The 57671-nt window shown below is 34.8% G+C and carries 56 protein-coding genes and 2 pseudogenes (1 of these 58 running past the window's edge); 14 read left to right on the plus strand and 44 right to left on the minus strand.

Features of this window, described 5'->3' with window-relative positions; genetic code table 11:
• The first annotated feature begins 25 nt into the window (after positions 1 to 25).
• Positions 26 to 310: a peptidase G2 autoproteolytic cleavage domain-containing protein gene (locus BANA01_RS30680; protein ID WP_063254829.1), complete on the plus strand. Its 285-nt coding sequence runs from the start codon at positions 26 to 28 to the stop codon at positions 308 to 310.
• Between the two features lie 235 nt (positions 311 to 545).
• Here the strand turns inward: BANA01_RS30680 and BANA01_RS22245 are convergent, their stop codons facing one another.
• Positions 546 to 3863, minus strand: coding sequence for a trifunctional glycoside hydrolase family 18/polysaccharide deacetylase/glycosyltransferase family 2 protein (locus BANA01_RS22245; RefSeq protein WP_063254830.1), 3318 nt, complete (start codon positions 3861 to 3863; stop codon positions 546 to 548).
• A gap of 579 nt (positions 3864 to 4442) precedes the next feature.
• Here BANA01_RS22245 and BANA01_RS22250 point away from each other — a divergent pair.
• From BANA01_RS22250 to BANA01_RS22270, 5 genes are all read left to right on the plus strand, one after another.
• Positions 4443 to 5378 (plus strand): LCP family glycopolymer transferase, encoded by a 936-nt coding sequence (locus tag BANA01_RS22250; protein WP_063254831.1) that lies wholly within the window; start codon positions 4443 to 4445, stop codon positions 5376 to 5378.
• Between the two features lie 461 nt (positions 5379 to 5839).
• Positions 5840 to 6682 carry a hypothetical protein gene (locus BANA01_RS22255; protein ID WP_235847206.1) on the plus strand — a complete coding sequence of 281 codons (843 nt, stop codon included), beginning with the start codon at positions 5840 to 5842 and terminating at the stop codon, positions 6680 to 6682.
• A gap of 235 nt (positions 6683 to 6917) precedes the next feature.
• A complete protein-coding gene (locus BANA01_RS22260; protein ID WP_063254832.1) occupies positions 6918 to 7466 on the plus strand; it encodes a competence protein ComK in 549 nt (182 codons plus the stop codon).
• 44 nt (positions 7467 to 7510) lie between these two features.
• Positions 7511 to 7741 (plus strand): helix-turn-helix domain-containing protein, encoded by a 231-nt coding sequence (locus BANA01_RS22265; RefSeq protein WP_235847207.1) that lies wholly within the window; start codon positions 7511 to 7513, stop codon positions 7739 to 7741.
• A gap of 305 nt (positions 7742 to 8046) precedes the next feature.
• The gene (locus BANA01_RS22270) at positions 8047 to 8283 is read left to right on the plus strand and encodes a helix-turn-helix domain-containing protein (protein WP_063254833.1); all 237 of its coding nucleotides are present in this window, start codon (positions 8047 to 8049) and stop codon (positions 8281 to 8283) included.
• Positions 8284 to 8384: 101 nt separating this feature from the next.
• Here BANA01_RS22270 and BANA01_RS30840 read toward each other — a convergent pair whose 3' ends face one another.
• The 5 genes from BANA01_RS30840 to BANA01_RS30445 all read right to left on the minus strand — a co-directional run bounded on the left by BANA01_RS30840 (position 8385) and on the right by BANA01_RS30445 (position 10240).
• Positions 8385 to 8549, minus strand: coding sequence for a magnesium chelatase subunit ChlI family protein (locus BANA01_RS30840; RefSeq protein WP_459213760.1), 165 nt, complete (start codon positions 8547 to 8549; stop codon positions 8385 to 8387).
• Positions 8540 to 8788, minus strand: a complete 249-nt coding sequence (locus BANA01_RS30845) for a hypothetical protein (RefSeq protein ID WP_477497685.1) — start codon at positions 8786 to 8788, stop codon at positions 8540 to 8542. The genes BANA01_RS30840 and BANA01_RS30845 overlap by 10 nt, the downstream gene beginning before the upstream one ends.
• On the minus strand, positions 8767 to 9591 hold the full coding sequence (locus tag BANA01_RS30850) for an ATP-binding protein (RefSeq protein ID WP_459213762.1): 825 nt from the start codon (positions 9589 to 9591) through the stop codon (positions 8767 to 8769). Before BANA01_RS30850 ends, BANA01_RS30845 begins: the two co-directional genes overlap by 22 nt.
• A gap of 3 nt (positions 9592 to 9594) precedes the next feature.
• Positions 9595 to 9792 carry a magnesium chelatase domain-containing protein gene (locus tag BANA01_RS30855; RefSeq protein WP_459213763.1) on the minus strand — a complete coding sequence of 66 codons (198 nt, stop codon included), beginning with the start codon at positions 9790 to 9792 and terminating at the stop codon, positions 9595 to 9597.
• A 253-nt stretch (positions 9793 to 10045) separates the two neighbouring features.
• On the minus strand, positions 10046 to 10240 hold the full coding sequence (locus BANA01_RS30445; RefSeq protein WP_235847208.1) for a hypothetical protein: 195 nt from the start codon (positions 10238 to 10240) through the stop codon (positions 10046 to 10048).
• A 632-nt stretch (positions 10241 to 10872) separates the two neighbouring features.
• Here BANA01_RS30445 and BANA01_RS22280 point away from each other — a divergent pair.
• Positions 10873 to 11934: an acyltransferase family protein gene (locus BANA01_RS22280; RefSeq protein ID WP_063254834.1), complete on the plus strand. Its 1062-nt coding sequence runs from the start codon at positions 10873 to 10875 to the stop codon at positions 11932 to 11934.
• Positions 11935 to 13401: 1467 nt separating this feature from the next.
• Here BANA01_RS22280 and BANA01_RS22285 read toward each other — a convergent pair.
• The 15 genes from BANA01_RS22285 to BANA01_RS22355 all read right to left on the minus strand — a co-directional run bounded on the left by BANA01_RS22285 (position 13402) and on the right by BANA01_RS22355 (position 28602).
• A complete protein-coding gene (locus BANA01_RS22285; RefSeq protein WP_063254835.1) occupies positions 13402 to 14721 on the minus strand; it encodes a UDP-glucose dehydrogenase family protein in 1320 nt (439 codons plus the stop codon).
• Positions 14722 to 14770: 49 nt separating this feature from the next.
• A complete protein-coding gene (locus tag BANA01_RS22290; RefSeq protein ID WP_063254836.1) occupies positions 14771 to 16144 on the minus strand; it encodes a sugar phosphate nucleotidyltransferase in 1374 nt (457 codons plus the stop codon).
• A gap of 252 nt (positions 16145 to 16396) precedes the next feature.
• Entirely contained in the window at positions 16397 to 16909 is a 513-nt protein-coding gene (locus tag BANA01_RS22295) for an acyltransferase (protein ID WP_063254837.1), read from the minus strand.
• Positions 16910 to 17063: 154 nt separating this feature from the next.
• Positions 17064 to 18407 carry an O-antigen ligase family protein gene (locus tag BANA01_RS22300; protein ID WP_063254838.1) on the minus strand — a complete coding sequence of 448 codons (1344 nt, stop codon included), beginning with the start codon at positions 18405 to 18407 and terminating at the stop codon, positions 17064 to 17066.
• 78 nt (positions 18408 to 18485) lie between these two features.
• The gene (locus tag BANA01_RS22305) at positions 18486 to 19712 is read right to left on the minus strand and encodes a polysaccharide pyruvyl transferase family protein (RefSeq protein WP_063254839.1); all 1227 of its coding nucleotides are present in this window, start codon (positions 19710 to 19712) and stop codon (positions 18486 to 18488) included.
• The gene (locus tag BANA01_RS22310; RefSeq protein WP_063254840.1) at positions 19705 to 21096 is read right to left on the minus strand and encodes an oligosaccharide flippase family protein; all 1392 of its coding nucleotides are present in this window, start codon (positions 21094 to 21096) and stop codon (positions 19705 to 19707) included. Before BANA01_RS22310 ends, BANA01_RS22305 begins: the two co-directional genes overlap by 8 nt.
• Positions 21097 to 21305: 209 nt before the next feature.
• Positions 21306 to 22289, minus strand: coding sequence for a glycosyltransferase (locus BANA01_RS22315; protein WP_063254841.1), 984 nt, complete (start codon positions 22287 to 22289; stop codon positions 21306 to 21308).
• 9 nt (positions 22290 to 22298) lie between these two features.
• Entirely contained in the window at positions 22299 to 22784 is a 486-nt protein-coding gene (gene pssE, locus BANA01_RS22320; RefSeq protein WP_063254842.1) for a PssE/Cps14G family polysaccharide biosynthesis glycosyltransferase, read from the minus strand.
• Positions 22781 to 23257, minus strand: coding sequence for a PssD/Cps14F family polysaccharide biosynthesis glycosyltransferase (gene pssD, locus BANA01_RS22325; protein ID WP_063254843.1), 477 nt, complete (start codon positions 23255 to 23257; stop codon positions 22781 to 22783). The genes pssE and pssD overlap by 4 nt, the downstream gene beginning before the upstream one ends.
• A gap of 60 nt (positions 23258 to 23317) precedes the next feature.
• Positions 23318 to 24277 carry a glycosyltransferase family 2 protein gene (locus tag BANA01_RS22330; RefSeq protein ID WP_063254844.1) on the minus strand — a complete coding sequence of 320 codons (960 nt, stop codon included), beginning with the start codon at positions 24275 to 24277 and terminating at the stop codon, positions 23318 to 23320.
• A gap of 99 nt (positions 24278 to 24376) precedes the next feature.
• The gene (locus BANA01_RS22335; RefSeq protein WP_034673598.1) at positions 24377 to 25054 is read right to left on the minus strand and encodes a sugar transferase; all 678 of its coding nucleotides are present in this window, start codon (positions 25052 to 25054) and stop codon (positions 24377 to 24379) included.
• A 19-nt stretch (positions 25055 to 25073) separates the two neighbouring features.
• On the minus strand, positions 25074 to 25967 hold the full coding sequence (galU, locus tag BANA01_RS22340) for a UTP--glucose-1-phosphate uridylyltransferase GalU (protein WP_063254845.1): 894 nt from the start codon (positions 25965 to 25967) through the stop codon (positions 25074 to 25076).
• Positions 25968 to 26288: 321 nt separating this feature from the next.
• A complete protein-coding gene (locus BANA01_RS22345; RefSeq protein ID WP_034673586.1) occupies positions 26289 to 27053 on the minus strand; it encodes a tyrosine-protein phosphatase in 765 nt (254 codons plus the stop codon).
• Positions 27054 to 27155: 102 nt separating this feature from the next.
• Complete coding sequence (locus BANA01_RS22350; RefSeq protein WP_063254846.1) at positions 27156 to 27857, minus strand: CpsD/CapB family tyrosine-protein kinase; 702 nt, start codon at positions 27855 to 27857, stop codon at positions 27156 to 27158.
• Positions 27850 to 28602 carry a YveK family protein gene (locus BANA01_RS22355; RefSeq protein ID WP_034673589.1) on the minus strand — a complete coding sequence of 251 codons (753 nt, stop codon included), beginning with the start codon at positions 28600 to 28602 and terminating at the stop codon, positions 27850 to 27852. Before BANA01_RS22355 ends, BANA01_RS22350 begins: the two co-directional genes overlap by 8 nt.
• A 319-nt stretch (positions 28603 to 28921) precedes the next feature.
• On the opposite strand from BANA01_RS22355, the gene BANA01_RS22360 reads away from it, so the two are divergent.
• Positions 28922 to 29680, plus strand: coding sequence for an SGNH/GDSL hydrolase family protein (locus tag BANA01_RS22360; RefSeq protein ID WP_052106299.1), 759 nt, complete (start codon positions 28922 to 28924; stop codon positions 29678 to 29680).
• Between the two features lie 33 nt (positions 29681 to 29713).
• Here BANA01_RS22360 and BANA01_RS29660 read toward each other — a convergent pair whose 3' ends face one another.
• Positions 29714 to 29866: a YwzD family small protein gene (locus tag BANA01_RS29660; RefSeq protein WP_157411864.1), complete on the minus strand. Its 153-nt coding sequence runs from the start codon at positions 29864 to 29866 to the stop codon at positions 29714 to 29716.
• A 213-nt stretch (positions 29867 to 30079) separates the two neighbouring features.
• On the opposite strand from BANA01_RS29660, the gene BANA01_RS22365 reads away from it, so the two are divergent.
• Positions 30080 to 31306 carry a C40 family peptidase gene (locus BANA01_RS22365; RefSeq protein WP_034673591.1) on the plus strand — a complete coding sequence of 409 codons (1227 nt, stop codon included), beginning with the start codon at positions 30080 to 30082 and terminating at the stop codon, positions 31304 to 31306.
• A gap of 184 nt (positions 31307 to 31490) precedes the next feature.
• Here the strand turns inward: BANA01_RS22365 and BANA01_RS22370 are convergent, their stop codons facing one another.
• The 6 genes from BANA01_RS22370 to BANA01_RS22390 form a co-directional block, all read right to left on the minus strand.
• Positions 31491 to 31643, minus strand: a complete 153-nt coding sequence (locus BANA01_RS22370; RefSeq protein ID WP_034673593.1) for a hypothetical protein — start codon at positions 31641 to 31643, stop codon at positions 31491 to 31493.
• Positions 31644 to 31696: 53 nt separating this feature from the next.
• Positions 31697 to 31852 (minus strand): YwzD family small protein, encoded by a 156-nt coding sequence (locus BANA01_RS29665; protein WP_157411865.1) that lies wholly within the window; start codon positions 31850 to 31852, stop codon positions 31697 to 31699.
• A gap of 289 nt (positions 31853 to 32141) precedes the next feature.
• Positions 32142 to 32417 carry a hypothetical protein gene (locus BANA01_RS22375; RefSeq protein ID WP_034673595.1) on the minus strand — a complete coding sequence of 92 codons (276 nt, stop codon included), beginning with the start codon at positions 32415 to 32417 and terminating at the stop codon, positions 32142 to 32144.
• Positions 32418 to 32644: 227 nt separating this feature from the next.
• A complete protein-coding gene (locus tag BANA01_RS22380) occupies positions 32645 to 33823 on the minus strand; it encodes a hypothetical protein (protein WP_063254847.1) in 1179 nt (392 codons plus the stop codon).
• A 123-nt stretch (positions 33824 to 33946) separates the two neighbouring features.
• Positions 33947 to 35095, minus strand: coding sequence for a non-hydrolyzing UDP-N-acetylglucosamine 2-epimerase (wecB, locus tag BANA01_RS22385; RefSeq protein ID WP_063254848.1), 1149 nt, complete (start codon positions 35093 to 35095; stop codon positions 33947 to 33949).
• 70 nt (positions 35096 to 35165) lie between these two features.
• Positions 35166 to 36398, minus strand: a complete 1233-nt coding sequence (locus BANA01_RS22390; RefSeq protein ID WP_063254849.1) for an accessory Sec system protein Asp2 — start codon at positions 36396 to 36398, stop codon at positions 35166 to 35168.
• Positions 36399 to 36582: 184 nt separating this feature from the next.
• Between BANA01_RS22390 and BANA01_RS22395 the strand changes: the two genes are divergently transcribed.
• Positions 36583 to 37878 carry a right-handed parallel beta-helix repeat-containing protein gene (locus tag BANA01_RS22395; RefSeq protein WP_034673581.1) on the plus strand — a complete coding sequence of 432 codons (1296 nt, stop codon included), beginning with the start codon at positions 36583 to 36585 and terminating at the stop codon, positions 37876 to 37878.
• A gap of 55 nt (positions 37879 to 37933) precedes the next feature.
• Here BANA01_RS22395 and BANA01_RS22400 read toward each other — a convergent pair whose 3' ends face one another.
• From BANA01_RS22400 to BANA01_RS22435, 9 genes and pseudogenes are all read right to left on the minus strand, one after another.
• Positions 37934 to 38899, minus strand: coding sequence for an ABC transporter ATP-binding protein (locus BANA01_RS22400; RefSeq protein WP_052106297.1), 966 nt, complete (start codon positions 38897 to 38899; stop codon positions 37934 to 37936).
• 16 nt (positions 38900 to 38915) lie between these two features.
• The gene (locus BANA01_RS22405; RefSeq protein WP_063254850.1) at positions 38916 to 39719 is read right to left on the minus strand and encodes an ABC transporter permease; all 804 of its coding nucleotides are present in this window, start codon (positions 39717 to 39719) and stop codon (positions 38916 to 38918) included.
• Positions 39716 to 40993, minus strand: a complete 1278-nt coding sequence (locus tag BANA01_RS22410) for a nucleotide sugar dehydrogenase (protein ID WP_034673569.1) — start codon at positions 40991 to 40993, stop codon at positions 39716 to 39718. The genes BANA01_RS22405 and BANA01_RS22410 overlap by 4 nt, the downstream gene beginning before the upstream one ends.
• A gap of 53 nt (positions 40994 to 41046) precedes the next feature.
• Positions 41047 to 43320, minus strand: a complete 2274-nt coding sequence (locus tag BANA01_RS22415) for a glycosyltransferase (protein ID WP_034673573.1) — start codon at positions 43318 to 43320, stop codon at positions 41047 to 41049.
• Positions 43321 to 43324: 4 nt separating this feature from the next.
• On the minus strand, positions 43325 to 45325 hold the full coding sequence (locus tag BANA01_RS22420; RefSeq protein WP_052106295.1) for a methyltransferase domain-containing protein: 2001 nt from the start codon (positions 45323 to 45325) through the stop codon (positions 43325 to 43327).
• Between the two features lie 148 nt (positions 45326 to 45473).
• Positions 45474 to 46763: a glycosyltransferase gene (locus BANA01_RS22425; RefSeq protein ID WP_034673578.1), complete on the minus strand. Its 1290-nt coding sequence runs from the start codon at positions 46761 to 46763 to the stop codon at positions 45474 to 45476.
• Positions 46764 to 46788: 25 nt separating this feature from the next.
• On the minus strand, positions 46789 to 47976 hold the full coding sequence (locus tag BANA01_RS22430) for a glycosyltransferase family 4 protein (protein WP_157411867.1): 1188 nt from the start codon (positions 47974 to 47976) through the stop codon (positions 46789 to 46791).
• Between the two features lie 459 nt (positions 47977 to 48435).
• Positions 48436 to 48579, minus strand: a pseudogene (locus tag BANA01_RS30215) (DDE-type integrase/transposase/recombinase); the annotation flags it as partial.
• Positions 48580 to 48875: 296 nt separating this feature from the next.
• On the minus strand, positions 48876 to 49493 hold the full coding sequence (locus BANA01_RS22435) for a CBO0543 family protein (RefSeq protein ID WP_052106288.1): 618 nt from the start codon (positions 49491 to 49493) through the stop codon (positions 48876 to 48878).
• Positions 49494 to 49644: 151 nt separating this feature from the next.
• Here BANA01_RS22435 and BANA01_RS22440 point away from each other — a divergent pair, with 151 nt between their 5' ends.
• The gene (locus tag BANA01_RS22440) at positions 49645 to 49950 is read left to right on the plus strand and encodes a putative quinol monooxygenase (protein ID WP_034673375.1); all 306 of its coding nucleotides are present in this window, start codon (positions 49645 to 49647) and stop codon (positions 49948 to 49950) included.
• A gap of 1 nt (position 49951) precedes the next feature.
• Here the strand turns inward: BANA01_RS22440 and BANA01_RS22445 are convergent, their stop codons facing one another.
• Complete coding sequence (locus BANA01_RS22445) at positions 49952 to 50608, minus strand: hypothetical protein (protein WP_034673378.1); 657 nt, start codon at positions 50606 to 50608, stop codon at positions 49952 to 49954.
• 108 nt (positions 50609 to 50716) lie between these two features.
• Here BANA01_RS22445 and BANA01_RS22450 point away from each other — a divergent pair, with 108 nt between their 5' ends.
• Complete coding sequence (locus tag BANA01_RS22450) at positions 50717 to 51052, plus strand: DUF3889 domain-containing protein (protein ID WP_034673381.1); 336 nt, start codon at positions 50717 to 50719, stop codon at positions 51050 to 51052.
• A gap of 27 nt (positions 51053 to 51079) precedes the next feature.
• Here the strand turns inward: BANA01_RS22450 and BANA01_RS22455 are convergent, their stop codons facing one another.
• The 3 genes from BANA01_RS22455 to BANA01_RS22465 are packed head-to-tail and all read right to left on the minus strand — an operon-like array spanning position 51080 to position 54212.
• Complete coding sequence (locus BANA01_RS22455; RefSeq protein WP_034673383.1) at positions 51080 to 51607, minus strand: dihydrofolate reductase family protein; 528 nt, start codon at positions 51605 to 51607, stop codon at positions 51080 to 51082.
• 12 nt (positions 51608 to 51619) lie between these two features.
• A complete protein-coding gene (locus BANA01_RS22460) occupies positions 51620 to 53218 on the minus strand; it encodes an ABC1 kinase family protein (RefSeq protein WP_034673385.1) in 1599 nt (532 codons plus the stop codon).
• 13 nt (positions 53219 to 53231) lie between these two features.
• Positions 53232 to 54212 (minus strand): serine hydrolase domain-containing protein, encoded by a 981-nt coding sequence (locus tag BANA01_RS22465; RefSeq protein WP_034673387.1) that lies wholly within the window; start codon positions 54210 to 54212, stop codon positions 53232 to 53234.
• A 258-nt stretch (positions 54213 to 54470) separates the two neighbouring features.
• Between BANA01_RS22465 and BANA01_RS22470 the strand changes: the two genes are divergently transcribed.
• Complete coding sequence (locus BANA01_RS22470) at positions 54471 to 54932, plus strand: DinB family protein (RefSeq protein WP_034673389.1); 462 nt, start codon at positions 54471 to 54473, stop codon at positions 54930 to 54932.
• A 239-nt stretch (positions 54933 to 55171) separates the two neighbouring features.
• Here BANA01_RS22470 and BANA01_RS22475 read toward each other — a convergent pair whose 3' ends face one another.
• Positions 55172 to 55837, minus strand: coding sequence for a hypothetical protein (locus tag BANA01_RS22475; protein ID WP_034673392.1), 666 nt, complete (start codon positions 55835 to 55837; stop codon positions 55172 to 55174).
• A 108-nt stretch (positions 55838 to 55945) separates the two neighbouring features.
• Here BANA01_RS22475 and BANA01_RS30450 point away from each other — a divergent pair.
• A pseudogene (locus BANA01_RS30450) lies at positions 55946 to 56041 on the plus strand (integrase); the annotation flags it as partial.
• 198 nt (positions 56042 to 56239) lie between these two features.
• On the opposite strand, the gene BANA01_RS22480 reads toward BANA01_RS30450, so the two are convergent.
• Positions 56240 to 57163, minus strand: a complete 924-nt coding sequence (locus BANA01_RS22480) for a DNA/RNA non-specific endonuclease (RefSeq protein WP_034673395.1) — start codon at positions 57161 to 57163, stop codon at positions 56240 to 56242.
• 332 nt (positions 57164 to 57495) lie between these two features.
• Positions 57496 to 57671, minus strand: partial view of an ArsI/CadI family heavy metal resistance metalloenzyme gene (locus BANA01_RS22485; RefSeq protein WP_034673397.1) — the 3' portion only. It continues 238 nt past the right edge of the window; the window shows 176 of its 414 coding nt (coding positions 239-414); its start codon lies off the right edge, out of view — the gene reads right to left on this strand; the stop codon is at positions 57496 to 57498.

Below are 57671 nucleotides of genomic sequence, written 5' to 3' on the forward strand. Positions count from 1 at the left end.
CCACATGGGTTTTCTTAAATAGTAAGTGCAAAAGTTGTCATTAAAAAGCCATCAGAACCGTCCCTCTGGCCTTCTTAATCCCCATTGGAATCCTGACTTAGAGTATTTTCCGCGTCTGAAAAGAACAGAGTGGATGGCCGTTGGACTGGTTGGAAAGCTCCTAGTCCGGGATGATGGAAATTGCCAAGTAAATGGTTTCTGTAAACCAAATGATGATGGAATAGCCACTCCAGCACAAAATGGGTACCGAGTAATGAAAAGGACAGGTCCAAACCAAATCCAAATTTTCGTATTCCCATATTCGGGTTAACATAAATGAATAGATTTAAACGTGGTTATTTTAAAACATTAAACACTCACAAATGTTGTCATGTCAATGTTTGCAAACCTAATTTATAAAAAAAAGGAAGGTATGGATCTTCGAAATAGATCACACCTGTCCTCCTTTATTACAAAAAGGTATATCACCCTGGATCATTTGATTTACCCTATTAACTTTAGAAGAGTGGGGTCTCGCTCCAAAAATCCCCAAAAATCTTGAAAATTCAGATGGTGCGTTTCACCTTTAATCCTTGCTCTACCGTCAGATTTCCTGCCCGCTTTAATTTTCCCCAGCCAACCCGGGTTCCTTTGAATGCAGTAAAAATAGATTTCCACGTTACCCATAGTAATAAGTAGCGGTAGACAATCCTTTGCAGGATCAAGGAAATGAGAGGTTTAAAGCTTAACTTCTCCATCCTAAAAGCAACTAAGCAAATAAGGAAATCGACCAAAAAGTAACTGGTAAAAATCAATAATGTTTTTTGGACATCCCCTGCGAGAATGCCTAAAATAAACAATAAATCTAAAAGCGGAGCAAAGAAAGGAACAATAAATTGAAATAGAATCATATTTGGGAGGGCAATAAACCCAAGTGATTTATGCTTTATTCCCCCAAACACTTTCTTATGCTTCCAAAAACATTGTAAAGTTCCAAAAGTCCATCTGAACCGCTGTTTTAGGAAATCTTTAATCGTTTCCGGAGCCTCCGTATAGGCATAGGCCTGTTCATCAATCACAACTTTATAGCCTTGGCGGAGGATTTTTAATGTCATGTCAGTATCTTCTGCAAGAGTATCATCGGTAAAATAGCCTAGCTCTTCAACCACCTGTTTGCGCCACGCCCCCAAAGCTCCCGGGACGACTGGGACACAATTAAGCGAGGCAAAGGCACGCTTCTCCAAGTTAAATCCAGTTACATACTCAATATGCTGCCAGGCAGTTAACAGGTTTTTCCTGTTCCCTACCCTCACATTTCCAGATACCGCTGCAATATTTTCATCAGCAAAGTGCCGAATGAGCATCGAAATCGAATCAGGAGGAACAATGGTGTCCGCATCAATCGCAACAAGAATGTCCCCCTTTGCCTTCCTGACTCCCAGATTGATGGCTGAAGCTTTTCCCCCGTTCTTCTTGTGGAAAAGAAGGACCTTTTTATTAGCTTCGTAATCTCGAGATACTACCAAGGAAGTTTGGTCTTTGGAACCATCATCGACAACAATGACTTCTAAGTTTGGATAATCGCTTTTCAGAATTGACTCAATGGTCCTACTTATAACCTTCTCTTCATTGTAGGCCGCGATAATGACACTTACAAACGGTGTAGACTTCCTCAACGGATGACTGGCATGTTTTTTATGTTTAAAAGCTAAACTGCCCAGAATCAAAATGCGTAGAGCCAAAATGAACATCACACTGTAAAGCAAAATAGAAATACCCTCTTTAAAGTTTGCTATATTGAACAGCATCACCTTAAAGCTTTGTATTATCGGATTTTCTACCTCTTTGACAGAGGGCATGATAGTACTTTTTCCTTTATCCATTAGATCGCTGACCGTAACAAATTTATATCCTTTATTCTGTAACTGTTCGATGATTTCAGGCAGTGCTTCAACGGTTGCCTGCCTATCTCCGCCGCCGTCGTGAAGTAAAATAATATCGCCGCTTGATGCCTGATTCAATACATTCTTGACAATGGCCTGGCTATCCCGCAGCTTCCAATCCTTTGAATCAATATCATAATTGACGGTGACGTACCCCATTCGGGTCACATCCAGTAATTTTTGAAAATGTGATGGCATATACTTTGCCTCTTCATCCCCATATGGGGACCGATACAACGAGGTGGTACGTCCAGTAATTCCTTGAATGATGCGTTGAGTACTATTTAGCTCAAGCTTTAACTGTTTATCAGACATATCAATTGTTTTTGGGTGGGAAAACGTATGGTTGCCAATCTCATGGCCATCCCGATAAATTCGTTCAACAATATCTTGATTGTGGATTGCTTTATTACCAATGACAAAGAACGAAGCCTTAACTTGGTATTGTTTCAGGATCTCTAATATACTTTCCGTATATTTAGGATCGGGCCCATCATCAAAAGTTAAGACAATTTCTTTATCCTCGGGTTGGCTTAAACGCTCAAACTCGGATGATACTGGGTTGGCAATATAGGTTTCACTCGTAATAAATCCAGCGTCATCAAACCGAAGGCTGCGTTCTCCTTCTTTCCAACTCTCTTTCGCGCGATAAATATTCCCTTTACCTGTACTGTAAATATTTCCTCCATTCTTGACAGTAAGCAATTCTTCCATTTTATTCCCTTTAAGAATATCCCAAACAGATGGATCCTCCGCTCCCAGCCTCCATAGTGCAATCCCCTTTGCACCAGCCTCGGCAGACATTTTTAATTGGTTGTAGAAGGTTGCACTGTCCAGGAACCATACTTCATGCACTTTATTGTTCTCCATATATTTAAGATAAGGAGTATGACTCATATCATCCCATTGGATGTTCAAGTTGGCTTTTTCGGCAAGTCTTGTGACGTCATCAAAGGAAACAACTTCTCCCGGCTGCTGGCTTTCCCATTCCCAATCATATCCATAATTTCCAAGCGCAACTATCAGCTTTTCCTTTGGTAATTTTGAGAGAATCTCTTTAAACCAGGATGAAGAAGCAATGGTGCCTGGATTGTCCACATTCTCATCGTAAGCCATGACAATCATCTGATCCACGTGCTTTTCCAGCTCTTTGTAATCAAACGCCTCATTAGCAGCCGGTACATCGATGGAAACAGAGAGACCGTCAGCATGAAAAACCGTGTACAGCTCCTTTATAAACTGGGTCAATAAATCCCGATCATTCTTGTTTAGATTCTCAAAGTCAATATTGATCCCATCAAAGCCCTGCTTTTTTATTAGTTCATGCAGTTTTTTAATTAATTTCGCTTGTTCTTCTGGAGAATTTAAAAGTTGATGAACTGTCTCTTGATTCCACTTGCCATTCTGTATGTTGTGAATTAACGGAACGATTTTAACATCATTCTTTTTCGCAAGCTCTACTATTTCCGGCTGAATATTGCTTTCAAGTTCCAGATCTGCATTTAAACTCAGCCATTGCGGGATTAGGACATCGATTGTATCAATATTTTTCGTTAACGATTGTTTACTGTTGCTATCCCAATTTACATAGAATGCGAAAACATCATCCTTATAGGCAACTTCCTGCTGGAGATACTTTTCATTCGTTTTATTATTTGCAGATGCAACCTGAGGGGAAGTCATGGTTTCAGATGGACTGATGTGTGAGAATTCATCCGTTTCTTTTGTCTCCAATTTAGGAAGCTGGGGATTAGCATAAAGACCTAAACCAGAAAAAAAGATCACCAGACAGAATAGAATAGCGAACAGTGCCATGAGAATAATCAGCAGATTCCACCGTTTACTCGATTCACTTTCAAAAATAAAATCTTTTTGGCCGGGTTCAAAGTGCAATTGTGTTTTATTATTTTTACTGCGGCTTCGGAAGGTCCTTATTTTCATTTTGTTAAATCCCTCATATCATTTTTTATCTTGTATAAGAACGACCTACTAGGATCCTCCTATTCGCTATTTAAGCAAACTACTTTGTTCACACTTTCACATTAATAACATAGTTTTCAAGTTTGAAAGGAAACCGCTGATAACAGAAATCCATAACTTCTACCAGTATTCCAATCAATTATAAGAGTAACAAGAGGATTTACCAGAAGAAATAAGCTAATCTATCTAATTTTCGCCGACATCACCACTTCAAAGTAATCTCCCCTGCATAATTACCTAAAAACGAATTATTTCTTTACCCATTTACCTAGTTCTTTCCCTTTTCATTTCCTAACTATGAAAATTCAAGTGGGATACAGCCATTATTTCAGTAAAATAACGATTCTTAATGTTTTTGTAATACACCTTTAATATGACAGAAATGTTTTGATAATAAAAAAGGTTCCTACTAACTAGGTATATTCTACTGATTAAGGGGGTTTTTTGTCATTTTGTCGCTTCTCTAGTTATTTTGTCGAATACAAGTATTTTTTTTTAGATGCTAAACTAAAACGAGATTACTGCAAAGGAAGTGTTTGAATGGAACAGGAACGCATATCCCCGCTCCCTAAAAAAAGGAAGTTGGGTTTAAAAATAACAATTGGAATCATTTTCCTGCTTATTATTGGTGCAGGCGCATACGGATTTTCCGTTTATAACTCTGTTGCCGGCACGCTCAAAAAAACACATGAACCACTGAAACGTTCAGAATCAGAGCAGCGTGTTATTAATTTAGCAAATGGAGATCCCATTTCCATCTTATTATTTGGGGTGGACGAGCGCGAGGGAGACCGTGGGCGTCCAGACTCATTAATTCTATTGACGGCAAACCCAGGAGATAAATCAATTCAAATGGTAAGTATTCCTCGTGATACATACACCGAAATTATCGGCAAGGGAATAAAGGATAAAATCAATCATTCGTATACATATGGTGGAGTTGATATGTCCATTAAAACTGTAGAAAGCTTTCTAGATGTCCCGATTGACTACTACGTGCAAGTAAATATGAATGGCTTTAAGGATCTTGTAGATGCTGTTGGCGGTGTGACCGTGGATAACACATTGGACTTTTCCTATGAAAAGACAGATTTCCCTATCGGTCAACTAAAATTGAACGGTCAAGAAGCGTTGAAGTATTCTCGTATGCGTGCTTTTGACCCACAGGGTGATATAGGCCGACAAGAACGCCAGCGTAAAATCATTCAAGCTTTCATCAAAGAAGCGGTAAAAATCGAAACTCTCACAAACTACGGAAGCATATTAGAGGTAATTGGCGATAATGTAAAAACAAATTTAACGTTTGAGCAAATGAAAGAAATTCAGGCAAACTATGCTGAAACACGTCACAACCTTGAACAAATCCAAATAAACGGAAGCGGTAAGGAAGAAAATGGTGTCTACTACTACATTGTCCCTGAGGCAGAACGAACAAAGCTGTCTGAGACGATTAAAAAGCACTTGGACATTCAGTAGTTTACGCTTTACTGGAGAGAAAAGTTTAGGATAAAAAATTTAATCAGTCACTGTTAACACTCCTTATACCTCCCTGTAATTGTTAGCCCAATAACAGAGAGTTTAATTGTATGAGAGATTGTTGACAAGTGACTTTTTTTATTTGTCCCCCAAATTAGTACTACATAAATTAACCGCCAAACCTTACATTTTTATACTGCCATAAACAACTTTTTAACTATCTAACGATCTCCAAAAAAAATTCGGGCAGTTACAGGCACCAAAATACAAAAATCGCCTTCAAAAATCTCTTTTGAAGGCATTTTTTGACGTTTCGTTCTAAAAATGCCCTCAAAAACAGAAATAAGCAGTTCGATTTATTCACCCAATCTCGTTATTGTTGAAGTGCCGCTCGTGAGCCTTCACAAAACAGAAAGCCCTCACGAAGGACAACTTAAACAAATGAAAGGATGTTATTCATCGTGAGTTTAAAATCTGGCAACACTAAGGAATTTGAGCAGTTTTCCCAATTCCATTCTCTTCTAGAATTTAATCATCATATGGAGATGTGGTTAGTAGAACACAAGCATGATTTTACAAAAGGGGAACTGGTCGGATTAAAAAGGCTCGTGCGGTTTGCAGCCAAAATCCCCGGCGTTTGCAATGCTAAAATTGGGACTCTCTTAAAATCAATTCACGACCAATACCATGATAACGGAATATCAAGATCTACCTTTAAACGAATGATTTTAAAAGCAAAAGAATTTGGGATCATCACCGTCTTTGAAACAGAAAGGAAAAACGGCTCGCAGTCTAGCAATTTATATCAGTTTAATCGTTTTCCATTAAATGAACTACCCAAAGAGGAAAAAATGAACCACCAATATGAAACTAGTAATCTTTTAAAAACTAATAATCAAAAGATAAATAAACGTTACGAAGAACCGTCTCTTTTAGATCACACCTATGTAAGCAATAGGGTTCCACAACCCTTTATCGAGCTGGTTAAGTGCTTTTTCTCCAAGGCAAAAACCATTGAGGAATTTTGGCAGATGGTACAAATTGCTGCTTTTCGTTTTGAGTGTACAAATGACACAGAGGGTATACTAGACATCTCGATCCAAGCCTTTCGACAACTGATAGGCAAAATAAAAAAGACCCATCTTGTAAAAAATCCTATTGCTTACTTTTATGGAATCTTAAACAACAAATTCATGAAAATCTATCTAGAAAAAATATCTGCAGCGGGAATTAAAACGCCTATATCCTATGCTTTTATCGACGGCATAGACCCCGACTGGGATTGGCTGCAGCCAAATGAATAAAGGATTTCCCATTTTAAAACATGAAAGGAACCATTCCGCAAAAACTGTCGTATTTTTGTCAAAATTCACTCGAATTATAGCGATTCCTGTACACTATAGTCCGCGGTAAAAAATTCCTATTTACCGTATAATAGATATATATGGAAAATGCATACATTGCCTCTCAAACTAGCAGGAAGGAAACCTTTTTCAACCTATTATCTAAAAGGAGTGGAGAACCATTAATAATTTCTATATGAATAAAAAAGTAATACTTATGATGGGTGAATATGATCAAAATGGAAAACTATGTTCGAGGATTTTGGTAGAAAAAACAACTTTACTGGTGGACAGAGCGCCGCTACATTTATTAGACGATACATTAACATACTTAGGCTATGATTTACGGGGAGCCATGGCAGGAGCAAAATTCATTCTTAATAAGAAAATGAAATGTCCAATCATTGTGAATCCGTATCAAAACGTTTGTCTTTTCCCAAGCAAATCCCCCCAAAAACACGACTGCATCTGGTTTAATCCTGAACATATTATCAACACCAAAGCAATTGGCAACAAGACTGCTGTAGCATTAAGCAACGGCCATTTCATGATTGTCGATACAAAATTAACGACCTTTAACCATAAACTTCAGACAGCCAATCAATTAAAACGCCTTACAACAGAAAGAGGAAACCAAGCTAACCCCATCCTTTTTTATTTGGAACCGCCCAAAAAACAGCAGCTTCTTAAGGAAAAATCAGGTAAGTATAATTTTGATAGTTTAAAAGAGGAAAACAAAAAATAAAAACCATATATGGAATATCTACTATTCAAAGGAGGAGTCCCTTGGTGGATGGTCATTTACACCTGAATTTTGGAAAGACAGTAAAAAGACTGCGAAAGGAACGCAAATTATCCCAAGAAAAACTAGCGGACCTAAGCGGGTTAGATCGTTCCTATATTAGTATTCTTGAAAGAAATCTTAAACTGCCTAGTCTATATACCATATTAGCCCTTGCTGCCGGGCTGGGTATAAAAGCTTCAGAATTTATTATGGAAATGGAAAAAATCCAGTATTAGATAAAGTGAATTCAACTTTTTGACATCCATCCAAAGGAAAATTACACTCTACTAATAGATGGCAACGAAATGAAATAAACATGATCTTTCAGCGATTAGGCTGGTCAAGATTACAAAATAGACAAATGAAATTTCCATTATCATTCCAACTCGTTGAGGAGAGTAACGGAAGGCGTTATTCTCCTTCTGAGTGGGGGTCTGACCCTAAATCCAAATATTTCTTTTCAAATTAGCAAAATGCGTATTGTAGTACGTGTTGTAAACTCGCTATGCATTATGTAATGGTCTTAAAAAGGAGAATTCCTTTGAGTGAGGCTAAAGAGGAGAAGTATATAGGAATAGGTTTAAGAAGATTAAGGAAAACAGAGAGAGGTTGGACACAGGAGAAGCTTGCAGAAGAGAGCGGACTAGATCGTCGAACGATCCAAAAGCTTGAAAACAATAAGAGTACCCCCACTTTAACAACCATTTGTGCTCTCGCAGCTGCATTTGAAATGGAGCATTGGGAATTTCTTAAAACTATTAAGGATGAGATAACCTGAAATAACCAACAAAGAAATATGCTATCGAAGCGAAACAAATACATATTCACTTGGAGAATAATCTACATATTCAAATATGTTGTTATACCAACTAATCGTTTCTATCTCAATGGGGGTCCCAATTTTAATTCTCTTGCTACCGATTTTTGCTTATGGATACCCCATCTTCTTAATGTCATCGCTTCCCAAATGGCTGCATCAGATATTTTATCTTCCTCAGCCAAGTCTGAAATGGTCCTAGCTAGTCGGATGATTTTTATTTGCACTCGGTTACCCCGCTTTGCTTTGTAGCAACAATCATAAGCATTTTTTGTTGTTCACTCGTAAGTAGACTTGTTTCTGTTATGACTTCAAATGGAACCTTAGCGTTGGTTATTTCCTTTTGATAGCGTTGATATTGAGGCTTCTGTGTCTTATAAACTCTTTGACGAATAGTACTTGAGGTATAATGATCTTTTGAAGATTGATCTAGATTAACTGACTTTAGCGATAGTAAGATATCCATTCGATCTTGGACTGGACCTGATAACCAAGATAGCCACACGGACATGGATTCATCGCACCAATAAGAATAAAAGACGATGGATAGGTCACAGTAGAGTGGGCTCTGCTAATTGTAACTTGCCCAGTTTCAAGCGGCTGCCTTAACATATCGAGTGTCTTCTTTGTGAACTCAGCAATTTCGTCAAGGAACAATACACCCTGATGTGCTAAAGAAATTTCCCACGGCCTTGGTGAAGAGCCTCCGACAATAATTGCAACTGATGAGGCAGAATGATGAGGATGTCTAAAAGGGACATTTTGTTGTATGCCTTTCCTCTCCCCAGCCAACTGATATAGGCTCATTACTTCTAGTTGTGCTTGATTTGTTAGTGGAGGTAGGATGGAAGGAAGGGTTTCCGCGAGAAGGCTTTTCTCGCAACCTAGTGGTCCGCTCATTAGTACATTATGAGAACCAGCTGCAGCAATTTCAAGCGCTCGTTTTGCGTGTCCATGGCCAATGATATGTAGGAAATCCTTTTGCAGCGTGGTAGTAAATTGGGGTCTTTGATCATGAAAAATTTGCACGGTAATAATTGGAAGTGTTTCTTGCCCTTCTATGTGCTGAAATACTTCTTCAATATGCTGGACAACAATACAATCCAAATCTTTAAATATCTGTATTGGTACGACAGGATCATACGGTAAGTAAACTCTCTGTAGTCCAATACCTTTAGCAGAAATCAATGCTGGCAGCATTCCTTTAGCTGTTATAAGCATTCCATCAAGAGATAAGGCACCAATAAACCCTGTATCCGTAGAAATCATACCCTAAATGATATTTAGTTCCTTTAAAGCAGCAATGGCAATCGCTAAATCAAAAAGCGGACCATTTTTCTTTTGCTCCGATAGCGAAAGATTGATGACAATTTTCTGGTCCGTCAAATCCACAGCAAAATGTCCAAGTGCTGCCACCACTGGTTCTCTTGACTCCTTTACAGATGTATCGGGCAAACCAACAATAATCATGGATTCCGTATCAGGTTTAATTCTTACCTACTTGCACACGATAACCCTCAAGACCTTTCAAGCCAATACTTGAAACCTTTTCTGTCATATAAAAAACCTCCCGATGTTTATTATTCTATTATTAATCGTTCTGGTGGACAGAGTTTTATGGTGTAGATATATATACAAAATGGACCTTCAAAAAATTTGCGGTAGTTTTACTTCTGAGGATCAGGAAAATGGGATAATATTTTTGTCGTTAATAGGAGGAGATTCAACGATTCCAATATGTAGGCAGTATAGTACTCCATCGATAGCCCTCAGGAGACTTCACCATTTTTGCTTCAACAAGGTTCAAATGAATGTATCTACTAACTTCTAGAAGATAATCTGAGGAGTCAATAAGTTCTAATCCATACCTGCCTTGAAAAACGTGTCCTACAAGGCGATGTCGTTTATTAAAATACATTGCATACCTAGAATTAAGCATTTCATCATATCTTTTGGGTGATGTTGGATGGTTTCAATTTGAAGATGAATGTGATTGGTCATAAGACAGTAAGCGTGGAGGTGAAAAGGGAAAACAATGACTGGCTTCTTCTAGAAATTGCAAATAAACTTCACGATCAAAATCATCATAAATAATAGATAGCCTCCGATTTCCACAGCTCGTAATATGATACTTAGTACCTGGAAACCAAACACGATGTTTTCTAGACCATAACATCTCTCTTTCTATCGTTAATTCATATATTTATATATTCTACACTTTTCACTAACATCCTCCTCATTCTGCTACAAACTTACAGTAATAATAAAACTTTAACTTAGCAGGGGTTCGACCTCAGATTTATTGACATATACAAATATTCAAATTAAGCAAAATATGGAATAACACATAAATTAGCATATATTAAGCTTTTTAAATAAAGAAAGAAAGTTAATGAGATTGAAGGTTTATTTTTACACCTTTTTATAAGATTCAATCATCGCCGAAATTTCTCCAACTGCGACTGTTTAGGCAAACATTATTAAAAAACTAATGTCGAAAATTTACATATAGTGTAAAATGAACTAGAAATAAATTAAGGAGGATTTTCTTTGAATCAAACTAACACTATAGCCAATTATTCGAACGGTAAGAATAATAATTTCGACATCATTAGATTTATTGCAGCTTCTTTAGTAGTCTTTTCACACTCTTTTCCTTTATCCCTGGCTAGTGGTAACAAATTCGAACCACTTTATTTTTTATCAGATGGTCAATCTGCACTAGGTAGAGTAGCTGTGTTTGTATTCTTTGTAACTAGTGGATTTTTGATTACGCAAAGCTATGATAGATCAAAAAATCTCGCTAAATTCTTAAGAGCGCGCATTCTTAGAATTTTTCCAGCTTTAATTGTGGTTGTAATATTAACAACTTTTGTACTTGGACCATTATTAACCACATTAACGATAAGAGAATACTTTACTAATCAACAAACATACAGCTATCTTCCAACCATGTTTTTATTGATAAAGTACCATCTTCCAGGTGTGTTTGAAGATAATATCTATGGCGGAGCTATCAATGGATCTCTATGGACTCTAAAATTTGAATTTTTCTTTTATTTGGTCGTGGCTACTTTAGGATATTTCAAGTTATTAAAGAAAGAAATTATATTTTTAATTTTCTTATCTACTCTCATCCTCTCGTTTACAAATATAACTCTTGGCGAAAAATATATAGAAATGTTTTTATATTTCTCAGCCGGCATGGTGCTATATTTATATAGGGATTTTGTAAAACTTGACATGAGAATTGTTAATATTTTCTTATTTATCCTTTTTATTTCCATTTTTCTCGGTGGATTCGAGAAAGCTTTCGGCATTTTCGGTAGTTACCTAATCATGATTTTAGCTTTCTCTCAAAAATTCAAATTCCCTAACTTTAGTAAACATGGTGATTTCTCATATGGAATATATATTTATGCATTCCCGATCCAACAATTAATCACCTACAGTTTCGGTCATACAATGAACCCGATTTTGAATTTCTTAATTGCATTTCCTATAACTTTGGTTTTCGCAGTTCTGTCTTGGCGATTAATTGAAAAACGTGCTTTAAATTTTAAAAATTATTCTTTCATAAAGTATAAATCGAATAACAAGCACGCTGCATAAAGACGGGAAACCGTCTTTTTTTCACTTTAAAAAACTTCATACCCTAAGAATAATTTTGAATAGTTCTGCAGATTTCTAATTAGCTTAACTGTTAAATTTTCACATCCCTATCAGCAATCATACCTTTGATTTTTAAACTATTCCCTGCTGTTCCGTCAGTGTTGTACGAAAACTAAACCTTTTTATTTGAATTCATAATCGTATCCTTTATGGATTTGACTTTGAGTTAGTTTCAATTCTAGAAATCATATATTCAGAATAAGTTAGTAAGTCTTCTACACAAACAAACCCAAAAGTAGAAAATTAAAGAAATTAAAAAAAACTATATAAAATGAAAGACATAATGTTTCATGATGATACACGGGTACAAGTAGTGAAACCATGATTGAGGTAACAGATTTTTATAAACCAAGATTAGAAAATCTATATAGTGAATATCACGTTCATTAATGGTTATGGTTAAGAAGCAATCAACCCGAAGTGTGAGCATTTAAGTGATGATAGCGGATTGCTGGATTATGGAATAAATGGCCTGGGGTGTCGTTTTGGGGGTAATAGTGGCGGAGATTTCAAGTTTGTGCGCCATGCTATTACAATAACGCTAATACTACCGGAAAAGGAGAAACTCACCATACAATTATACGTAATTGTAAAGCTATAGGAACTAACTCACAGTCTTTTGTTACACATGAAAACCACTAAAAATTCACCTTAATAAGCCATGCTTCTACTGTGGGAAATGATATCGTCGGAATATATTTGAGCTATTTCAGGACGAGTAATTCATGCACCACTTGTGACCTTTACTGTTTTTCTATATGAATCTATAGAGGCAACACTCGTTTCAACTTCGAAACTCTTAAACTTAACTACAATTACTCCTGCTTTTTTAACAATGATAGTATTTATAGAACCAACAATTTTCACATTCTTATCCCTTATACTGAAAGAAGTTAAGAAATTGTACTCTCACCATGGGGAAAAATTATGTTATATCCTTTGCTGCTAATCAAGGATAATATTTGTTAATTTAGGTGTAACTTCTGTATCAGTTCCAACTAATCCAACTAATAGTGCAGGAGGATATTTTACATTTATAAAAAACTATCCTGTTTCGTCATACTTTGTTCAAAAGTCACCGATAATACTATTATGTTTAGCTTCTCAATTTATAATAATTATCCTCAAACTAAAATAGAAACTAGTAAATTACGTATCCTGACAATCTAATAAAATTTGTATAACCAATCTAAACAATTGATTAAACTGTCGTGAACCCTTATGAAATATGAATATTGAACTGATATTTAGTAATTTTTTGTCGAGGAGCCACATCAATCCTCTCAACTATTTAGTATAAGTTTAAACATCATAAAAATATAATCGGGATAGAACATTATCCTATCCCTTCTTACATTAAACAAAAGCTACGCCTAGACACACTTTAACTTTAGTTAAAAAAGTTATCTATACTAATGATCCCTCCAAACTATTAATAGCTGCCCTTCCAATTGAATCATAAATAATATTCGCTTTCTTAGCACTTGCAAGATCGTAGCAGTTTCTTCCATCCAAGACAATAGCATTTTTCATTAGTTTGCTATACTTAGTTAGATCAAAACTTTTGACTTCATCCCATTCAGTAAAGATGAAACAAACATCTGCATCTTTAATTGTTTCGTCAATGGTTGAGCAATACATAATTTTATTTGGATAACTTTTCTCAAAGTTCTCCACACCAACAGGATCCCAAGCCCTCACATTCGCTCCATCCTCAAGCATGATTGGAATATTTACTAGTGACGGTGCTTCACGTAAATCGTCTGTACCTGGTTTAAAGGTTAATCCAAGGACAGCAATATTTAAGCCTTTTAAACTATCAAAATATTTACGAGACTTCTTTATCAATTTTAGCTTTTGATTTTCATTTACATCAATGGCTGCCTTAATTGTCTTTAATTCATAATCATGGAAGTTGGCAAGCCAGTGTAGTGCTTTTGTATCTTTTGGGAAACAAGAGCCACCGTACCCAATTCCTGAATTTAAGAAGCGATTCCCAATACGACTGTCATAGCCCATTCCATGGGCAACATCATCAATATCCGCCCCAATAATTTCGCAAAGGTTAGCAATTTCATTGATAAAAGAAATCTTAAGAGCTAAGAAGTCGTTTGAAGCATACTTTATCATTTCAGCACTCTTTCGATTAGTTACAATAATAGGAGCACCAAAATCCTTATATACTTCTTTCAAAACTTCACCAGCAGCGGTTTCTTCCACACCAATCACAATTCTTGAGGCATGTAAAGTATCCCGAACCGCTGTCCCTTGTGATAAAAACTCAGGATTGGAAGCAACCGAAACTTTTACATTATGAAGAAGATTTGTTTTTATCAAATCTTCAATTTTATCATTTGTTCCAATGGGTACAGTTGATTTCACCACTATGACACAATCTTTTTCAATACTTTGTGCAATTTGTTCAGCAGCCGAATACACATGGGTCAAATTGGCTGAACCATCTTGCTTTTCAGGAGTCCCAACACCTATAAATATTACATCTGCATTTCTATAAGCTTCTTTGTAGTCAATTGTAAAGTTCAGTTTATCTAAATTCCTCACCATTAGTTCTTCAAGACCTGGCTCGTAAATTGGTGAAATTCCTGCCTTCATTAAGGAGATTTTTCTCTCATCAATATCTACACACGAAACCAAATGCCCTTTTTCCGCAAGACAAACACCAGTTACCAAGCCAACATATCCAGTTCCTGCTACAGCAATTTTCACATTTAATTCCACCTTTAAATATTTTATAGTCACAATACTATAACAACGGCTAGTTCAAGGTATATATACTTTCTTCAATTTCATCCCAGTTTAAAATGAGACGGTGATTATCCTCTTCCACTAATTGATTTCCGGTCTGCACTTCTATAAACTCTAAATCAGTGACCGCCTTTACAGCATGTTTCATCCTCACCGGTATTTCAACTACGTCTCCTGTCTTAATTACTTTGAACTCATTATTTAAAAGCAGAACACCTTCACCTTTTACTATTGTCCAAACCTCTTGGCGGTGGTTATGGTACTGATAGCTTAAATTTTTCCCCGCTGTTATACTAATCCGTTTTGTTAATACTTCGGTTTGATTCACATATTTGGTGTGCTCAAGAACTCGATACCAACCCCAGCGACGTTCTTCATACATAGGTCTTTGTTTTAAACCCTCAACCAATTCTTTCACACGAGGGCTTGCATCTTTATCAGTTACTAAGATTCCATCAGGACTTGCTGCAACAATAATATTTGATAATCCAAGTATTGAAACAGGAATATCTAATTCATTAATGATATGGGAATTTTTTGAATCATTACTAATATTAGCCTTTCCTAGGATGTTAGTCCCCATTTCTTCTGTTAGGGTATTCCATGTCCCCAAATCTTTCCAATTACCATCATATTGGATAGCCACAATTTCTTGTTTTTTCTCGACAACTTCATAATCAAAACTAATTTTAGGTAAAAGAGAATAATTGACAGACAGTTCCTCGTAGTCGGTAGGTAATCCTTTTTCCTCTAATAATGAAATTATCTTATCTAGTCTGAATGCAAAAACACCACAATTCCATAAAGCTTCCTGCTCAAATAGTATTTTTGCTTCTTCTATATTTGGTTTCTCTTTAAAGTCATTAACTGTCACTATACCATTATTGGATTTTTTATCATTAGGAATAATATAACCGTATTTTTCTGAAGGGAAAGTTGGTTTTACTCCTATTAGTGCCAATTCAGCATTAGTAGATTTTAATACATCTTCTAAATCTAGTAATCTAGCAAAAAATTCATCTTCTACAAACGGATCTACTGGTAATACTCCTACTATTTCATCACGAGATGAATTCATAAGAGAATATAAATAAGCTGATGCTAAAGCAATTGCAGGAAAAGTATCTCTTCTTTCAGGTTCTACAATTAGAGAGACATCTTTACCTATTTGACTTTGAATCATCTCAACTTGAGTTTTACTTGTTGCAATTACAGCGTTTTGTGTTAAACCCAATTTATCTAATTGTCCCCAGACTCTTTGTACCATCGACTGCAATTCATTTTGTTCATCCCTAAGTACTTTTAAAAATTGTTTTGATCGCGCATCATTAGACAATGGCCACAACCGTTTACCTGAACCGCCGGAGAGTAATACTAATTTCATCATAATCCCTCTCAATGCAGGAAAAATTTACTGTTAAAAACACTAAAATGAACAGGTACTTTTCCCCAATTTTTTTATACAAAAACCACAACTATGCCAAAAAACATACCTTTTTAGAAATATATTAAACCTATTACATTAGGCTTATTTGAATATGAAAACCCGTATTAATTAAAAAAATACGGGTATATTAAAAATTTTATATGTCCTTATGGTAACCATATACCAGGAATAACAGAATGTTATCCGTTATTACTTTAAATCTTCAGTGATAGGTAAATCTTTTACCCTTTTGGCGGGATTACCCGCATATAATCCATTTGGAGTTGTACTTTTAATAACTACTGCTCCCGAAGCTATTATACACCCTTCCTCAATTATTACACCTGGCATAATTATTGATCCTAAACCAATCCAACTTCCTTTTTTTATTACTACCCCTTTTGAAACAGTACCATCTTCTTTTCTTCTCCTAATTACTGAAAACCTATATTTATGTGTCCCTGTCAGAACTTTAACATGTGGACCCACTCTTACATAATCTTCTATTACAATTGGGGCATTACCATCGAGAAAACTACCAACATTAACTGCTGTATCTTTCCCCATAGTAATTTTATTTGAGCCGATGTAAACATTTTCTGCAATTCCTGCACTTGAATCTATTGTAGCTCCACAAAAATTCAAAAGAATAATTCTTATTTTTTTATGCAAAAAAGCGGATTGTTGAATAGAGTTAAAAACTTTCCAAAAATAATTGCCCATAATTCACCTCACGGATAAGTCAAAATGGTATATTAAAATGAATTTAATCGTCCTTATTAATTTTATAAGTAAATTTTCCGTAGAATTTTCCATTTTCTTATTTAATGATTAATTTAATAACAGAAAGAGTATTGATAAGTGTACAAGGGTTAATTTATTCGAACTCTTCAACTATTTCCTTTTCATTCTTACCATTTTCTATATTACTTGGAACAGAAGCAGCCATCCCACATAGAACCCAAAAAGAAATATTCCAAAGTCCACTTGATGTTGTAATTGAATGAACCATAACTCCAATAAACGCAGCAAAAATAATAGAATTTTTACGCGAGTTTTTTATAGCAATAATTGTTAAATAGGTCAATAATAAAAGACCGCCTATTCCTTGTTCTGCAGCTATTTGGACTGGAAAACTACTAGCTCCAGTCCTCTGTTCAATATTAGATGGAATCTGGGAAGAAATAGCCTCAGCGACTCCTGCGCCAGTTCCCCAACCAAATAAAGGATTATCTAAAAAAGCATGAACACCCGCAACAATACTAGCAAATCTAGACAATGTAGAATAGTCATATCCGTACCCACGTACGGTTGATAACGTACTAAGTGCAACAATTTGATCTGGTATAGCTAAGAATCTAGAAACTACAGAAAAAATTATATCTGCAACAGATGGAATCGAGATTAATAAAATCATTAAAAAGAAGACTGTAAAAAACAATAATATTATTAGTTTAGAAAATCTTCTAAACATACTAGGATGAAGAATCAAAATCATCACTGTCATTAATAAAACTGCGTATCCAGACATTGATCCACTAAAAACCAAAGCAATTAGGAATAAAATAAGCCTTCCTATAGACTTACGGGAAGTTTTATTTATAACAATAACTATTTGTATCATTAGGGCAGGAAGTAACAAACTTATTAATACAGATGGTTCAGGTGTAAATGCAAAGCTCCTTGCATCGAAATTACCATTACCATAATACATAGCTTTTAATGGTTGGGATACGTTATTTTGTAATAGTGTTGAAAATGGCAAACTATAAGCGAAAGCAAAATATTGATATATGGCATACAAACTAGATATTACTGCACCAAAGATATAACCCTTAATAAACAACTTTCTATCATTTTCTCCCATAACAATATATGATCCACAGATTAGGACAATAAATTGCATCAGGTACCTCAAAAAACCTAAAAATGAATCCTGAGGATATTTTGAAGAAAAAACACTTAATAATAAAATGAAAATCCAAAAAAATACAACGAAAAATATTTTTTTATTTATTTTAGAACTAGAATAAACCATTAAAAAACAATAAAACATAGCTAAAGGTAAAACTAACTGTAATCCTACACGATTCCCAATATTCAAAATAGCAAAACTCGGAAACCAAAGAGTTAGTCCTATTAAATAAGCAAGTCTATTTAATATATTTAATTCAACATTATGATATGAAGAAGAAACCTGTCTAAAATAGTAGTTTTCCAAAATATCCTCCTTTTTAATATTTATAAAATAATATAAAGGAATTAAAGGTTCCAAAATATCTTCAATTGATAAATAATTTTATTTAGTATCCTGTTCAATTACTTTCTTTATTTGTTCCAAATTCATATAAACTTTATTTTTTAGTTCTTTTAATAATGTATTGGATTTTTCATAATTAAAACAATCTATTTTTCTTTTAATATTAATCTCCATATTTTGTGTATCTGTATAGATTAACTCCTCACCTTGTTCCCAAGTTTTAATAAACTCTATTAATTTAGTTATTTTGTCAGTAAAAGCTAGATGAGGAATATTATAAGACAACGAAGTTATTGCACCATGTAAACTAGTACCAACATAAATTTTTGCGTGTGCAATTAAGCACATAATCTCATAAATATTTTCTTCTGAAGGTAAATAAATAAATTTAGCATTATTTGCTTTAGTCTTTATACTCATTAAAGGAATATGGTCTTCATGATTAGCAGCAGTCCCAATAGGTAGTAAAACAATATCTAAATTGGTATACTCATGTATCTTATGAAGTTTTTCTGCTAATATATCAATTTTATCTTTTCCAATGTGTTTATTCACTTGAAAAACTAAATAGGGTTTTTCTCTTTTTATCCAGGTAGAAGTAGCTTTAGTACTCTTTTCTAATAAGAGTTCTTTAGAAAAAATATCAGACATGATTAATGCAGAATCAGGATAAACATTAACATCGTCAATTTTACTATCGATAATATTTCCAAGATTCCCCTTTGTGGTATTATCCCTTACTGAGATAAAACTTGCATTTGCTAGAGCTCTAGATAGATATTGCCTATTTGTTTGTTTAATTTTTGAACCACCAACAGTATTATAGATAACTTTTACGGATGGAGTAAATGAGTTCGGATCTATAACCCAAGGCATATCATTTTTAACTTTCATACGTTTTCTAATATATTTACTTACTCTTGGTTCACCAATTAATTTACTTGCTATCTTATAAGTATAATTAATTACATTATTGGCTTGTAAACTTAGTTTCATTCTATACCATGTTGCACCCAACATTTCGCCGCCAACCATAATAATTGTATCACCATTTTTTAACTCGTTTTCTCTAAACAAACTTGATAATTTTTTTGTTGGTTTTCCTCCTTTTAAAGATAAATCACTTTCAATTAAACCATAATATTCCACTGTATATTTTTTACCATTTATTAACATGTCATGAAGGTAATTTTCTAATATAAGTGGAAACAATAAATCACCATAATTAAATCTATCAAATGCACCCAGTAGGACGATTTTATTCATTTTTATCTAGCACTCCTCTTACTTTATCTTTACCTAACACAAATATTACGACTGACAAATATATAATCACAATTGAAACTTTAAGATAGAAATTTAAATTAGTAAAATACGGTAGAATACAACATATACCAACCAAAACAATAATTATATTTCCACCATTTGAAAATAAATGATCGCCAAAAGCTTTATTAACTAAAATTATATAAAAACAAAGAATTAGTAATGTTGTAAGAATCAAACTAAGTACTGCCCCATAAATTCCTATCATAGAAATAAAAATAAGATTAAATAAAACACTTAATATTAAAGCTATTGCAGCTATTAAAGCTCGCATAGTTTGTTTATTTATAACCGTTATGACCACCCCATATATAGTCGTAAAATAACGTAAAAAAACTACTATTGATAGCATACCGAAAATGGTAGCCGATGTAGCATATGAATAGCCATAAAAGAAATTAATAACTTCTTCACTAAAAAGGGAAAAAACAATTGTTATTAACCCACCTAGTCCTAAAGCTTTTTCATTTACAGATTTTGAAAACTCAATAAGCTTATTATTATCTTCGCTTAGTTTACTTATTAATGGTAGACTTGAGTTACTAATCGCTTGCATAAGTATTAAAGAACCCATAATAAGTCTCATTGGGGCTTGATAATATGCAACTTGTTCATTTCCTAGTAACTTTTGAATTAACATAGTATCAATTTGAAAATATAAAGAACCTAAGATTAAATGAATAGCGAAGGTACTATTTGAAATAATATACTTTAAAGAACCTTTGATTTTTCTTAACAAGTTGAACTTCAATTTCAGGTGTTTTTTTACAGTAATAATAGAATTTATTAGATTGGTTAACCTAATAAATAAATAGGCAAAAGCTACTTCCAGTATAGATGGCGTAAAAAATAACAATACTGAAAATACAATAAAAAACATGCACGAATTCGAAAAGCTTAATTTTGTCTCAACTTCGAATTTATTTAAAGCTCTATGAGGAAGTGTAAAATGAATTGTAAATGAATTTAAAATTGCTGAGAAAACCAAAATTAAAGCCACATAAAATGTATAATCATCATCAAATAAATACCTAGAGCCAAATAGAAATAATAATAATGCAACAATCGTTAGCCACAATTTAGACCATATACTAGTTATAAAAATGTGATTAATGTTTTTGATATTTATACTAATATCTTTAACTAGTTTTAAAGGAAATCCATAATCAATTAACAAAATCAATAAATTTGAGATTGTAAAACAGTACATAAATTTCCCAAAATCCTCAACAGACCAAACTCTTGCTAGAAGTATAAATAAGAGCATATTTGTAAATAACCTTAAAAATAAAGTAAAACACATAAAAATAAAATTTCTTTTCATTTTAATATCCTTCAGTTAAAGTTTTCTAATGATTATTAATAGCAAGCAAGTTATTCCTAAATGAATCTATCCTTTTCGTGAAGATTATAAATGTTTTTTGGCTTATAAATTTGTATTACAAATATTTAAAACCTTCATTCCATTTAACATCAAATGATAAATTAATTTTAAAAGTAAAAAATTCCAAAAAAAAAAGAAAGAATTCTTAACTAAATGAATTCTTTAACAACCTTTGCTTGTTCAAGCCATTTTTGCTTTCTCTCAATTTTAAGTTCTTTAGTTTCTTTTTCTAATTGATTTTTACAATTTATAGCTTCAGTAATCCCCGAAATTAAAGAATCTTCTTCATTTTGAACATAAATTGCACCTTTATAAAATAATTCCTTTAATATTTTAGTGTCTGAAAGCACCATTGCTTTTTCATAACCAACAGCTTCATTTGCAACACTTAACTGAATCCCTTCAAATTTAGTAAGCCCTAAAACGATATCTGAATTTTTCAGAAGTCTATTATATTCTTCTTTACTTATCCATCCTGTAAATATTACATTAGAGCTTGCATTTGAAATATCATGAAATATATTTGCCCTTTTTAAATTACCAGTAATAACAAAATTAATATCTGGCAAAGACCGCGCAGCCTTTAAAATTTGATCTATCGGTTCATCTTCATTAAATGAAGCTGGAAATAGCACAGTAGGTTTTCCTTCATTCTTTTTATTTTCTATAGTTGCTGACATTTCAATTGAATTATCCTCTAATACATAACACTTTTCACTAGATATCTTAAAATTTTTAATAACTTCATTATATATTTCGGAATTATGAACAAGTATTACATTAGACAATTTATTAATTAATGTTATTGCAAAAGGGGTGCTTACCCAAGGTTTCCTAAACATGCCATTATGACAATCTGAAATTATTACACTATTTTTAAAAAATAACTTGTAAAAGTATAAGACATACATTACTGGTGTTGGGGGAAGTTGCACCCAAATAACAGTGGGTCTTTTAATAATTAATTTCATTAAGGTTATTAACCCCTTAAAAAGATATTCAAAGGGTTTTAATTTCTTAGACTTAAAACTCTTATCAATATAAAATACTTCATAATTAAAATGCTCTTGCATTGAATCTACTCTAGCTTGATAATTTCTCCAAACAATAAATATGCTATTTTTTTTTTTCAAAAGATCACCTCAATCTAAACTTTCTATATATTCTAAGATAGATTTTGCTAACAAGTTATTTTCATTATCCGTATATTTCATATAATTAAATTTTTTTACATTATAGATTGCTTCTTGAAGTTTATTAATATCGTATACAGGCTCAATATATTTTTTTTCAGCAAAAACTCTAGTGATTTCCAACTGGTGATCATCAACATGCTCAGCATATTTTGCCATTCTTGGTACTACAATGGCTTTTCTATTTTTTTTCAAAATACTTATAATCGAGCCTGTTCCTGCATGCGTAATTACAAAGCTACTTTTTTCTATTAATTTATTTACTTTTTCATTTTCTATAAAATCATATGTCTCCAAATATTTAGATTCAAAATTAGATTTACCAACTTGCATTATCACTTCTTCTTTTATAATTTTTTTTTCTATAAGTTTTTCTATTTCGTTAAATAATCTTACAAAGGGAAAATTTTGTGTACCAACAGTAACAAAAATCAATAAATAGACCCCCTAAATTTTGCTTCAGGATAATAATGTAGTAACTCTTCCCACTGTACATAAAATTCATCAGCAATTTTATATATAAATCTCCCTGTTAAAGTTGGAGAATTTATCTTAGCATAACTCTCAATAAATACTATTTTAGAACCAAGTAGTTTTGCCATATAACAAATGGGGATAACTGCCCCTGCCCCTGTAGTAATAACTATATCAGGGCGTACTTTAATTAAAATCATCAGTGACTTTAATATGTTATAAATAAAAACGAATAAAAAGCCTTTCATTCTCCTGTCTTGGTGTTTTAAGAAAAATACACGCTCCTCGTTTTCTAAATCCTGGGTAGATAGATTTTTTTCAATAACCCAGCTTATAGTATACTTATTCATAATAAATTTGCTTAAATGTTTTAATTGGGCTAAGTGGCCTCCCGATGAACTTACAAAAAACACTTTTTTAGCCTTATTAGTCATTCTCCCCACCCTAGTCTATTTTATTATTTCTATTTATAAAAGGTTTGTTAGTAGATAGGTTTACAAATTTTGTGATTTAAAATAGTCTGGATGCTTGCCCATTTTACACCTTAAAGCATCAAAAAAACCCTTGTGTAAATACCAAATACGTTCCATTTGTTTATTTTTATTCATTAAAAATATTTTCATCGACATTTTAATTAGATTTATTATCAAAAATAATAGATTAGTTAAATATAAATACCTATTTAACCTATTCATCATAATAAACCTATTTCTCAATTTATAATATTGGACAAAAGGGGATGTCCCTTGTCCTCCAGAAGAAGATGATACTTTGTGATAAACAATAGATTCTGGACAATAAAGTATTTTCCAACCATTTTTACTAGCTTTCAAGTTCCAATCGGTTTCTTCATAATATAAAAAATAGTCCTCTTTTAAATATCCAATAGTATCAATAAGTTCTTTTCTAAACGCTAAGCTACACCCTGTTACATAATCTATTTCTTTATTTACATTGAATTGTCCTTTGTCTTGTTCCCCAATTCCAATATGATGGGTTTTTCCTGTAAATTTATTTATTAAGCCGCCAGCAAACCATATTATATTAGTTTCAAAATAATAAATCTTAGATCCTACAATTCCAATCTTTTTATTGGAATTTAGTAAATTGACTAAATTTAATAGAGCATCCTTATCTACTACCGTGTCATTATTTAATAACCAAAAATATTCAATGCCATTGTTATATGCTTCTTTGATCCCTAGATTATTTGCTCCAGCAAATCCTAAATTACTTCCAGCTTGAATAAAAGTAATTTCTAACTTAAAATGATTATCTTGTGAATCCTTTTTAAGTTTTTCATAGGAACCGTCTGTCGAATCATTGTCTATTAAGTAGACATGAAAGTTTGCATAACTTTGTTTTTCTAATGATTTTAAACATTCAAAGGTATCAATATATGAATTCCAATTTATAATAATTACTGCAACTGGTATTTCCTTTTTACAAGTCATCTTGTCCTCCAACTATTAATGCAATTGATTAATTTTGTGCAAGGCAATCCAGAATCAAATGTAGTTAATGGATTTTCTAATAAGCTTGCATTACTTTACTTAAAATGCATCTTTTGAACCAAATAGTACTAACACCGTTTTTAAGATTATTTTTATGTCATAAAAGAATGATCTTTTATGTATATATTGAAGGTCTAATTCCACCATTTCATTAAAACCAACGCTATTTCTAGCACTTACCTGCCAAAGTCCTGTACAGCCTGGAGTAACCAATAGGCGCTGCTTGTCATAGGCGGTATATTCTGCTACTTCTCTTGGAAGTGGCGGACGTGGACCTACTAAACTCATTTCTCCTTTTAAAACATTAAACAGCTGGGGCAATTCATCAATACTTGTCCTACGGATGAATTTTCCTACCTTTGTGATCCGAGGATCGTTCTTCATTTTAAACATTGCACCGCTCACTTCATTAAACTTTAATAATTCAGCAAGCCTCTCTTCTGCATTCCACACCATCGAACGGAACTTATACATTTTAAATTCTTTACCATTCAAACCAACACGTTTTTGGGAAAAGAAAATTGTTCCTTTAGGGTCTTCAATCTTAATTAAAATGCCGATAACTATAAATAGTATACTTAATAAGAGAATCCCGAATAACGCACCAATAATATCAATGAATCTTTTTGTTAAAAGATAAACCTTTCCATCATTTACATTAACTGTTGCTTTTTGATTATCTAAAAAGGCAACATCTTGATTTGCTAGATTGGACAACTTTGACCCCTTCCTTCTCCTACAATATTACTTTTTCTTTATCTAATGAAGAAACTAGATTCTTCAAATATTCAATCATGTCATCATGGAGGTCTTCATGCTGCAAGGCAAATTCAATTGTTGTTTTTACAAAACCAAATTTTTCACCAACATCATAACGTGTTCCTTCGAAATCGTAGGCAAATACTCGTTGAATTTCATTTAACTTTTGAATCGCGTCTGTTAATTGAACTTCTCCACCTGCTCCTTTTTCCTGACGATCAAGGAACATGAAGATCTCTGGAGTTAGGACATATCGTCCCATAATTGCCAAATTAGAGGGGGCAGTTCCCTGCTTTGGCTTTTCTACAAAGTTATTAACCTGGTAGCGACGACAATCTTGACTCAATGGATCAATAATTCCATAACGATGTGTTTCATTATCTGGTACTGTTTGAACACCAATGACAGAGGAAAAGGTTTCTTCATATTGATGAATTAATTGTTGTAAGCAAGGTGTTTCGCTTTGAACAATATCATCCCCAAGTAAAACCGCAAACGGCTCATTACCAATGAAGTTTCTCGCACACCAAACGGCATGTCCTAGTCCTTTTGGCTCCTTTTGACGAATATAATGGATGTCAGCTAAATTGGTAGGGTACTGAACCCGCTCTAATAAATCGAACTTTTCTTTTTCTATTAGATTTTGTTCAAGCTCGACTGCATTATCGAAATGGTCCTCAATCGCTCTTTTTCCTTTACCTGTAACAATAATAATATCTTCAATTCCCGAAGCAACCGCTTCTTCCACTATGTATTGAATTGTAGGCTTATCAACGATTGGTAGCATTTCTTTTGGCATTGCCTTAGTTACTGGTAAGAATCTTGTCCCTAAACCTGCAGCCGGGATAATTGCCTTTCTAACCCTTTTCATTCTTCTTTCCCCCTCTTTCTTTTTCTTTCGTCTATCTAAAGAACTTTGTCCAAAAAAATAAATACCTAATGGAAATGCAAGCGTTTAACCGGCTTATCCTTTCATTAAGTATCTATAGGTTTATTTAATAAATCAGGCATCTAACCCGTCCTCACATTATGCTTTTGACGACATGCGTCTAAGGCTTGTGGAGACTTCTCTGCATTCCCACAGCATAATCGAGTGCTCCCATGGATAACGGACAGGGAAGCCTCGCCGATCAGTGGTTTTAGCCTGAAAGATGTATGGTCTAGTTGAATAATCTTATCGGCTAAATTGGTTTTAAAATAAATAGAATAGCTTCTTCCTTTTGATTTGTTCAGGATCTTCCTTGTAAACTGCTCTTCCTTCTACTACGAGGTGTGCATTTTCCTCAAAGTAATAGACCAATTCGTTCCCGTACTTTTGTTGTAGTACGCCAAACGCTTCTCTCATTTTAAACGTTCGATTTGTGAGATTATGAGCATCTGAAGCAATGAAATGCGTGAGGTTTGCTTCAATTAGTTGCAGAGTAAAGTTCTTAATCTTTTTTCCGAAGTCACCGCAGACACTTGAAGCGGTGATTTGCGTTAACGCACCCTTTTTCACTAACTGATAGAGCAGCTCTGATCGTTCGATGATTTCCCGGTTTCGTTCTGGGTGGACAATCACAGGGATCAGACCATTCATTTGCAAATCATAGAACAACTTTTCTGTATATCTAGGGACATGGTTGGATGGAAATTCTACTAACACATATGGGGTATGATTGACGGTGAGAATTTCTCCAATTGTATATCCCTCTATCATTTCTCCATGGACGCGTATTTCCTGTCCAGGCAGGATCATCACATCTATGTTTTCCTTTTGAAGGAGTTGGTTTAATTCTTCTACTCTATCAAGTATTTGTCGTTTTGGATTTTCATAGGAGTTATTCAAATGATGCGGCGTTGCCACAATGGTATGTATCCCCTGCTCAACAGCTTTCCTCGCCATGTTGAGAGAGTCTGAAAGAGATTGTGCCCCATCATCGACACCCGGCAAAATATGACAATGTAAATCAATCATGACAGCACAATCCTTTCCAGTTAAATGTTATTTTTACATGACATATTTCATGGTAACACTGTCGAACACCTTGGTAAAGGGGGTGTTTTTGTCGAATTTTAGTTATTTTGCACCATAATAATAGTAATAGTCATTGTCCTTCATTTCTTTATGGTTTAACACAACACCCACCAATTTACTTTGGGCATTCACTAATAATTCCTTTGCTTTTTTCACTTGGTCAATTTCTGTTTTGCCACTAAAAACAACCAAAATGGAACCATCGACCTTGTTAGCGATAATTTGTGGATCCGCTACCGCTAATAACGGCGGCGTATCAAATACGACATAATCAAATTGCTCTTTCGCTTCTTCCATAAACTGTTCCATTGATTTTGAGCTAAGGAGCTCTGCTGGATTCGGGGGAATCGGTCCGCTTGTTAAGATAAATAGATCCTTTTCCTCTGTTTCAACGACTGTGTTCGCAAGTGTTGCTTGCTTCGTTAACACCGTGGTGAAACCAAATAGATTATTGACAGCAAAACTGCGATGAACCGTTGGCTTACGAAGGTCCGCATCTACTAGTAATACTTTTTTGCCTAGTTGAGAAAAAACGACAGCTAGGTTTGCTGCTGTAGTCGATTTCCCTTCTCCTGGACCTGAGGAGGAAACCATAATCGTTTTTAACTCTTCATCCACAGATGAATATTGAATATTTGTCCGAATGGTTCGGTATTGTTCAGAGATGGGCGATTTCGGATCCAATGATGCAATCAATTTACGGCTTGGGTCTGTTGTTTTCACTTTCTTATTTCGTTTAAACACCGTACGTTTCACCTCTTCCTGCCGCTCTCTTGCCTGCAGCTTTGCGGAGTTTCAATTCTTCCATTTTTTGATCATCAATTTGAGCGATGACGCCGAGGATTGGAAGCTCTAATATTTTTTCAATATCCTGTTCATTTTTAATCGTGCTATCAAAGTACTCAAGCAAGAAGGCAAGTCCCACTGCCGCCATTAATCCGACAACAATCGCAATCGCTACATTCATAACAGGCTGTGGTTTAATTGGCGCTTGATTATCTGCTACCGTTGCTTGTGCAAGAATACTTACGTTATCCACACTCATGATTTTTACAATTTCATTTTGGAATACGGAAGCCGTTACGTTCGCTATTTTCGCAGCCAAATTCGCATCTGGGTCTTGTACAGATATATTGACAACCTGGGAATCCTTTTCACTGCCAACTGTAATTTTTTGATTTAATTGGCTTGCTGTCATTTCTAATCCTAATTGAACGATTACCTTATCAAGAATCGCTGGGCTTTTGATAATAACATTGTATGTGTTGATTAATTGCAGGTTGGTTTGAACTTCACTTGGACTATATAAAGTTTGTTCACTTTTTGCTTGGTTGACGAGTATTTGTGTCGAAGCCTGATAGATTGGGGTTAGAAAAAAGTAACTAATGACGCCGCTGACTAATCCAGCTGTCATCGTAATGACTATTATCATAATGATTCGTTTTTTTAACGTCTCTAGTAACTCTTTAAGACTAATCGTTTCTTCCATAATGTCCTCCTGTAAATGCTAATTCAAAATAAGAGTATTATAACATGAATGAATGTCGTAATTTGTTGAATTTTGACGAATGGTGGATATTTATTTTTACTATTTTAAATTTGTTACGAATTTTGTTAATAAGATTGAAACCAAAGACGCATATAGGTCTATTTAACTAATAAAAGTAAAGAAAATTGTAGGAATTTGTAAATTACATAAACAATCATACCATGTTTTTTGTAAGATGATGTAGGATATTTATAATTGGTATAAATTTCATGGTAAATTTTTGCTATAATAATAGAAGAATATATTTGGAGGTAGCAGAATGAAGTATTTTCTCACAGTGACTTGGGGAATCATCTGTGTAATTGTCTTAGCATTTGGGCATTTTCACTGGAATCAGAAAATAGCTGTAAAAGCAGTTGAACCCGTATATAGTCAGGATACGAGTGAAATAAATCTTGATGATTATTTAGAGCTTGCTGCAAATTGGCCGGAAACAGCTAAAGAGCAACTAAAGTTAGCACTGGAGCACAATCAGCCTTTTAAGATCGCTTTTGTCGGTTCTACTGCAATGGATTGGTCGAAGAACGTTTCGCAAAGTCTTTCAGACAGCTTCGGCAGTGACCAAATACATACCGCACAGTTTACATACGATCAAACGACAAAAGATTTGATTGCTGAAAATAAGCAGCTTGAGATTGCTGACGAAAAAGCACAACTTGTTGTCATCGAACCGTTCCTATTCAATGACAATGGCAAGCTGAAGATTAATGCCACTTTGGCAAATGTAACGAAACTGATGGAAGATATTAAGACAGCTAATCCGGATACAACATTCATTCTTCAACCTTCGTATCCCATTTATCAGCCTCAATACTATTCTGTTCAGGTCGAAGGCTTAAAGCAATTTGCAGCAGAAAACAATATCACGTATCTTGACCACTGGACAGCTTGGCCAGCCACTGACAATCTTGAATTAAAGGAATATTTAACAGAGGGTGAAAATGGGCCGAACGATAACGGTAACCAGGTTTGGGCACAGTTCCTTATTGATTATTTTGTAAATAAAAAGGCAGACTAGATTCAACCTAGTTTGCCTTTTTTCTATATATAATTAAACTTTTATCTTTAAAAGGTCGACTTTCAAATCTGCAAGTAACTGTTGGACGGTTATACCATGATCGCTCACGCCTCGATCATAGGCTTTTTTAACAATGGCAGAGAAATCGTTTGGTGACAACTCAACCTTGTGTTTCTTTTCATCCATTAGACAAAAATCTCCTTTCTTCGTATCTTTTCGCTTATTCTACTAAACTTCTTTCTATTTGTAAATAAATTGTCAGTTTTTAAATTTAGTATATTCTGTGTATATCGAGAAATCTTGGATTATACACCTAAATTGCAAATATATCTAAAATAATATGGTGATATGTGGTAGAATATGTTTAAAATACCAGAATAATAGAGGTGAGACTTGAGGATGAAGAAGACGATTGTTCGCAGTGTTTCGACTGCGGCACTCCTTTCGACTGTATTTGCAGGTTCCGCATATGCGAGTACCTACACCGTTCAAAAGGGAGATACACTATCAAAAATTGCCTCAAAATATCAAACAACCGTCCCGCAAATTAAGGGCTTAAACGGCTTAACGTCGGATATGATTTATGTGAATCAAACGCTTAAGGTTACTGCTGAAACTGCTGTGCAACCTGCAGCACCAGCACCTGCACCCGTTTCTACTAGTGATTATGTAGTCAAAAGCGGTGACTATCTTGGCAAAATCGCCAAGCAGTTTAGCACAACCGTTGCAGAGTTGAAATCACTCAATGGGTTAAACTCCGACTTAATCTTTGTTGGACAAACCCTAAAGGTTTCAGCAGCCGTCACAACACCAGCCACACCACCACCAACAGTGACTCCACCTACACCACCTGTTGAACCTTCAGCCACTTCTGTTTATACAGTCGTAAATGGTGATACGCTAAGCAAAATTGGTTTACAGGTTGGTATGAGTGTTCAGGAGTTAAAGACGCTCAACGGGTTGAATTCCGACCGAATTTATATCGGGCAGCAATTAAGTGTGAAGGCACAGGCACCAGTTGTAACGACTCCTGCACCGGTGGCACCCGTTGCTCCTGTAGCACCTCCTAGCGATGTAAAGCAGACGACTGACTATACTGTAAAGAGTGGAGATACATTAGGCAGTATATCCTTGCAGTATAAAATGAGCCTTCAGGATTTAATGACGCTGAATGGTTTGAATTCTCATATGATTTATGTTGGTCAAGTACTGAAGGTTGTTGGGCAGGCTCCTGCTGTCGTAACACCACCAGCAACTGGGGATTTTGCCTCTGCATTCGTTAATGCAGGATATAGCGTTATGGGCATTCCCTATGCGTGGGGCGGGTCTTCCTTAAAGGGCTTTGATTGCAGCGGCTTTATCTACTATGCAGCAAATCTAGCTGGCAAGAAAATTGGCCGCTATTCCGCAGAAGGCTACTATAGCCGTACGTTCTACGTCGACCAGCCGCAGCCGGGCGATCTAGTGTTTTTTGAAAATACGTATAAAAAGGGAATCTCTCACGTGGGAATCTATATTGGTAACAATCAGTTCCTTCATGCTGATGAGAAAAAGGGTGTTACCATTTCGAGCCTAACTAGCCCTTATTACACGGAGCATTTTGATGGGTTTAAGCGATTTTATTAATTTTTAGCCAGGCATTCAGCCTGGCTTTTTCAGTGGTGAGGTTTGGGGCACTGAATTTGTTAGGCAGGTAAACTCACTTTTTGCTTGCAAAAAACATACACCACTGCTAAAGTCATTTACTCGAATATCTTGTAATAAATAAGGAAGACTAGCAGATATCTGCTAGTCTTCCTTATTTATGTAATCAGTTCTCTTTTTTCAACTGAAGCTTACGTTTCTTGATATATAGCACCAATGTTTTCTCTAGCTGCTCTAACTTCTCAATTGACTTCACATCTTGATTGATATAGCGCAGTGATTTCTTTATCGATTTTGGTAATTGTTCAAAAGCGATCATTACGTCACCGTCCTTAATGAAATTATTCTCTATGATAATAAATGAAGCAATGTTTAATTGATCATCATATTCTTCAAATCAGTTTTTAAATCCTCAATAATCTTATCAAGTGTTAATTCACTTTCATTCACGCCCTTTTCATAAGCCTTCTTCAATAGCTTTGAAAAATCAGCCTGTTTCGAGCTATTACTCTGTGCTTTAGCGTTCACCTTCTGCTTGCCTCCCTTACCTTCTCTTTAATTAAGTATTTTAGTAGTCTATTATGTAGAAAAATAGTGTAATTTAAGAAATAACGCAGGTAATAAACAGAAATTTCTACAAATTATTCACTATTCATTATTCCATATTAAATCCATAAGTTCTATCAATCTATGTTCCCGTTTTTTTGGTATCTGCTCAAGATGAAAAGCTAGGAGTTAAGACAGAGTTGAAGGCGCAATAAGAACTAGATACAAAAAAACTGATTGGGGACTTTAATCCGACCCAATCAGTTTTTTGTTATGAAACCTTCTTATTCAGTTGAATTTCAATGTCATACAGAGCATTTTTTAAATCTTCTCTCAGCCAATGATAGGTTTTTGTTTCTTTGAATTTAACCAAACAAAACTTTAAGCTTTCTTCTACTTCCGATGTGGTCTCCAAGCTTACCCTGTCGACGCTGCTGGGAATAGAATCAACAAACTCCTTTAACAAACCATCAGCAAACTCAGAGAGAACTTCTAAAGAAATATCAATAGATGCTTTAAAACTTAAAGGATCTTTTATGTATAGCATAGTCAACTACCCCATTTTCGTTTTATACTTTATATTATTTCATAAGTTTCGTAAATATTATGTTGAATTCTGGAATGCCTGTCAATATTATTGTCGAATACTTATAAAACTTCTATGACTTAAATTACATAATTAAAAAGAAGAATGAACCCTGAAAGTCAGGATTCATTCTTCTCATCTAGGTCTTATTTTAGTGATTTTGCTAAATTCACTTCTTTTAATTAATTCTACTTAAATTCATGATATTTTGACATTAATTCTCTAACCTGATAATACTCTTTCCAGTCGTCAGGAGTAAATGGAATAACCCCAGCATTTCCTAAATTAAAAAGTAATCCCCCTACAAGTTCCTTTGGAAAATTTTCTATAAAATTTGTGTTTAATCTTTCATAAAACATTAACGATAAATTATCAGCTGCTTTTACTACTTCATCCGGAATATCCATAATGGTATGTGAAGCTATATCCAAACCCGCATGTTTGATAATGTATAAAGATAGAAAGTCAGCAGATAGATTTTGGCCAAATTTAAAGTGCGGCCTTGGAGGTGTATCAATAATAGTTAGATTATAATCCCTTTTTGCTTTTTCAGATGCAATTAGAGATAATACTTGTTTTCTATATCTTTTTTCCTCAACAGGATCTGCTAAGGAATCTAAAGAAGGCGCAATTAAGTCAGGCTCATAATGTCCAATTACCTTTAGCGTACCTACCTCTGTCAAACCCAAAACATAAGGAGCATTCTCCATTCCTGCTGCTAAAAAAGGCGGGAAACTATTATTTCGTGCAGCTACAGGGTAATCAGTAAAATTATTTGGGCTTACTTCAAAGATACTTCCAAAAGTATGAAAGTCAGTTGCTAAATAGTCACTATATAAAATAGAAGCAATTCCCATCATTGACCAAGAATTTGATTTTAAAGGCGTTTCTAACAAATTTGTACTTACGATACAAGTATCAAAGTTCTCAAAAAACCTACGTTCTCTAGAAAACCTGCCGCCAAAGTCCATTGAAACTAAATTTGTATTTTCAGGCATTAAACACTTAGCAGCAAGACTGTCAAATCCACCGCTAAAATTTAATGTAACGTTGTTTCTTTTCTTTCTTTGATATGAATTATCAAAACTGAAACTTGCTGTAACAACAGCAGAAGTAAATTTTGAAATCGCATCTATAATTGACTCGCTTACATTCGTATCAAAATGGATACTAGAGTATGTTTTTGCGCATAACGTTGATATCGCTAGTGCAATTAGATCTGGTCTTGGTTTAATAGCTGGGAATAGATTAAAGTAAATCCTATTAGATGACAGGTTTTCACCTTCACTATTAGTCTCAGTATATGTAAAACTCACTTCTCCATCTATCGTAATAAAATCTGAAAATAAAATTTTATTTTTGGACATCATGCACACCTCGTCTTTAAATATTACAACACTTTAATACTAGGTACTATGTAAAATCAAACAATCCTTTGAACTGTTTTAAAACAAAAAAGGTCTGTCAGGAATACCCAACTGACCTTTTTCTTAAACCTCACCTAAATCACGAGGTCTTGTTTCTATTTTATTTTTATAGTATAAGATAGCTTCTACAATCCTTTTTGAAGCATTACCATCACCATAAGGATTTGATGCTTTGGCCATTCGATCATGTGCCTCTTTGTCACTTAAAAGTTCATCAGCCAGGCTAAAAATAATGTCTTCATCTGTTCCTGCCAGCTTTAATGTTCCTGCCTTTACACCTTCAGGGCGTTCTGTTGTATCTCTAAGAACTAAAACCGGTACACCCAAAGAGGGTGCTTCTTCCTGGACACCACCAGAATCGGTAAGTATCAAATATGCCTTAGAAGCGAAATTATGGAAATCAATTACATCTAATGGTTCGATTAACTGGATACGATTATTATCACCTAGAATTTTGTCTGCAATCTGTCTTACCACTGGATTCATATGTACTGGATAAACCACCTGAATATCATCATGTTTTTCGACAAGTCTTCTTATAGCTCGAAACATATTTTCCATAGGTTTACCAAGATTTTCTCTTCTATGTGCGGTCATCAATACTAACCGATCGTTCCCCAATTTATCTAATACAGGGTGTGAGTAATTTGGTTTTACAGTCGTTTTTAAAGCGTCTATTGCCGTATTACCTGTAACAAAGATGAAGTTATCTTTTTTATTTTCCTGTACTAAATTCTGTTTTGAATCACTAGTTGGTGCAAAATGTAAATCAGCCATAACACCTGTTAACTGTCGGTTCATTTCTTCAGGATATGGAGAGAATTTATTCCATGTCCGCAAGCCTGCCTCTACATGTCCTATTGGAAGACTATTGTAGAAAGCTGCCAAACTTGCTACGAACGTGGTTGTAGTATCACCATGCACCAAAACGATATCTGGCTTTGCTTCTTGCAACACTTGATTTAAACCCTCTAGAGCGCGAATGGTAACGTCTGTTAAAGTTTGGCGATCCTTCATAATATTTAAATCATAATCTGGGGTTATATCAAAAATAGATAACACCTGGTCTAACATTTGTCGGTGCTGAGCCGTTACTGTCACAATTGATTCGATTGTTTCACTGTTTTTTTCTAGTTCTTTTACAAGAGGAGCCATTTTAATGGCTTCAGGTCTTGTTCCGAAGACAGTCATTACTTTTATTTTTTGATCCATTGCTTGCTCCCTTCATTTTGCATATCTTTTTAGAAAATATCATACCGACAGCCCTTTATAACTTATAAAGCTAAAATTTATGTAATAATTTTGTTTTATTAACAGATACCTTGCCTTTTTGATCTTTAATATAATACTGAACTTGATAGTTACCTGTTCCATTTAGCGGATACTTCAAAATGGAATTGGTTTGATACATGATTTTATCAATGATTAAACCATTTTTATAAATGTAAAATGCATATTTTAATTCACTGGAATTGGTTTTAATTTCTAGTTCAAGATCGTTTTCATTCAATTGAAAGATTACATCTTGTAACTCATAATCTCCCGTACTGATAAATTCCTGTAATAAGTCTGTTTCATAGATAGGATCATCATCTTTCGTAACCAGCATGGATAGTGTATAAAAACCAGAATCAATTGGTTTATATTCAATTTCATTCATATTGGTGTGAATAATTTGACTGTTTTCCTTTATAACTAAGTAAAAATTTAAATTATGAAATTTATCGGATGCATGAACTCTTCCAATAAATGTATTCTTTTTTAAAGAATAAGAGATTTCTTTTAAATCAACAAAATAAAGGATAAGAAACAACTTTTCAAATAGAAATTTAGGAAAATGATTGCCTACATCAGAATGATCCCGCATTTCTTCACATTCATAGTATGTATAAGGGATATTTTTTTCTTTTAACGTATCTAAAAAGAGTTGAATGTGATCAGGGTATTGCCAATCATTTTTACTAGACATAAAAAATAATTTGGTGTATATCTCCTTATCAAGTTGTTTATAAATAATACCGTTTAAATAATCGTGCCCTGCTTGATTACTAGAACTTCCAAGCATATAGTCATACGCTTCCGGTCGAATGGTAATGTAGTCTGCTATTTTTGTTTGAAATGCGCCTGCAATTACATAACCAAAATTATATTTTAAGCCGAAATACAATGCAGCACTTCCACCCTTTGAAGAACCCGCAACAATTACATTTTCATAATTAATTTTGTACTTTCTAATTATGTTTGTAATCAAAGACAATACGGATGTTTCTACTTCAAAACTCATGTTTTCCCCGATATAATAACATCCGCTGGGTCCATAGTTATCTAATATAAATAATTTATGGCAGTCAAAGTTTTTTAGTGTTCTCATGTAATTATATGCATGTTTAACTTTCGAGGTATTTTCTGCAAAACCCGAAAAGACTACTAGCAGATAATCTTTTGTTTTTTGACCTTCTTCAAAAATATATTTTATCGGAAGGTTTGTTTGGTATGTTTTTTCATTTGACAACATTTCGTATCCGTCCTATATCTTTGTTGTTTCTTTATTTTTTCACCTGTTTTATTGTAGCATTATAGGAAGTGTAATTGAATGCAATGTCTAATAATTCCAACATTAGAACTATACTCTTAATCATTATTATTCTCTTATAAACTGGTTATAATATAAACGTCATAGGTCTTTGAAAGGAGTATCCATGTTTAACCATAAACTTCATCGCTTGTTTTATTGGACCATCATGTTTTTTTTACTTATTTTCTTTACGTTTACGATGCTTCATACTCAAAAAAAGAATTCTCAAGATGGGTTAGATGTAAATAATCCACACATGAATGTTGATGAAAAACTAGACCCTAGAGACTTTGGTGCAATAGGGGATGGTATTACAGATGACACCAAGGCTCTTCAAGCCTGGTTAAATGCCCCTGGAAAAAATAAGGTATTAAAAAATGGTGTATTTAAAATTACATCAGGTTTACTCTCTTCTAAACCTGGAAGTACCATTACGTCAGATGGAGCTGTAATCTTGGCAGGTTCACCAAATATCATTATGCTTACCGTTAAAGGTGAGCATAGTCTAGTATCCGTTGAATTAGATGGAAACAACAAAGCTGCAGGAGGGATTTTGATACAGGGTGCCGAATGTACAGTAAAAAATAGTAAGATTACCAATATCTATGGAAGTAATCAAACTGCCTACGGAATTAAGTCTCAAACATCAGGGGGCATTGTAATTGAAGACAATACGATTATTAGCATAAAAGGTACAAAGAACGGTAAATTGGGGGATAATATTGGCGCATCCCGTGCCATCTTAGTTACATCTAAAGAAGCTGCATCTAAACAGAATATAGTAAGAAATAATTATATTTCTGGAGTGACAGGTGAAGAAGGCGATGCGATACAATTTCTTTTTAACAACGGTAGCTCTCCGTTTCTAAATGCTCAAGGAATTATATTAGGTAACACAATTAAGAATTGTAATAGAAGGGCTATTAAAGTACAGGCATCAAATGTGAAGATCGTAAACAATACCCATATAAATACCTTAACCCTAAATGATTTACCGAATGCAGCCAATTTAATTGATATCATTCATTCAGATAATATAATTGTTCGGGGCAACAAACTAGATGCTACATACTTCTTAGGAATTAGTTTAAGTGGCTCTGTACACAATAAAGCCTCTGGGATTTTGGTAGAAAGAAATATCATTCGAGGAGGACTAACTCCTTCAAGTGGAAATAGAGTAACAACAAGCGGGATTTATTGGAATCATATCCAAGATAGTAACATATTAGCTAATTCAATCTCAGACACGATTATTCCAATTTCGGGGGCAAACGGTACGAATATTACCATCGCAAATAATCGTTTTTGGGAAGGTGACGGTTTAAAGCCCGCTATAAACATAGTATCTTCTAACTCAAACATTACTCTCTCAAATAATAAGCAAATGTCAGGTAAACGATTAAAATTGGTACAAAAGTAGGCGTTAAATAATCCCCATCTTTTAGAAGATGGGGATTTAGATTCCCTATTAAATACTATAAAAAATATTTTTCAATACCCAATACCGGATTTGCTCCAAACATGAATGACGCGCTAACGAGAACCGCTAAGACCAAAAGTACACATTGGAATGTAAATAGGATATCGCCTTGCTTCTTTACAGGCGGCTTTCGAGGTGTTGGTCTGCGAATAGAATGATTCGAGACATTTTCACCTTTATATTGGTCTTCTAACATTTGTTTTCGGTAATTTTTCTTTTCAATCTCCGTTAAGGAATTAAACCAATTAATAAACTTATTATAATCCTGTAACACTTCATCCGACTTATCAAATTTTTCAAGTCTGCCAAAATGAATCCACATAACGCGATCACAGAATTCTTTTATTTGTGAGTGGGAGTGACTTATAAAAATAATCGTCTTTCCCTGACTCTTAAATTCATTCATTTTATTAAGACACTTTTCATAAAAAGTTTGGTCACCAACTGAAAGAGCCTCGTCCACAATCAATATATCAGGATTCGTGTGAATTGAAATGGCAAACCCCAGTCGTGACTTCATTCCACTTGAATAATTTTTCACAGGTTGGTTAATAAATTTGCCAATATCGGCAAATTCAATGATATCGGCCATCAATCTTTGAACTTCTTGCTTCTTTAACCCATGCATTAAACACTTGAGTTCGATATTCTCTAAACCAGTTAATTGATTATTTAATCCAGCTGATATCGCAATTAAAGAAGTCTCTCCATTTATGTCAATCGAACCTGAAGTGGCAGGAATAATCTGTGCCAGTAAATTTGAAAGTGTCGATTTTCCAGATCCGTTAAGGCCAACAATTCCGATTGCTTCCCCTTCAAAAATCTCAAATGAAAGATTATTAAGAGCATAAAAATTTTCTTTATTATCTTTAAAAGAGATAATTTCGAGTAGTTTATCAGATTGCTTTTTATATAAGTTAAAACTTTTTGAAACGTTAGAAAAAACGATTTTCGGCCTCATTTTTTAAAGCCTCCAATTAAATATAGTCAACAAATTTATGACGGAATTTCAAATGATAACGTGAACCTATAAATAAAATCAAAAGGGTAATAAACCAAAAATATAATGTATAATCCAAGTCATAAAAAAACCATTCTCCGCCTAATAATGAATTTCTAAATCCATCAATAATATAATAAAGCGGGTTAAGCTGAAGTAAATTCACAAAAAAGGCTGGCAGGCTTTCTACGTTCCATAGAATCGGTAAAGCATACATCATCATTCTCATAATCGATTGAACCATTGTTTGTATATCCCTGATAATGGTTGTGAGTGTTGATAATAATAATGTTAAACTATACAGCAAAATATATAGGCATAATAAAAAATATGGCAATTGCAGCAGGTAAATCCCCGAGAAATAACCATTTAGTACTAGTATCATGACCGTAATGATCATCATTGCAATAAAGGAAAAGGAGTTTTCTACTATCTTTATTGTAGGAAGGACGCTCACTGGAAACTTCATTTTGGAAACTAAATTTATCTTTGAATAAACACTATTTGAACCTTGTGTTATCGTTGGGCTTATAAAAAACCATGGTACGATACCGCAAATGAACCAAAGGAAGAACGGGGTCTCTCCGACAGAAGAGCCCCCCCTAATACCAAAGCCAAAAATGAACCAATAGATACCGATTTGTATCACTGGATTTAAAATTTGCCAAAATGCGCCTAAATAATGCATATTGTAGCGACTTTTTTCTTGAAACATACTTAATCTGAATATCAGATTAAGATTACTAAATTGTTCTTTCAAGATTTGCCAAACAAAGTTCATACAAGACTTGCTTCTTTCTTAAGAAATTCAAAAAGATTTCCATAATTCATATATTCAACATCTCCTGAAACTTCGTTAACCACATTTTTAGTATCGAAAATTCTCTTATTGTTCATTTTCGATAATTCAGTTCCTTCGATTATTTTGAACTCATTATGATCAGATAATATTAAGATTAAATCAGATCCATTTACTGCTTCTTCCATGTCACTGATCACCCAGTCTAATTGAACATGCGGATCAAATGCTCTTACTTCGAATCGGTTCTCTTCTTTTAGCATTTGATAAATTTCCATTGCTGGGCTTTCACGAATATCATCCACGTTTCCTTTGTATGTTAAACCAAATACTGTTACCACTTTACCGTCAACATTTTCCATTAACTTGTTCACGTTTTCTACTACATAAGCAGGCATAGAAGTATTGATCGTACGTCCAAGGTTAATTAACTGTGCTGTTTCCGGTGCTTTTGCTACGATAAAGTATGGATCAACAGCCAGACAGTGTCCGCCTACACCTGGTCCAGGAGTATGCAGGTTCACACGCGGGTGCTTGTTCGCCATGCTGATAACATCTAAAGCATTGATTTCTAACTCGTTACACACTTTTGAAAGCTCGTTCGCTAAGGCAATGTTCACATCTCTGAATGTGTTTTCCATTAACTTAGACATTTCAGCAGTTTTTGCGTTTGTTTTGATCAGTTCACCTTTAACAAACGTACCGTATACCATTGCGCCGGCTTCTGTACATGCTGGTGTAATCCCGCCGACAATGCGGTTGTTGTAAACTAGTTCGTGCATAATTTGACCTGGTAATACACGCTCTGGGCAGTGTACTAAGAAAATGTCTTCCCCGACAACGAATCCAGCCTCTTCTACTAATGGCTTTACTACATCATCCATGCTGCGCGGCCCGATTGTAGATTCTACGATTAATACATTTCCTTTTTCGATATAAGGAAGAACAGATTTAACTGCACTTACTACATATGATAAATCACAAGATTTATACTGATCATCATGGTTTGGCGTTGGAACTGCAACAATGAAGGCATTTGCTTTTTCAGGCATCAATGAAGCTCTGAATGTACCTTTTTCAATTACTTCTTCTAATGCTTCTTGTAATCCTGGTTCTTCAATATGAATCTTTCCATTATTCAATGAATCGATTACTCTGGGACTTACATCTACACCGACAACGTCCACGTTATGCTTTGCAAACATAATAGATGTTGGTAATCCGATATATCCTAATCCTACTGTACATAATTTCATTATTAGTTCCTCCTAATAATTAATGGTTATTGATTAATCTAGTTATCTTTCACTTATACAGAAACTGTTTTATTCTTCTTATCACTAACTATTTGTTCAAAAACACCCGTTGCTTGTTTAATATTCCCTAATTCTGATTTATAAGTTAGTTCATAGCCACTTAATATACTATTCTCTTCATAAATTCCCCAGATATTAGTGCCACTTCCTATGTAATCACTTAATTTAGAAGGTAAATATGGATTTGTTGCTTTATTTTGTTTTGTCTTTGCGTCATTAACAACTAAGCAATCAAAAGAGGTTGTTAGATTTAGAAATTCGTTATAATTAACATATGGATTAACCTTTACATTTTTAGCTAATACACTGCCTTTTAATTCTTCCTCAAGGGAAGCGGGATTGGCAGTAAAAATATGTAGTTTAACATCTTTTCTTAATTCCTCGGTTACATTTTCCAAACCACTGAAAAGGTCATCTAAGTTTCTTGTTTGGTAGAATGTACCGAAGTATGCGATATTCACTTTATCTTTTTCTAATGAATAATTGCTTTTATTACTATTATAAAATTCCGTTGGTAAGGTAGGCTGTGGTGAAATAACAGCTTTCTTCTTGATCATATTTTTGACTTTCTTAATCGGAAAACTATCTAACATATATTTCAACTGATTTTCATTCGTGAATATTAACTCATCCGCAAATAGATATGGCAAATATTCACACCAGAAGAATAGGTTTGAGTCAGAAACAGGTGGTATTTTATACTTTTTGGCAGCCATTTTATTCGCTTTTTTTAGAAAATCAGGGTTTTCAATGTTGGCTTTTCTAGTTTGACCATGGATATCTAGTAATAAAGGATCCGAAAACTCTGCTGACCATTTTACCTTCGGGTTAAGGAGTTTATATTGGTAAGCCAAAAAGTGAGATCCAGGCCACATGGCACGACTATAAATTTCTTTATATGTTTTTGTATTTCCTAGTTTGTCTATACCTAACGTACAAAAGGCTTCAATTGCTTTCCAATTAGAGAAACTAGGATAACTTGGAATCTCAAATCTTTCATCGATGACATCTTCAACTAAAGTATTTAATTTAAGATCTCTCTCTCTCACTTTATCCATTTTGTTATAAACAACATCCACGATTTCGTTCATATTTCGAATCCGTTTTGCCATTACATTACCACTCGTATCAACATATGGAGGGAAACAGAAAGAGATAACTAGCTTATTGGCTAAGCCTCTATTAACAATAGAATAAGGCATATATGAAAGGTTTTGCTTTTTAATTTCCTCAACAACTTGTTCCCTATCATTGATATTTTCCTTCAAATATCTATTAATGAATGTTGATTGTGCGTTTATTTTTTGTTTAATAAACGTTTGTTTTTGAGTATTTGTAGTTTGACCAATCAATTTATCTAACCGTTTGATTACGGCTAATCTTTGAGTGACATAGAAATCAAATGTCATCATTTGTCGTGATACTGAGTTATCACGCAAAACTCTATAATAGATCACTTGTTTATCAATCGGGATAACTTTAAATTTCAAGTCGTTTTTGGCGATTAGTTCAGTGAAGAATACTACATCTTCTCCACTCTTTAATCCAGAATCATACTGTATTGGCTTTAAACAACTAGTAGGCACAAGCTTACACGCATTAATTGTCGCAACCATATTTAAAGACATAAAGTCGTTATGTTCTTTTTTCTCGACATTTATAATTTGTTGATTAATGGAATTAGTAGGGTCAACATTTCCAGCTTGGTCGACGTTAACGATTTGAGAAATAACGGTTGTATCAGGGCTTGCATAATTAAACATTTCTTCTAAGAAGTTGGATGAAGTATAATCGTCATCATCTAGAAAAACTGTGTATTCCCGCTTAGCATGTTGCAAACCTATGTTTCTAGCTGAAGAAGCACTTGGCTTTGATGAGTATAATGCGGTAATGTTATTCATGTTTGTTTTAGTAATAAAATCATTAATGATTGATTCTGTAGAATCCTTTTCACCATTCATTATGATAATCACATCAAATAATTCTTGCTTTAATGTTTGTTTATGAAGAGATTCTAAGCATGTAAGAATTACTTTTTCACCTTTATAAGTTGGAATAATTACGCTTATCCCTTTTTTAAAGTTTGATTTATTTACCGGAACAGCTGGTTTAGTTACTCTAGTAACCGGCTTGTTTCCTTCCGTTTCAGTCTTATTAATTAGGATGCCTCCTGGAATTACAGGTAAAGAAGGAGTGTTTAACGTACTTATTTTTTTCTTTATTTTTTCTATTTCCTGTAATCTTGCTAGTATTTCTTCCTTTTTCATCGTATTAATTGCTCCCTGCCTTTTTTGTATATTTACGTTTGAGCTGCCAATACTTTAATGTCATGGAACCTAGCTTGGAAGTTTGCAAAGCCATATATTTTCTTTCTAACTTACTCAATTTAGCCTCTATATTTCTAACGAAGTTTTCCAACTTGCTGTATTCTTCTTTTTCCTTTAGGTTGTTTTTTAGAGATTTCTCTTCATGATTTAAACTAGTAAGTAATTCAGCTTTCAACATTTCAACCTGTTTGTTTAAGTCAATGATCAGATTGTCTCTTTTCTTAATTTCATCGTACAGCCAAGTATTTGGATGAATATCAGGTGTAGTACTATTCTGCACCTTTTGCTTGATTATGAAGTTTAATTGCTCTTTCTCTTGATCCTTAAGTTTAATTTGCTCTTTGTACTTTTCAAGACTTCCTAGATGTTTCTTCACTTCCTGTTGAAGTGCCGAAATCTGTTCAGCTTTTTCCTTTTCTCGTGCTAGAAGAATTTGTTTACTTTTTCTTTCTTCCTTAATCTCTTCTAAGCTTTTGGCCTCATTTGCTTTTAGATTATTAATATTTTGCTTTAATTCATCAATAATGGTATCTTTTTGAAGCAATTCTTCTGTATTTTTTTCTTTTTCCATTTGCAGATTTACTAGTTTTACTTTTAAATCGTCTACTTCATTTTCCTTTGTTTGAATTGCTTCTTTAAACTCATCACTATTTATTCGATGTTGTTTTTCTAAATCATCAATCAATGATTTATATTCAATCAATTGGGTGTTAGCTTGGTTCAAAAGATTCTTATTTTTCTCTTTTTCTAGTTTAATTTCTTCTAATTTCTTTATTTGTTGGTTTTGATAATCAGTTTCTTTCTTCTTTAGGGTTTCTACTTCTTTTTCTTTATGTTTTATATATTTTTTAAACTTTTCAATTTCCAGCTGATGTTGCTTTTCAACTTTTTTAATTGATGATTTATATTCCTTCAATTCATTGTTGGATTTGTTTACTAGTGATTTATTTTTTTCTTTTTCTTGCTTGATTTCTTCTAATTTCTTTATTAGGTCAACTTGTAAATCAAATTCTTTCTTCTTTAGAAATTCAACCTCTTTTTCTTTTTGTTGAATTTGTTCTAAAAGCCTGCTGTTATTCTTTTTTTCTTCTTTAATTTCTACTGTTTTGCTAATTTCTATTTTTTCGAGTTCATTTACCCGGTTATTTAAGGTTTTAATCTCACTATTCCGTTGTTCTAATTGTTCTTTCAAACCTTCAATATATTGAGAATGTTGAGTTTGTAAACTTTTCACATATTCATTTTTTTGTTTAATGGTAGTTTGGAAATTTTCTATTTTCGTTACTAATTCTCGTTCTAAGATGTAAAAAGCATTTTCTAATGTTTGGATTGTTTCGCGATTAAATTCAGCCTTTTGTGGTTGGGCAGTTAGCTCCATATTCTTTTTACAAATAACACCAACCCAATTTCCTAGGTATTCAATTTTTTCAATCGTAAAGAAAGCAGATAGATGGTCATACAATTCTAAAAAGTAATATGTTCGTTTATGATCAAAGTAGTCATTAATTCCAAAAGGAACAGTTACTACTGCACGGCCTTCTTTATCTAAATGATCATGTATTTTCTTTAAAAAACTTAACGGATCAGAGATATGTTCTAATACTTCTGTCAGAAGGATTGTTTCATATGTTGGTTCTAATTGTTCCTCTGTCATAAAGTTTGACACTCTAAAGTTAACATTCTCTTGGACTGTTACATGCTCATTTTTCAAGTCGTCCATTGCATACTCAATCGATTCTTGAGCAATATCTAGAGCATCAACATTTTTACCTTCACGCCCTAGAATAATTGGGACTATTCCTTGTGAACACCCTATATCCAAAACATTGTTCCCTTCAACATGATTAACAATCCAATTTATCCGATTTCTGGTTTTTTTACCGAAGTCCTCTCCCATATCACCTTTATAGGCTTCAGCAATTCTATCTAATGGCTTTTTAGTCATGTTAATCTCCTTATCTACTAAGAAATTCATTCTATACAATATTCCACTAGTGGGTTTCAGAGCGTGTGCAATGCGGCGTTTTCTTTGCACAAAATAATGACATTGAAGATGTTGAGTGTTTTTAATAGCGGAACTCAGTTAATGCAATCTAGTGACAATATTTACTATAAACGTTAAGGAATTCTTGCTTTTCTTCTTCCCAGTTATAACTATTTCTTGCGGCAAAACTGTTCTTACTATATTTCTCTCTCAGTCTTGGATTTGATAGTATTTTATTAACTGCATCTGCTATTTCCATAGGATTATGAGAATCAACAGTAATCCCAGTTTGTTCCTGATCTACAACTTTTTTGATCTCTGGAAAATCACAAGCTACAACAGGCACACCTGCCATCATATATTCAAAAAGCTTATTAGATGAAGCAGAATAGTGATTAAAACAGACGTTATTTAAAACCTGAAATCCTATATAACCATTCCTCGTAAATTTAGGAAGAGCTAGAAGAGGTACTTTTGGGTGAAACTTCACCTTTTCCTCAAGGTTCATTTCCTTAACCATCTCTTGTAAATCTTTCTTTATTTTCCCATCTCCAACGAGTACCAATACTCCCTCTTTAAACATCGGTACAGCTTTAATTAGCTTGTCCAAACCTCTTCCTGTTTGAATTCCACCTTGATAGAGTAGAATTTTCTCGTTTCTAGGAATGTTTAGGATTTCATGTAAATCTACCTTTTCATTACTTTGACTAAGCTGTTTGAAAGGATAATTATGAACAACATGAGGGTAAAATCCATATAAATCTTCGTTATATTTCGCTCTTGTATCATTTTCAACCATCATCTCGTCGATTTTCTTTATAAGAAAGGCTTCCATTTTCCCATGGATAGGACTTGAATATCCAGTTCGACTTGTTTGAACCTCATGTGAATCGTAAATCAACTTCTTCGGCTTCAAGCGCCACTTTGCACTGATATAGCCTTGGGGAAGTGTATTTAAATCATTTGAATGGTAAATATCATAATGCCCTCGATACCCCTTCAAGATCATTCTGAATATCAAGCTGCTTCTTACCCATAACACTCTTACCCTCGTTTTAAGTAGTAAGAATACCACGATAGTAATCGGGATAACAGTGACCGGCGCTAAAAGAGTAAGGATTGCCCAGATAATCAGACAAAAAGCCCCAAACCATTTATTCTGCAAGGAGTAGCGGTAAAACTTCTGCCCTAGTTCTAATAGAACTGGATATCTTCTTAATCGATAGACTTTAAAATGGTCATTCCTTTTCTCAAACCTTGGAAGGTTTGCGTCTTTTGGATCATGAATACAAATTAGATCCACATCATACCCAGCCTCGGACAAGGCGGTACACTCCCGTAATACCCTGGCATCATTGGTAAAATGATTCCAAACAAACATCCCAACCTTTTTCGACATGGTTCTCCCCCTTTCTTCATAGGCTCTATTTCATAAGCTTAACTAACTTATTAATATTGGTTTCCCAATTAAAGTTCTTAAGAATTACTTGTTGCTCTCTTTGAGCCATATCTTTTCGTAACTCATCATCATTTAATAACGTCATAATATGTGACAAGATTTCTTGTGAATCTGTATTATTGCTTGCTATTCCAACCCGCTCTTTTTCAACTATTTCCTTCGCATATCCATCAATAACACCCACGATTGGGACGCCGCAAGTCATATAGTCAATCATTTTCCCCGGCAGGACTGTCTTAAAAACTTCTTCATCCTTCAACGTAACTAAGCCTATATCATGTTCCGCAATGATCTTAAAGCATTGCTTTCTCGTTAGTGGATTCATGATGGTTACATTTTTGTATTTCTTAATGGAGTTAACCAGCTTCTTTTTATTAATTCCATAGCCTATGATTGTTAACTGAATACCCTGTTCATCTAATAGGGGTACGAGTTTATTGATCAAGTCAGTGTTTTGAGCAAGTCCAAGATTTCCTGCATAGATAATTTTCTTTGTTTCGTTTTCTTTTTTATAAATAGAAGCTAATTCATCTTTTATTGCACCGTTTGGAATAAATACAATTTTTGACTCTTCAATTTTAGCCTTTGTTTGGATGTACTCTCGAAAGCCTAAGCTGTTAATAACAATTTTGTCTGATTTTCTGTAAAGGATTATTTCTAAAATTCCGAGAATTTTTAAAATCAAAGGATAGTTAAGCACCCCAACACCCTTCAGCGATTCTGGCCATAAATCCCTAATATCTAAGATAAAATTACTCTTGTACCTATATTTAGCAAAAATTCCAACGAAACCCGTAAATATCGGCGGAGAAGTAACAAAGATATAATCATATCGTTTCTTATCCTTAATGATGAGAAAAAGAAATTTCAATGCGATTTCTAGATAGTAAAATAATCGATTTAAAATACTGTTTGAATATTTCCTACTGGAAATGCCAATTCTAACAATGTTACTATTTTCACAATTCAACAACTCCTCATCCCAAAATTCTTCATTTTCGTAGATTTTCTTATTCGGGTACGAAGGCTCAGTTGTAAAAATCGTTACATCGTAATTTTCTTTTTTTAATTGCATATAAATGTTCTTTATTCGATTAGCGTGGCTCCCAATTTCCGGGTAAAAATGCTGGGATATGATTAATACTCTTTTCACTAAGGGTACCACCTTTGAAATTAATAATAGTTTGTCAATCTTGCGTGAAATAAAAAAATAAATATCTAATAGAAACTTAAATGCTATTTAGCACTTACTCTTTCATTAGATATTTTCTGATTTTATTAACCTCTTTTGTTCATGAATTGGCGAAGGTCGAACTAATAATGGAAGATACAAGATTAATAATAGTATTAATAACGAATAATGGACTTTCACCTATAATCTTACAAACGATATTAAGCTTATCACTTTTCTTTATTATGGTGGTAGAGTCAAAAGTTCTATGAAAACTCAATAGGTGGGTAGGCGTATTTCCTTTATCTGATGGAAATATGCCAATGGTTTGAGATTCCTTTATCAAGGGTGACGGAGACAAAATGAAAGCATGCCAAATAGACCTATGTATTTCCATTTTAATCCATTTGAAAGTTCTGTTTGTCACGAGTTCGCTTCGCCGATTGCTGCATGTTCAGACCCAAACCTGTTTGTTGAGCAATAATTGCCCTTAAACGTACGATTGAGTCTATCGATAACTTGTTTAAGAGACCTATACCTTTTTGATATAAGGTGTTAATTGGTAAGCCCAATTACCTGTGTAATCTATGGCTCTAATGTCGGTTTCATTGTGTTTGAAATATAAACGGAGAAATTCCGGCTAAATGGAGAAATATTGATTTTTTTCCTTAAAATAAAGGTAGTTTTTCCGGCTATCTTAGCCAAACCTTCGGATTTTGGCTTATTTAGAGCAGTTAGTCGGAATAACTCCGCTAATATTTGCTTTTTAGGGCTTACTCTTAAACATAGCAGGAATTTCTCCGCCTATGAATTCTCATACCGATTCTACAACACGAAAATCAACCATGAATACTAACAGAGCCTATTTTAAAAAAGGGAAATTACTTTAACACCTTACCCTTTTTGGTAGTTCCCATTTTACTGCCCTTTTCCTGCGCATTTTTTTGAAGCCACAAAAAGAGATCTGTTATCACTTTGGATAAAACAAGGATCACGATATAGGTTAGAAACAAGTGCAAGTAATTGGCCCATGCATTGAACTGAAACAAATGGTGCATGGCGAAAATCGGTTTTAGAATAAAGGATAGAAAAAGACTTAATAGCAATGTATATAGGTAATAATTTTTATGATGTTTAATGGTCCATTGGTACACCAACATGAACGATACTGGAACCAGCGATGCGTCTAAGCCGATACTGTGTGCGACAAAGGGTATCATTTTATAAGGATACGTCCAAAGGGCTTGGGTTGAACCAAAATCATCGAAATAGCCAAACCAAACATGAACGTTGAATCCATAGAAGCCGAGCTGGAGAGCCCGTTTCCAGTCCATTGCAAAATAAAGAACAATTAGCGGTGACACAAACATAATCACATGGAACCAAAATTGCCACGTATCAAACGCAGAATGCTCTAGCCAATATTTCAACCATTGATGGGCTCCATCTTGTTGTTCTGTTATTAATTTTTTTAACGCCTCTTTTTGCACATCACTCATCTTATTTCCTGCCTTGATTTATTTTTTTATCTTAAATTGCCCAACATCTTGGTAAAAAAATGGGATTCTAAAAAATATTTTCAAATTTGTATATCCAACAGGAATTAAGGCGATGACAGTAGAATGGTTACGTATTAAGGAGGTTTAAAATATGGAGAAATTCGGGATTTACGGTAAATTGATTGCAAAAGAAGGCGAACGTGAACAGTTGGCAGCGATTTTATTAAATGCTGCGGAATCGTTGCAGAGTCTTGATGATTGCGAGTTATATCTTGTCAGTGTAGCACCTGATGATCCTAATGCTGTTTATGTGTATGAAGTGTGGAGCAGCGAGAATGCTCATCAAGGATCTTTAACATTGGAATCTACACAAACATTGATCCAGCGAGCGAAACCGATTCTTGCGGGAATGGAACGAATTTCGACGTTCGTTCCTAGAGGTGGCAAAGGAATATAATCTATTCCTTTGTCTCTAGATTTAGCTGTTTTACCATTGATGTAACGAGCACATTCAAAGGATTGATAATGAATTGGGACGTTTCGCGCTCTACCTGTAGTGCTGCCCCCACCATCGATAGTTGTGCTACCGAAATCACCCTCTGATGATCTTTTTTCAAAAATTGGATTACTTCTCTTTCGTACTCTTCCTTTTTCCCACTCATAATGAGTTGGAAGGTATTCTCTATGACCTGAACCTCAATATCCAGTGTTTTCTGTTTGGATTTTGCATATTGCTGGAGCCTGTCGATTGTACCGGAAACGGTATCAGGGTTTGTGAACACAATGGTTTGAGGCCAATCCAACTCACAAAGCGCTTCAAAGTAGGGTTCATCAATCTTGATAATGGGTACCTTGAGTGACAGCTCTCCCACTAATGCAATATAGTTCGTACAGGTAATAAGGATGGCATCCACACCCGTTTGCTCAATCCACTCTACTTGATTCTTCACTTTCCTCTGAGCTTCAGACTCTGTGAAATCTGGGTCATTCATGACACGATTCATCAAACCTGGATCGACGAAGTGACTTAACTCGACGTCATAGGCTGAAAGTGCTATCTCGATATAATCAATATTCGAATAATGTGCATGCAGACAGCCAATTCTTTTCTTCAAATTCTTATACCTCCTTTTATTAAATGAGTCATATATCCCGTTTCTGAAGCGGCGTACATATTTTTTACATGGGATGCCATGATAGTAAGACACAAAGGAGGTGCTTATATGAAAAAGCTTCTAATTTGTTTCGCTATCTTATTTGGCTTTACCAGTTCCTCTCTATCTCAACTCGACCATACTGCCTATGCACAACAGAAACCGACTCCTTCCTATGCAAAATGGAGTAAAATAGCAATAGCTAAGACAAAGGAAAAATATCCGAATGCGCAAGTGGTCGATTATCTTTATGTTGGAAGAACAAATGGACCGCGTACCTCAACCGAAAAATTCAAGTTATGGTTAAAAGAAAATCAAAAAGAATTCGGTGTTTATGTAGACATTGAATTTACCAAAGAAACCGAACAAGTAGTCAATGTTACTTATACCGAAACAGCTCGATAATGTCCGTCCAGGGGTCCATGACAGCTTTTATCTAATGGCTTCATAATGCAGTTCGGCAAATTGTTTATACCGCCGAACATCGACCAGCGTAAGTTTGTTTTCCTGGTCCCCTGGCACAAACATAGGTATTCCTCGTCCAATAATGGTCGGGGCAATCTGAATAATGAACTCATCCACCAGATGCAGCATGTGCTGCAGTACTTCCCCGCCGCCGACGATCCAAATCCGTTTCCCCTCCTGTTCCTTCAAGGACTGAGTGAAACCGGCAATATCCTCATTAATATACGTAACGTGTTCATCCGAGCCAGTTGTTGTACGCGAAAAAACATAACAAGGCTTACCTTCATAAGGGAATTTTTCTGGAGACAGAATGCCGATTTGCTCATATGTACTTCTCCCCATCAGAATCGTATCGATACTCTCATAAAATTCCTCATAGCCTGTATCATGTTCCCCCTCCGTTCCAATTAACCAATCCAATGAATGATTTTCACGTGCGAGGTAGCCATCCAAACTGATGGCACCGTAAAATACTAATTTGCTTTGTTTACTCATACATCTTCCTCCCTACTGTTTTCGTTTTTCATGCATGTATCTCATCCACTTTTTCTGTTTTAAATTGCAAACAAAATACCCTAATAGAGCGACTGCGGTCCCGCCGGCTGACAGGTTTAAGATGAGTGGGCGGGAAGTATAGATACCTGCTAGGATTCCTATCATTCCGAGTACTGTCAGCTGAAAAAAATGCTTTTTATTATTTTCAAATATCATAAATTGAAATTGTCTACGTTGTTCTAGTTCCTTTAGGTCCTCGAGCCTCTGAGGGGCTTGTAAAAATTCCGTCACGGAATGGATAAGCTTAAACGCAGGTTGTGATTGAATCCATTTCCAAATCAAGGACCATTTATTGTTTCCTTGTTTGTTCAGCCACTCCATAAAAATTGGCTTCCCTAGGTCGAGGAGCTCTGCCTCTGGAGCAAGATGACGGATTATCCCTTCAATTGTGACAAAGGAGCGGCCTAGAAATACGAACCTCGTGGGAACCTGGATAGGCAAGGCTTGAATAGTATCGTTCATTTCCTTCTTAAACGCCATAATATCCATTTGTTTCAGTTGTTCTGGTTCGAACGAAACCATTTCCGCCAACAGCTTTTCAATCGTTCTCGAATCCGCTTCCGGAAGCAAAAATCCAAGTTGAGCTAAGCAATCCACTGCCTTCGAGTAATTTTTCGAAAGAAAGCTTTCAATTAAAGTTTGAAAGTGAGCTGCGTCCTTTTTACTGATTTCGCCAATCATGCCGAAATCGAGCAAGATGATTTTTCCTTCCTTTGATACGAGAACATTTCCTGGATGGGGATCGGCATGGAACTTTCCTGGCTCTAACCATTGCGGAAGGAACACTTTCATCAGCCTTCGAGCCAGTTCTTCAGGTGTTACGGATACGTGCTCCAACGTCCCATGATCCGTTAGCCGCATTCCTTCTACCCATTCCATCACCAGCACATTGGACTTACTAAGTTCTGGATACACCGATGGTATCTTTACACTATCCATGTCCTTAAATCGCTCTTTAAAATACAGAATGGTCTCGAGCTCGAGGGTATAATCAAGCTCTCGTTCAATCACCTGTTTTAGTTCCTGAAATAGAACTTTAAAGTTGATAAATCCTTTTGGAATCGGAACAAAATGGTCGGCAAACCAGATAACAACTGCTAAAACCTTAAAATCCGTTTGGATAATCGTATCGATATACGGTCGTTTCACTTTAATGGCGACTTCCGTGCCGTCCTTCAGCACACCTTTATATACTTCTCCAATCGAAGCAGAGGCAATCGCTGTTTTTTCAATGGAAAGGAAGTTTTCATGGTCAAGTATTTTCTCTATCTCACTCCATTCAGAAGGAGGAACCTTGTCTGTGAGGTCTTCAATTTGGCTGATAAACGCTTTTGGCAGCAAATCCGCCCGCGTACTTAATATTTGTCCGACTTTGATCAATAAGCCTTCCAATTCGAATAGTGTATTGCGATACCGTGCCCCTATTTGTCCCCAAAGCTTCTCCCACTCCTCCTTCGGTTTCCTGCGAATCTTGTACCAATAAATTTGCAGAAAAATCCCGAAAGCTAGTGAAAGCACCTTATACATGCGCACCAGCTTGTTCTGTTTCATCCAGGTTCCCCCCTTAAAACACATCCGCCACTAAATTGCTAAACTCCCTTAAATAATGAAGATAATGACTGCCGCCATAGTTATATTGTTTATTGAACATTTTTGCGACGACAACGTTGTATTCAGGAATCACTAAGAGGGTTGGCCCGGTAACGCCAATTATTTGATAGGACCCTTTAGGGACTCTTTCACCTAATTCACTGTGTTTGGCCGGAGTACCTTGTACAAACCAGAACAAGCCGTTCTGCGGCAAATCATTATTTTTATAAGAAGGATTTTGAACGTTCGTCGCGAGTTGAATGACTTCCTTTGGAACGATGTCCATTCCATGGTTCAAATGAAGATTTCCCCAGCGGGCAAATTCACGAGCAGAGGTATGGAGGTTTGATTCCATCCCGTTTTTTGTCTGCCCTACTTTATAGGAGGCCGGCTCTTTTGGGTCATCCACGACCTGAACCAATTTTTCATTATGTTCTGTCTGCCAAGCCGTTTCGTTGAATCCCATTGGCTTGAACACGCGTTCCTCTAGGAGTTCGGGAAAACTTTTATCATAAAGCCTGTTTACCAATTCGGTCATCATGATGATATTAATCCCTCGATACGCCCAATTTGCACCTGGCTGAAACTCTCGAAAAATCGTCCCGTCCTCCCGTTGATGAAGTCCGTGGGAATGAGTAACCAAATGTCTGATCGTGGTTTTCCCTAGCAGTTCTTTGTCTATATTCTCAAAATAGTGAACAGCCAGGTCATCCAAGCTCTTTATTTTACCTTCATATAATGCGAATGCAACGACTAGCCCCAGGTAGCTTTTTCTTGCAGATGCGACATTAAATTGCGAGGTCGCGTCAATCGGGCGGGAGTTTTTTGTGTTAGCGTGATAGCCGCTATAGTGCTCTAATACCATTTGGTTATCCTTGATAATGACGAGTGCTGCCCCGCTGCTATGGTTCCGTTCTTTTATATCTTCTATGTACGAAATTAGTGGTTGAAAAATAGTCGATACACACCTTTCTATCAGTCTATTATTCTATAGTAATTGACGAATTTCCTTTAATCCCGATGGAACCATTATTCGTCTCCTAGCATATACTATAGTAGACGCAAGGAAGCACCTCGCGTTACCTGGACTGACTTTACTGTCAGTATTTTTTTTGACTAGATTTTGAACCTAGCCCTGACTGCACGACAAAATTATGCAGGAATTTCCACTTTCTTCTCGAATTAAATGCTAGTGAAAAAAGGAGGCCTGCACATGAAAAATCGTCATGAAGTATTATTTACTCAATTAGAATCGTATCGCAGCTATATTTTAGGGGTAGTAGAAAATGTAACAGAAGAAGAGGCTGAAATCATTCCAAAGGGATTTAATAATAATATCCGCTGGAACCTTGGGCATATTTATCTTGATCAATACTTATGGATTCAAGCTGTGACGAAAGAGAAAGCTGGAGTTCCAGAACAGTTTCAAGCTTGGTTCGGATATGGGACATCCCCCGCAGACTTCACTCCTGAAACACCTACAATGGAAGAGTTAAAAAAGCTTTTAAAAGGACAGCCTGCTGAAATTAAAGCACAGTACGGAGAGCGGCTTGAAGAGGAGTTTGCTCCAACTGAAATGGGTATGCATACGATCGAGCAAGTTTTGATTCGAACGATCTTTCACGAGGGGATGCACTTACAGACCATTCTTGATTTGAAGAAGTGTATGAGGTAATTAGGACAGAAGTGGTCTGGATACTAACGGGTTTCATTTACTAATTGCAAGTACTTAAAATGCAAACCTTTAAATGTGATGTTCAAGCACCTTGTACATTACAAAAAATATGCCAAAAATCCCTGCATTTTTTTCGAGAGTCGGGATTTTTGGCATTCTAATGATTACCGTTTATTTTGAGAACACTACACTCTACATATTAAGAGGTTGTCCAAAAATTCCAGAAAAACGACTACCGCTTATTGATGTTTTTGGCGAAGAGATTTTATAATTTCTAAATATTGTGTATCTCCTAGCCCATAATGTTTAAATTTTTTAAATAATGCTAACATAAGTTCTTCTTCTGGAACATCTTTATACTTGTGAATATACATCATAAGATCACTGTCTTTATGAAGGTAATTCAAATATAGCTCAACCCCCTTCTTTAAAGGTTCTGGATAGATATTTCCAGGCATCTTTTTATCAATCAACACTTGTTTGTAAATAGCATAATACCCCTTCGCTTTTAAGCTAAAATGACTCATTGGTTCAAAATGATCACCGACTATATTAAGATCCATATCACCTGTATGTTCTGCTTGGTCTAACCAAGCTAATAGGGCTAGTATATTGATTTGACAAAACATATCAGCATCAAACCATAAAGCTATATGAGTGAATTTTTCACTAAAGAGTGGCGCCAATGGTTTTAGTACGGTTTCACTATATTGCACTGGAGTTACGTGATGGACCTTAGCACGTATTTCAGTAAACTCATTTGAAAATAGATCCTTATGCGTTTTTCCATAACACATAGCCTCGTTAAATGGGACCATACATTCTTGTTCAAGAAAATTTGTCCTTTTAAAAAAATTGTACATAGCTTGCCCATTTAGAATATGTAAAGTTCTTTTTCGAGTCATCGTTACACCCCCTGCTTAATCTAGTCTACTCTTTCTATTATATTTCAAATTTCACACTGTCCCTGAAATAAATAAATATTGGAGTCAACCCTTATTAATCCCAAAAACCGAAGTCTGCTTGGGCACGAAAAGAGCGAGACCACTAGGATTTATGCTCAGTTAAGTGGAAGTTTTAGTAGAGAATTATATAGAAAATATTTTTAGAGAGGGATTAGTAAAAGGCAACGGATATATATTCCGCTGCCTTTCCACTATTGCACCCATTAGTTAAAAATAATTATATTTTCGCATAAAAATTTAGACAGTTGTTCCTGTATAGACACCCATTTGCTAATTGTTATAAATCGACCCACGAGGAAAATGTTCTTTCGTTCATTTATTTTGCCTCAAAGTTCTAGGGGCCTACTCCCCTACCATACCGTCATGATCATTATCGCGCATATATGGGTATAACCAATGATCACTCGTTATTGGCATACGAAAACCGGCTGCTTTCGCTTCTTTAATCGTCACTTGTCCATCACCGTCTGTATCAACACTAGAAACATCACTGCTTGTTGTTGAACTAGTTGAATCAGAAGGCTCACTGCCTGTTAAACCGAGTCCTGCGTTTACTTCATCAGGGTTCACATTGTCAAATTTATCAACGATCTCGTTACCCATTAACGTATAGGTATACTGATAACTGGAAGGAATCTGCGTTTCCGTATTCGGATAGGTGATAATGGCTTCAAAATGAGTAGCTCCACCTGCTTTTCGTATCACTTCTTCCATATAAGCTTGATCACCATGTCGGTTGAGTGTGCTATCTTGTGGGGTAATATTATAAGCATTCGATACCCCTCCGAGAGAATCGGCAATGATATGTCCTTCATCTAAAGTGTCACTTTCGACGCCAGGAACCTTTGCCTCATCAGCATAGTACCTTCCAGACGATAATACAGGTTCGTTATTGTCATCTTGTATAATGATTTCATCAGCAATGACACGTACTAGTTGCCCATATTCATTCGTAAATGCCCAATATTCACGGTCCCCATACCCAATGTCCACAACGACGTTAGGTTCACGATATCCAGACACATCACCACCATCAACTTCAATAAGTTTGTATCCTGCGAACCGTTCATTACTTGGTTGAGTTGGTGTTTCTTCTACTACCGGTTCATCATCAGCCGTAGTGTTAGTTTCTTCCTTTGGATTAACTGTGGTTACTTCTTGTGAATCTGATTCACCATCTGTAGTGGATGTATTTTCTACGTTGGTACAACCAACAAAAAAGATGGTCGTTAAAAGTAAGAGTAAATAGTTCATTTTCTTTTTCATTTTAGGATTCTCCTATAATCGTTTTATGTTATTTATTCTAAAAAATCTCGGAATGGAAGATTGAGTAACGCTTTTAACCTATTAATATAGTATATTCTACTATTAACTTTATTTCAGTAGATACTTTATTCCAAGTGTGAAGTCACTTACAACCAATAAATAATCTAGAAGCCAAAACCTTCCTCATTCCTTTCTTCATTTCAGGAGAACGAATCATTGTTATCCATCTATACAATCACTCAATTCCATAGCTTATTGAACTAAAGATACACAAAAAAACGTTAATCCTTCTTGGATTAACGCTTAAGAAATACACTGGTAGTATTTATTTATTATTTGATTGTCTCCACTGCACAGCATGATGACTCCTGAACAATATTTTCTAAATCTCCTTTTGTAAAGAAGAATTCCCATTCGTTTCCATCAGGATCGGTTACCCAAAATTTATCTTGAGTTGCATAGCAGCAATTAACGTCCATCTCTTCACGAGCAAAGAAACCTAATTTCT

It is taken from the genome of Neobacillus niacini NBRC 15566 (assembly GCF_001591505.1).
GTDB lineage: Bacteria > Bacillota > Bacilli > Bacillales > Cytobacillaceae > Neobacillus > Neobacillus niacini.

Coding starts and splice junctions, on each gene's coding strand:
- BANA01_RS22245 (WP_063254830.1), bottom strand. CDS start 3,863: ATGAAAATAAGGACCTTCCGAAGCCGCAGTAAAAATAATAAAACACAA.
- BANA01_RS22250 (WP_063254831.1), top strand. CDS start 4,443: ATGGAACAGGAACGCATATCCCCGCTCCCTAAAAAAAGGAAGTTGGGT.
- BANA01_RS22260 (WP_063254832.1), top strand. CDS start 6,918: ATGAATAAAAAAGTAATACTTATGATGGGTGAATATGATCAAAATGGA.
- BANA01_RS30845 (WP_477497685.1), bottom strand. CDS start 8,788: ATGGATATCTTACTATCGCTAAAGTCAGTTAATCTAGATCAATCTTCA.
- BANA01_RS30850 (WP_459213762.1), bottom strand. CDS start 9,591: ATGATTTCTACGGATACAGGGTTTATTGGTGCCTTATCTCTTGATGGA.
- BANA01_RS30855 (WP_459213763.1), bottom strand. CDS start 9,792: ATGATTATTGTTGGTTTGCCCGATACATCTGTAAAGGAGTCAAGAGAA.
- BANA01_RS30445 (WP_235847208.1), bottom strand. CDS start 10,240: ATGTATTTTAATAAACGACATCGCCTTGTAGGACACGTTTTTCAAGGC.
- BANA01_RS22290 (WP_063254836.1), bottom strand. CDS start 16,144: ATGAAATTAGTATTACTCTCCGGCGGTTCAGGTAAACGGTTGTGGCCA.
- BANA01_RS22295 (WP_063254837.1), bottom strand. CDS start 16,909: ATGGGCAATTATTTTTGGAAAGTTTTTAACTCTATTCAACAATCCGCT.
- BANA01_RS22305 (WP_063254839.1), bottom strand. CDS start 19,712: ATGAATAAAATCGTCCTACTGGGTGCATTTGATAGATTTAATTATGGT.
- BANA01_RS22310 (WP_063254840.1), bottom strand. CDS start 21,096: ATGAAAAGAAATTTTATTTTTATGTGTTTTACTTTATTTTTAAGGTTA.
- pssD (WP_063254843.1), bottom strand. CDS start 23,257: ATGACTAATAAGGCTAAAAAAGTGTTTTTTGTAAGTTCATCGGGAGGC.
- BANA01_RS22330 (WP_063254844.1), bottom strand. CDS start 24,277: ATGACTTGTAAAAAGGAAATACCAGTTGCAGTAATTATTATAAATTGG.
- galU (WP_063254845.1), bottom strand. CDS start 25,967: ATGAAAAGGGTTAGAAAGGCAATTATCCCGGCTGCAGGTTTAGGGACA.
- BANA01_RS22345 (WP_034673586.1), bottom strand. CDS start 27,053: ATGATTGATTTACATTGTCATATTTTGCCGGGTGTCGATGATGGGGCA.
- BANA01_RS22355 (WP_034673589.1), bottom strand. CDS start 28,602: ATGGAAGAAACGATTAGTCTTAAAGAGTTACTAGAGACGTTAAAAAAA.
- BANA01_RS22360 (WP_052106299.1), top strand. CDS start 28,922: ATGAAGTATTTTCTCACAGTGACTTGGGGAATCATCTGTGTAATTGTC.
- BANA01_RS29660 (WP_157411864.1), bottom strand. CDS start 29,866: ATGGATGAAAAGAAACACAAGGTTGAGTTGTCACCAAACGATTTCTCT.
- BANA01_RS22365 (WP_034673591.1), top strand. CDS start 30,080: ATGAAGAAGACGATTGTTCGCAGTGTTTCGACTGCGGCACTCCTTTCG.
- BANA01_RS22370 (WP_034673593.1), bottom strand. CDS start 31,643: ATGATCGCTTTTGAACAATTACCAAAATCGATAAAGAAATCACTGCGC.
- BANA01_RS22375 (WP_034673595.1), bottom strand. CDS start 32,417: ATGCTATACATAAAAGATCCTTTAAGTTTTAAAGCATCTATTGATATT.
- BANA01_RS22380 (WP_063254847.1), bottom strand. CDS start 33,823: ATGTCCAAAAATAAAATTTTATTTTCAGATTTTATTACGATAGATGGA.
- wecB (WP_063254848.1), bottom strand. CDS start 35,095: ATGGATCAAAAAATAAAAGTAATGACTGTCTTCGGAACAAGACCTGAA.
- BANA01_RS22390 (WP_063254849.1), bottom strand. CDS start 36,398: ATGTTGTCAAATGAAAAAACATACCAAACAAACCTTCCGATAAAATAT.
- BANA01_RS22395 (WP_034673581.1), top strand. CDS start 36,583: ATGTTTAACCATAAACTTCATCGCTTGTTTTATTGGACCATCATGTTT.
- BANA01_RS22400 (WP_052106297.1), bottom strand. CDS start 38,899: ATGAGGCCGAAAATCGTTTTTTCTAACGTTTCAAAAAGTTTTAACTTA.
- BANA01_RS22405 (WP_063254850.1), bottom strand. CDS start 39,719: ATGAACTTTGTTTGGCAAATCTTGAAAGAACAATTTAGTAATCTTAAT.
- BANA01_RS22410 (WP_034673569.1), bottom strand. CDS start 40,993: ATGAAATTATGTACAGTAGGATTAGGATATATCGGATTACCAACATCT.
- BANA01_RS22415 (WP_034673573.1), bottom strand. CDS start 43,320: ATGAAAAAGGAAGAAATACTAGCAAGATTACAGGAAATAGAAAAAATA.
- BANA01_RS22420 (WP_052106295.1), bottom strand. CDS start 45,325: ATGACTAAAAAGCCATTAGATAGAATTGCTGAAGCCTATAAAGGTGAT.
- BANA01_RS22425 (WP_034673578.1), bottom strand. CDS start 46,763: ATGTCGAAAAAGGTTGGGATGTTTGTTTGGAATCATTTTACCAATGAT.
- BANA01_RS22435 (WP_052106288.1), bottom strand. CDS start 49,493: ATGAGTGATGTGCAAAAAGAGGCGTTAAAAAAATTAATAACAGAACAA.
- BANA01_RS22440 (WP_034673375.1), top strand. CDS start 49,645: ATGGAGAAATTCGGGATTTACGGTAAATTGATTGCAAAAGAAGGCGAA.
- BANA01_RS22450 (WP_034673381.1), top strand. CDS start 50,717: ATGAAAAAGCTTCTAATTTGTTTCGCTATCTTATTTGGCTTTACCAGT.
- BANA01_RS22455 (WP_034673383.1), bottom strand. CDS start 51,607: ATGAGTAAACAAAGCAAATTAGTATTTTACGGTGCCATCAGTTTGGAT.
- BANA01_RS22460 (WP_034673385.1), bottom strand. CDS start 53,218: ATGAAACAGAACAAGCTGGTGCGCATGTATAAGGTGCTTTCACTAGCT.
- BANA01_RS22470 (WP_034673389.1), top strand. CDS start 54,471: ATGAAAAATCGTCATGAAGTATTATTTACTCAATTAGAATCGTATCGC.
- BANA01_RS22475 (WP_034673392.1), bottom strand. CDS start 55,837: ATGACTCGAAAAAGAACTTTACATATTCTAAATGGGCAAGCTATGTAC.
- BANA01_RS22480 (WP_034673395.1), bottom strand. CDS start 57,163: ATGAAAAAGAAAATGAACTATTTACTCTTACTTTTAACGACCATCTTT.